Source organism: Desulfobulbus sp. (assembly GCF_030824455.1).
Lineage (GTDB): Bacteria > Desulfobacterota > Desulfobulbia > Desulfobulbales > Desulfobulbaceae > Desulfobulbus.
In genome coordinates this window covers 1-55,895 of the sequence record NZ_JAVBXR010000015.1, presented here as the reverse complement: position 1 = coordinate 55,895, position 55,895 = coordinate 1, and the positions used below count along the sequence as shown (strand labels likewise).

General features: G+C 59.1%; 58 protein-coding genes. 26 read left to right on the top strand and 32 right to left on the bottom strand.

Annotation, left to right across the window (positions count from 1 at the left end):
* Positions 1-192: 192 nt before the first annotated feature.
* Both RCH93_RS02695 and RCH93_RS02690 read left to right on the top strand, forming a co-directional pair.
* The gene (locus RCH93_RS02695; RefSeq protein ID WP_306546771.1) at positions 193-1,776 is read left to right on the top strand and encodes a DUF4407 domain-containing protein; all 1,584 of its coding nucleotides are present in this window, start codon (positions 193-195) and stop codon (positions 1,774-1,776) included.
* 254 nt (positions 1,777-2,030) lie between these two features.
* On the top strand, positions 2,031-2,201 hold the full coding sequence (locus RCH93_RS02690; RefSeq protein ID WP_306546770.1) for an ankyrin: 171 nt from the start codon (positions 2,031-2,033) through the stop codon (positions 2,199-2,201).
* A 148-nt stretch (positions 2,202-2,349) separates the two neighbouring features.
* On the opposite strand, the gene gap is transcribed toward RCH93_RS02690, so the two are convergent.
* The 5 genes from gap to RCH93_RS02665 all read right to left on the bottom strand — a co-directional run bounded on the left by gap (position 2,350) and on the right by RCH93_RS02665 (position 7,397).
* Positions 2,350-3,354 carry a type I glyceraldehyde-3-phosphate dehydrogenase gene (gap, locus tag RCH93_RS02685; RefSeq protein WP_306546769.1) on the bottom strand — a complete coding sequence of 335 codons (1,005 nt, stop codon included), beginning with the start codon at positions 3,352-3,354 and terminating at the stop codon, positions 2,350-2,352.
* Positions 3,355-3,402: 48 nt separating this feature from the next.
* Positions 3,403-4,275 carry a hypothetical protein gene (locus RCH93_RS02680; RefSeq protein ID WP_306546768.1) on the bottom strand — a complete coding sequence of 291 codons (873 nt, stop codon included), beginning with the start codon at positions 4,273-4,275 and terminating at the stop codon, positions 3,403-3,405.
* Positions 4,275-5,936, bottom strand: a complete 1,662-nt coding sequence (locus RCH93_RS02675) for a glycogen synthase (RefSeq protein WP_306546767.1) — start codon at positions 5,934-5,936, stop codon at positions 4,275-4,277. The genes RCH93_RS02680 and RCH93_RS02675 overlap by 1 nt, the downstream gene beginning before the upstream one ends.
* A 100-nt stretch (positions 5,937-6,036) precedes the next feature.
* Positions 6,037-6,801, bottom strand: coding sequence for a cyclopropane-fatty-acyl-phospholipid synthase family protein (locus RCH93_RS02670; protein WP_306546766.1), 765 nt, complete (start codon positions 6,799-6,801; stop codon positions 6,037-6,039).
* A 41-nt stretch (positions 6,802-6,842) separates the two neighbouring features.
* Entirely contained in the window at positions 6,843-7,397 is a 555-nt protein-coding gene (locus RCH93_RS02665; RefSeq protein WP_306546765.1) for a shikimate kinase, read from the bottom strand.
* Positions 7,398-7,532: 135 nt separating this feature from the next.
* Here RCH93_RS02665 and RCH93_RS02660 point away from each other — a divergent pair, with 135 nt between their 5' ends.
* The 9 genes from RCH93_RS02660 to RCH93_RS02620 all read left to right on the top strand — a co-directional run bounded on the left by RCH93_RS02660 (position 7,533) and on the right by RCH93_RS02620 (position 14,286).
* On the top strand, positions 7,533-8,477 hold the full coding sequence (locus RCH93_RS02660) for a DnaJ C-terminal domain-containing protein (protein WP_306546764.1): 945 nt from the start codon (positions 7,533-7,535) through the stop codon (positions 8,475-8,477).
* 1 nt (position 8,478) lies between these two features.
* Positions 8,479-8,784, top strand: coding sequence for a chaperone modulator CbpM (locus tag RCH93_RS02655; RefSeq protein ID WP_306546763.1), 306 nt, complete (start codon positions 8,479-8,481; stop codon positions 8,782-8,784).
* A 32-nt stretch (positions 8,785-8,816) separates the two neighbouring features.
* Positions 8,817-10,172, top strand: coding sequence for a DNA recombination protein RmuC (gene rmuC / locus RCH93_RS02650; protein WP_306546762.1), 1,356 nt, complete (start codon positions 8,817-8,819; stop codon positions 10,170-10,172).
* Positions 10,169-10,612 (top strand): glycine zipper domain-containing protein, encoded by a 444-nt coding sequence (locus RCH93_RS02645; RefSeq protein ID WP_306546761.1) that lies wholly within the window; start codon positions 10,169-10,171, stop codon positions 10,610-10,612. Before rmuC ends, RCH93_RS02645 begins: the two co-directional genes overlap by 4 nt.
* Positions 10,613-10,617: 5 nt before the next feature.
* Complete coding sequence (locus RCH93_RS02640) at positions 10,618-11,034, top strand: secondary thiamine-phosphate synthase enzyme YjbQ (protein ID WP_306546760.1); 417 nt, start codon at positions 10,618-10,620, stop codon at positions 11,032-11,034.
* 36 nt (positions 11,035-11,070) lie between these two features.
* Positions 11,071-11,274, top strand: a complete 204-nt coding sequence (locus tag RCH93_RS02635; RefSeq protein ID WP_306546759.1) for a hypothetical protein — start codon at positions 11,071-11,073, stop codon at positions 11,272-11,274.
* A 30-nt stretch (positions 11,275-11,304) separates the two neighbouring features.
* Positions 11,305-13,086 carry a UbiD family decarboxylase gene (locus tag RCH93_RS02630; RefSeq protein WP_306546758.1) on the top strand — a complete coding sequence of 594 codons (1,782 nt, stop codon included), beginning with the start codon at positions 11,305-11,307 and terminating at the stop codon, positions 13,084-13,086.
* A 48-nt stretch (positions 13,087-13,134) separates the two neighbouring features.
* Complete coding sequence (locus RCH93_RS02625; RefSeq protein WP_306546757.1) at positions 13,135-13,878, top strand: pseudouridine synthase; 744 nt, start codon at positions 13,135-13,137, stop codon at positions 13,876-13,878.
* Between the two features lie 120 nt (positions 13,879-13,998).
* Positions 13,999-14,286 (top strand): HU family DNA-binding protein, encoded by a 288-nt coding sequence (locus RCH93_RS02620; RefSeq protein ID WP_306546756.1) that lies wholly within the window; start codon positions 13,999-14,001, stop codon positions 14,284-14,286.
* Positions 14,287-14,295: 9 nt separating this feature from the next.
* Here RCH93_RS02620 and rimO read toward each other — a convergent pair whose 3' ends face one another.
* The 7 genes from rimO to hemL all read right to left on the bottom strand — a co-directional run bounded on the left by rimO (position 14,296) and on the right by hemL (position 19,548).
* The gene (gene rimO, locus RCH93_RS02615; protein WP_306546755.1) at positions 14,296-15,642 is read right to left on the bottom strand and encodes a 30S ribosomal protein S12 methylthiotransferase RimO; all 1,347 of its coding nucleotides are present in this window, start codon (positions 15,640-15,642) and stop codon (positions 14,296-14,298) included.
* Positions 15,639-16,358, bottom strand: coding sequence for a nucleoside phosphorylase (locus tag RCH93_RS02610; protein ID WP_306546754.1), 720 nt, complete (start codon positions 16,356-16,358; stop codon positions 15,639-15,641). The genes rimO and RCH93_RS02610 overlap by 4 nt, the downstream gene beginning before the upstream one ends.
* Before the next feature lie 79 nt (positions 16,359-16,437).
* The gene (atpE, locus tag RCH93_RS02605; protein WP_015725620.1) at positions 16,438-16,698 is read right to left on the bottom strand and encodes an ATP synthase F0 subunit C; all 261 of its coding nucleotides are present in this window, start codon (positions 16,696-16,698) and stop codon (positions 16,438-16,440) included.
* 74 nt (positions 16,699-16,772) lie between these two features.
* The gene (gene atpB / locus RCH93_RS02600; RefSeq protein ID WP_306546753.1) at positions 16,773-17,495 is read right to left on the bottom strand and encodes a F0F1 ATP synthase subunit A; all 723 of its coding nucleotides are present in this window, start codon (positions 17,493-17,495) and stop codon (positions 16,773-16,775) included.
* Between the two features lie 14 nt (positions 17,496-17,509).
* Positions 17,510-17,959: an ATP synthase subunit I gene (locus tag RCH93_RS02595; protein WP_306546752.1), complete on the bottom strand. Its 450-nt coding sequence runs from the start codon at positions 17,957-17,959 to the stop codon at positions 17,510-17,512.
* On the bottom strand, positions 17,952-18,179 hold the full coding sequence (locus RCH93_RS02590; RefSeq protein WP_306546751.1) for an AtpZ/AtpI family protein: 228 nt from the start codon (positions 18,177-18,179) through the stop codon (positions 17,952-17,954). The genes RCH93_RS02595 and RCH93_RS02590 overlap by 8 nt, the downstream gene beginning before the upstream one ends.
* Positions 18,180-18,258: 79 nt before the next feature.
* Positions 18,259-19,548 (bottom strand): glutamate-1-semialdehyde 2,1-aminomutase, encoded by a 1,290-nt coding sequence (gene hemL, locus RCH93_RS02585; RefSeq protein WP_306546750.1) that lies wholly within the window; start codon positions 19,546-19,548, stop codon positions 18,259-18,261.
* Positions 19,549-19,820: 272 nt separating this feature from the next.
* Between hemL and trxA the strand changes: the two genes are divergently transcribed.
* The 3 genes from trxA to bamD all read left to right on the top strand — a co-directional run bounded on the left by trxA (position 19,821) and on the right by bamD (position 22,047).
* Entirely contained in the window at positions 19,821-20,150 is a 330-nt protein-coding gene (gene trxA / locus RCH93_RS02580; RefSeq protein ID WP_306546749.1) for a thioredoxin, read from the top strand.
* A gap of 72 nt (positions 20,151-20,222) precedes the next feature.
* Positions 20,223-21,185: a thioredoxin-disulfide reductase gene (gene trxB, locus RCH93_RS02575; protein ID WP_306546748.1), complete on the top strand. Its 963-nt coding sequence runs from the start codon at positions 20,223-20,225 to the stop codon at positions 21,183-21,185.
* A 7-nt stretch (positions 21,186-21,192) separates the two neighbouring features.
* On the top strand, positions 21,193-22,047 hold the full coding sequence (gene bamD / locus RCH93_RS02570) for an outer membrane protein assembly factor BamD (RefSeq protein WP_306546747.1): 855 nt from the start codon (positions 21,193-21,195) through the stop codon (positions 22,045-22,047).
* 30 nt (positions 22,048-22,077) lie between these two features.
* On the opposite strand, the gene RCH93_RS02565 is transcribed toward bamD, so the two are convergent.
* Positions 22,078-22,665, bottom strand: a complete 588-nt coding sequence (locus RCH93_RS02565; protein ID WP_306546746.1) for an AAA family ATPase — start codon at positions 22,663-22,665, stop codon at positions 22,078-22,080.
* Positions 22,652-23,668, bottom strand: a complete 1,017-nt coding sequence (locus RCH93_RS02560) for a hypothetical protein (RefSeq protein ID WP_306546745.1) — start codon at positions 23,666-23,668, stop codon at positions 22,652-22,654. The genes RCH93_RS02565 and RCH93_RS02560 overlap by 14 nt, the downstream gene beginning before the upstream one ends.
* Before the next feature lie 145 nt (positions 23,669-23,813).
* Between RCH93_RS02560 and larB the strand changes: the two genes are divergently transcribed.
* The 5 genes from larB to RCH93_RS02535 all read left to right on the top strand — a co-directional run bounded on the left by larB (position 23,814) and on the right by RCH93_RS02535 (position 29,406).
* Positions 23,814-24,569 carry a nickel pincer cofactor biosynthesis protein LarB gene (gene larB, locus RCH93_RS02555; protein WP_306546744.1) on the top strand — a complete coding sequence of 252 codons (756 nt, stop codon included), beginning with the start codon at positions 23,814-23,816 and terminating at the stop codon, positions 24,567-24,569.
* Positions 24,570-24,752: 183 nt separating this feature from the next.
* Positions 24,753-27,317 carry a protein translocase subunit SecD gene (gene secD / locus RCH93_RS02550; protein WP_306546743.1) on the top strand — a complete coding sequence of 855 codons (2,565 nt, stop codon included), beginning with the start codon at positions 24,753-24,755 and terminating at the stop codon, positions 27,315-27,317.
* On the top strand, positions 27,317-28,057 hold the full coding sequence (locus tag RCH93_RS02545) for a YkgJ family cysteine cluster protein (protein ID WP_306546742.1): 741 nt from the start codon (positions 27,317-27,319) through the stop codon (positions 28,055-28,057). The genes secD and RCH93_RS02545 overlap by 1 nt, the downstream gene beginning before the upstream one ends.
* On the top strand, positions 28,047-28,748 hold the full coding sequence (locus RCH93_RS02540) for an HD domain-containing protein (protein ID WP_306546741.1): 702 nt from the start codon (positions 28,047-28,049) through the stop codon (positions 28,746-28,748). Before RCH93_RS02545 ends, RCH93_RS02540 begins: the two co-directional genes overlap by 11 nt.
* A gap of 19 nt (positions 28,749-28,767) precedes the next feature.
* The gene (locus RCH93_RS02535; protein WP_306546740.1) at positions 28,768-29,406 is read left to right on the top strand and encodes an HAD family hydrolase; all 639 of its coding nucleotides are present in this window, start codon (positions 28,768-28,770) and stop codon (positions 29,404-29,406) included.
* 12 nt (positions 29,407-29,418) lie between these two features.
* Here the strand turns inward: RCH93_RS02535 and RCH93_RS02530 are convergent, their stop codons facing one another.
* Positions 29,419-29,994, bottom strand: coding sequence for a DUF4388 domain-containing protein (locus RCH93_RS02530; RefSeq protein WP_306546739.1), 576 nt, complete (start codon positions 29,992-29,994; stop codon positions 29,419-29,421).
* A gap of 334 nt (positions 29,995-30,328) precedes the next feature.
* On the opposite strand from RCH93_RS02530, the gene RCH93_RS02525 reads away from it, so the two are divergent.
* Complete coding sequence (locus tag RCH93_RS02525) at positions 30,329-32,701, top strand: ubiquitin-conjugating enzyme E2 (RefSeq protein ID WP_306546738.1); 2,373 nt, start codon at positions 30,329-30,331, stop codon at positions 32,699-32,701.
* A 46-nt stretch (positions 32,702-32,747) separates the two neighbouring features.
* Here RCH93_RS02525 and RCH93_RS02520 read toward each other — a convergent pair whose 3' ends face one another.
* From RCH93_RS02520 to dnaG, 11 genes are all read right to left on the bottom strand, one after another.
* Positions 32,748-33,719, bottom strand: a complete 972-nt coding sequence (locus RCH93_RS02520) for an SIS domain-containing protein (RefSeq protein WP_306546737.1) — start codon at positions 33,717-33,719, stop codon at positions 32,748-32,750.
* The gene (locus RCH93_RS02515) at positions 33,716-34,723 is read right to left on the bottom strand and encodes a YhdH/YhfP family quinone oxidoreductase (RefSeq protein ID WP_306546736.1); all 1,008 of its coding nucleotides are present in this window, start codon (positions 34,721-34,723) and stop codon (positions 33,716-33,718) included. Before RCH93_RS02515 ends, RCH93_RS02520 begins: the two co-directional genes overlap by 4 nt.
* Before the next feature lie 91 nt (positions 34,724-34,814).
* The gene (locus RCH93_RS02510; RefSeq protein WP_306546735.1) at positions 34,815-35,546 is read right to left on the bottom strand and encodes a biotin--[acetyl-CoA-carboxylase] ligase; all 732 of its coding nucleotides are present in this window, start codon (positions 35,544-35,546) and stop codon (positions 34,815-34,817) included.
* A gap of 121 nt (positions 35,547-35,667) precedes the next feature.
* A complete protein-coding gene (locus RCH93_RS02505) occupies positions 35,668-35,898 on the bottom strand; it encodes a dissimilatory sulfite reductase D family protein (protein ID WP_306546734.1) in 231 nt (76 codons plus the stop codon).
* Between the two features lie 77 nt (positions 35,899-35,975).
* Positions 35,976-37,115 (bottom strand): dissimilatory-type sulfite reductase subunit beta, encoded by a 1,140-nt coding sequence (gene dsrB / locus RCH93_RS02500; protein WP_306546733.1) that lies wholly within the window; start codon positions 37,113-37,115, stop codon positions 35,976-35,978.
* Between the two features lie 52 nt (positions 37,116-37,167).
* On the bottom strand, positions 37,168-38,454 hold the full coding sequence (gene dsrA, locus RCH93_RS02495) for a dissimilatory-type sulfite reductase subunit alpha (protein ID WP_306546732.1): 1,287 nt from the start codon (positions 38,452-38,454) through the stop codon (positions 37,168-37,170).
* Positions 38,455-38,665: 211 nt separating this feature from the next.
* On the bottom strand, positions 38,666-40,282 hold the full coding sequence (locus tag RCH93_RS02490) for a glucose-6-phosphate isomerase (RefSeq protein WP_306546731.1): 1,617 nt from the start codon (positions 40,280-40,282) through the stop codon (positions 38,666-38,668).
* 24 nt (positions 40,283-40,306) lie between these two features.
* Entirely contained in the window at positions 40,307-40,969 is a 663-nt protein-coding gene (rpe, locus tag RCH93_RS02485; RefSeq protein ID WP_306546730.1) for a ribulose-phosphate 3-epimerase, read from the bottom strand.
* A gap of 117 nt (positions 40,970-41,086) precedes the next feature.
* The gene (gene dprA, locus RCH93_RS02480) at positions 41,087-42,208 is read right to left on the bottom strand and encodes a DNA-processing protein DprA (RefSeq protein WP_306546729.1); all 1,122 of its coding nucleotides are present in this window, start codon (positions 42,206-42,208) and stop codon (positions 41,087-41,089) included.
* 5 nt (positions 42,209-42,213) lie between these two features.
* Complete coding sequence (locus RCH93_RS02475) at positions 42,214-43,818, bottom strand: sigma-70 family RNA polymerase sigma factor (RefSeq protein WP_306546728.1); 1,605 nt, start codon at positions 43,816-43,818, stop codon at positions 42,214-42,216.
* A 213-nt stretch (positions 43,819-44,031) separates the two neighbouring features.
* On the bottom strand, positions 44,032-45,828 hold the full coding sequence (gene dnaG / locus RCH93_RS02470) for a DNA primase (protein WP_306546727.1): 1,797 nt from the start codon (positions 45,826-45,828) through the stop codon (positions 44,032-44,034).
* A gap of 238 nt (positions 45,829-46,066) precedes the next feature.
* On the opposite strand from dnaG, the gene RCH93_RS02465 reads away from it, so the two are divergent.
* A complete protein-coding gene (locus tag RCH93_RS02465) occupies positions 46,067-46,789 on the top strand; it encodes a hypothetical protein (protein WP_306546726.1) in 723 nt (240 codons plus the stop codon).
* Between the two features lie 92 nt (positions 46,790-46,881).
* On the opposite strand, the gene RCH93_RS02460 is transcribed toward RCH93_RS02465, so the two are convergent.
* A complete protein-coding gene (locus RCH93_RS02460; RefSeq protein WP_306546725.1) occupies positions 46,882-48,324 on the bottom strand; it encodes a DNA integrity scanning protein DisA nucleotide-binding domain protein in 1,443 nt (480 codons plus the stop codon).
* Positions 48,325-48,624: 300 nt separating this feature from the next.
* Here RCH93_RS02460 and RCH93_RS02455 point away from each other — a divergent pair, with 300 nt between their 5' ends.
* Entirely contained in the window at positions 48,625-48,819 is a 195-nt protein-coding gene (locus RCH93_RS02455) for a hypothetical protein (protein WP_306546724.1), read from the top strand.
* 25 nt (positions 48,820-48,844) lie between these two features.
* On the opposite strand, the gene upp is transcribed toward RCH93_RS02455, so the two are convergent.
* From upp to RCH93_RS02440, 3 genes are all read right to left on the bottom strand, one after another.
* Positions 48,845-49,471, bottom strand: a complete 627-nt coding sequence (gene upp, locus RCH93_RS02450; RefSeq protein WP_306546723.1) for a uracil phosphoribosyltransferase — start codon at positions 49,469-49,471, stop codon at positions 48,845-48,847.
* A gap of 57 nt (positions 49,472-49,528) precedes the next feature.
* Positions 49,529-50,413, bottom strand: a complete 885-nt coding sequence (locus RCH93_RS02445) for a uracil-DNA glycosylase (protein ID WP_306546722.1) — start codon at positions 50,411-50,413, stop codon at positions 49,529-49,531.
* Between the two features lie 75 nt (positions 50,414-50,488).
* Complete coding sequence (locus tag RCH93_RS02440) at positions 50,489-50,815, bottom strand: septum formation initiator family protein (RefSeq protein ID WP_306546721.1); 327 nt, start codon at positions 50,813-50,815, stop codon at positions 50,489-50,491.
* A 38-nt stretch (positions 50,816-50,853) separates the two neighbouring features.
* Between RCH93_RS02440 and RCH93_RS02435 the strand changes: the two genes are divergently transcribed.
* On the top strand, positions 50,854-51,273 hold the full coding sequence (locus RCH93_RS02435; protein ID WP_306546720.1) for a DUF523 domain-containing protein: 420 nt from the start codon (positions 50,854-50,856) through the stop codon (positions 51,271-51,273).
* A 33-nt stretch (positions 51,274-51,306) separates the two neighbouring features.
* On the opposite strand, the gene RCH93_RS02430 is transcribed toward RCH93_RS02435, so the two are convergent.
* On the bottom strand, positions 51,307-52,050 hold the full coding sequence (locus tag RCH93_RS02430) for a twin-arginine translocase subunit TatC (RefSeq protein ID WP_306546719.1): 744 nt from the start codon (positions 52,048-52,050) through the stop codon (positions 51,307-51,309).
* A 193-nt stretch (positions 52,051-52,243) separates the two neighbouring features.
* On the opposite strand from RCH93_RS02430, the gene serS reads away from it, so the two are divergent.
* Entirely contained in the window at positions 52,244-53,515 is a 1,272-nt protein-coding gene (gene serS / locus RCH93_RS02425; RefSeq protein ID WP_306546718.1) for a serine--tRNA ligase, read from the top strand.
* Between the two features lie 70 nt (positions 53,516-53,585).
* Here the strand turns inward: serS and RCH93_RS02420 are convergent, their stop codons facing one another.
* Positions 53,586-54,533: a D-alanine--D-alanine ligase gene (locus tag RCH93_RS02420; RefSeq protein WP_306546717.1), complete on the bottom strand. Its 948-nt coding sequence runs from the start codon at positions 54,531-54,533 to the stop codon at positions 53,586-53,588.
* Between the two features lie 282 nt (positions 54,534-54,815).
* Here RCH93_RS02420 and rpsU point away from each other — a divergent pair, with 282 nt between their 5' ends.
* Both rpsU and RCH93_RS02410 read left to right on the top strand, forming a co-directional pair.
* Complete coding sequence (rpsU, locus tag RCH93_RS02415) at positions 54,816-55,010, top strand: 30S ribosomal protein S21 (protein ID WP_015725583.1); 195 nt, start codon at positions 54,816-54,818, stop codon at positions 55,008-55,010.
* A gap of 5 nt (positions 55,011-55,015) precedes the next feature.
* Positions 55,016-55,895: site-specific tyrosine recombinase XerD (locus RCH93_RS02410; protein ID WP_306546716.1), on the top strand; the 880-nt coding region annotated here is incomplete at its 3' end.

Below are 55,895 nucleotides of genomic sequence, written 5' to 3'. Positions count from 1 at the left end.
GCAGACTGTTTTTCGGGTATTATTTTTCCCACCCGCCGCTGTTGTTCGAGGCGGGCCAGGTCGCCGCATCCCCGAGCGGTTCCTCCGCTTCGGCCTCCCGAAGTTCCTATCCGAACATCCAAACCAGATGACGACAATCAACCTCAATCCGTGTCCCGGTCGCCTGCACGGCGGCCTTGGGAGTGTAGCGCTATGAATTTGAAAACCAATATCGAGATGTTGAAACGATTAACCGCCCGTCCGGTCCCCGCGTCCGGACGCTGGCCCTGGCCGCTGGCCCTGTTCTACTGGCTGGCCGGAGCGCGCAAGGCCACCCTGGACCAACTGCCGGAAAGCGAGCGGGAGCGCATCGCAGTGCTCGGCTCTTCGGTGCTGGTCCCCACCCTGCTGGCTTTTTTCGGCATGTACCTATACGCCGCCAGCCGTTTCCAATCGTCCCGACCGATAGTTTCCCTGCTGGTCGCGCTCGTCTGGGCCTTTATCGTCATGAATGTTGACCGCATCCTCATGGCTACCTATCGGCCGTTCCAGCCGTGGCGGCGCAAGCTGATCCAGGTCTGCTTTCGCGTCGGCCTGGCGGCGGTGATCAGCGTGGCCATCGCCTTCCCCTTCTGCCTGGAGCAATATCAGGGCGCGATTAAGGAGCGCCTGCAGGGCGAGTACCGCACCCGGCTGAACGATCTGCAGAGCAAGGAGCGGGAAGAGCGGGAGTTGATCGAGAGCCGCGACGCCGGGCTGCTGACCAATTTGCAGGCGCAACTCAAGCAGGAGCAGGCCGCAGGCCCCGTGGACGCGAATCTCTATGCCGAGGAACTGGCCAAGCAGACCGTGCGCCAGCAGGACGACAACGCCCGCAGTCGAAAACAGGGGTTGGACCAGGAGGCGGCCGCCGCCTTGGCGGAATGGAAACAGGCCTCGGCGCGCATCCGCGAGGTTGAACAGGATCTCAAAAACGAGGCGCGCGGGCGGCTGGGCTCGGATCGGGGCGGCACGGGCAAGCCGGGACAGGGCGCCAAATTCAAAGAGTTGGAGCGGGATCTGCAGTTGCTGACCAAGGCCGAACAGGTCGCGCGCCAGCGCTACGAGCAGTTGCTGGGGCGTGCGGCTGCGGCCCTTCCGGCGGAACCGCCCAAGGATCTGTTGTCGGCGCTTGACGCGGACAAGCGGGCCTCCTTTGTGACCGCGGCCGAGGAGCGGAAGGCCCGCATCGACAAAATGAACCAGGCGATCGCCAAGGCCGAAAGCGAGCAGGCCGAGCGCATGGCCAGTCACAAGCTGCGTTTCGATCCGGTGCTCAAGAGTTATTATGCCAAGGCGGAGGGCAGTTTCGATCCCATGGAGGAAACCATCGGCCTGTTCAAGGTCATCTTCGTGCCCGAGGCCGACGGCGAAGGCGTGGAGCCGATTGTGCAGCGCTACAAGTGGATGGCGGCCCTGTTTCAATTCAGCATCGTCTTTGGCGTGCTGTTTCTGCTTGATCTGATCGCCATTCTTTCCAAGGTGATGTCGCGGCCCGGACCTTATGACGTCCTGGTTGAATTTCCAGAACTGGTCGCCGGTCAGAATCTGGCGGCCCTGAAAGAAGAGTATCCCCGTTACGCCGCCTCTTGGGCTAAAGCAACACCCCGCCAAGGCCCTGCCCCCGCCGTGCAGGACGGGGTTGATCTGCGCAACTCCGAAGAGATCGCCGAGTTGCTGCTGCGCGCCCACCTGCCCGGGGGAAACGGCTCGCAAGGGGATGCCGGCGCGGCTGGGCCGCAACGGCGCGACGCCTAGCGCAGTGCTCCCGGGCCTGCTCTCTGCCCTCTGTCTCCTGTTCCGCTTTTGCCCCGCAACGCTGCCGCAAGGGACGTGTTGCGGGGCGCTTTTTGGCCTGCGGCCCGCTGTATTTTTTTAAAATTTCGTCAATTAAGCGGAATCCTACAAGGTTTTTACGATTTCCTTTTTTAGGCTCTTGCTTTTTCGCTGCAGGAAACTACAGTTGATTACAAGAAACATTATCACGTAAAACCTTCAACAAGGAGAGCGCTATGACCCAAGAAAAAAAGACCACCACCTGCCCGACCTGTATGGGAAAAAAAGTAATCGAGGGCGTCTGTGAAACCAGCAGTGAATGGAAAGGCAAAAACTCGGATGGTCAGGTGTGCACGCCTGACCAAAAATGCCCGACCTGCAACGGCACAGGGCATGTAGCCGACTAAAACCTTGTACGTTTGACGCCTGCAAGACGCAGCAACGTCTTACAAAGCAAAACCGGGTTGCCGGCTCATTTCTCTGAGCCGGCAACCCGGTTTTTTTTGCGCCCCCTTTCCAAACGGGGGGAGCATGAGCCTTTGTTGGTCGGAGAGCTTACAGCGCCTTGTTGGCCTCCATGTGCAACACCAAATCGAGCATGCGATTGGAATAGCCCCACTCGTTGTCGTACCAGCTCATGACCTTGACCGAAGTACCCATCACCTTGGTGCACAGCCCATCGACAATCGAGGAGTGAGGATCGCCCTGAAAATCGATTGAAACCAGCGGTTCCTCGGAGTATCCCAGGTACCGGTTGGCGGCGGCGGCAAGGGCTTTGTTCACCTCCGCCACCGTGGTCTCCCGTTCGACCTCGATCACCACATCCACCAAAGACACGTCCGGGGTCGGCACGCGCACCGCCAATCCATCAAATTTATTCTTCAATTCGGGGATAACCAGGGCCACTGCGGCAGCGGCGCCGGTCTTGGTCGGCACCATCGACATGGCGGCGGCGCGAGCCCGGCGGAGGTCGGAGTGCGGGAAGTCGAGCAACCGCTGATCGCCGGTGTAGGCGTGCACCGTGGTCATCAATCCCCGTTTGATGCCGAAATTGTCCAGGATAACCTGGGCCACCGGGGCAAGGCAGTTGGTGGTGCACGAGGCGTTGGACACCACGTGATGCACGGTTGGGTCGTATTCGTCCTCGTTCACGCCCATGACGATGGTTTTCACCTCGCCCTTGGCCGGGGCCGAGATGATCACCTTGGCCGCCCCGCCGTCAATATGGGCCTTGGCCGACTCCATGTCGCAAAACAGCCCGGTGCACTCCAAAACATATTCCGCGCCGACGCTTGCCCAGGGGATCTCGCCCGGCTTGCGACAACTGGTAATCGGAATGGTCCGCCCATCGACGACAATGCCGTTTTCTCCCACTGTAATCTGCTGCTCGGACCGCCCCATAATCGAGTCGTACTTCATCAAATGCGCGATGGTTTTCACATCGGTCAGGTCGTTGATGCCGACAATCTCAATGTCGGCAAAGGCCGGGTCCTTGCTCAGCGCTCTAAAGATGTTCCTTCCAATTCGACCAAATCCGTTAATACCCACTTTTATCGCCATGGCACTTTACTCCTCATGTAAAATTAGGGATGACTTGTCTGCATACGCTCAAACCGCCGCGCCATCTTCCCGCAAAACGGCTTTGAGATGTGCTGCACGAACTCTTGCTTCGTTGCACTGCCGGTCGCAGCCCAACGCTCTCTCATACATCGTCAACGCCTGACGAAACCACTGCCCGCGCAGGTAACTTTCGCCGGCCAAGCAGAACCCGGCCGCAGCTCCGCCGGACAAAACATCGCTGAAAATCGCCTCGAGCGATTCCCCCCAGAGCTCGGTCACCACCGCTTCCCGTTCCGCCAGCAAGCGAACAATCAAGGCGTTGCCGATTAGTTCCGGCAGCATGGCGCGGATGGCACGGCTCACCTGTCCGAAAAGAAGCCCGACGCGTTCCATCTGCTGGGCGATGCCGCCGACCAGCACGCTGAGGTCCGACGCAAGCAGCCCTGGGGGAAACGTCCGAAGGCAGCAGTCGCCCAACAAGGCCGTGTTGCCCTCCACCACTGCGGCGCCGTAATTATTGAGCAGGTAGAGGTTTTCCTTGAGCTTCACGGCCTCGTGAAAAAGCGAGCCGACCAACCAATCAAGGAGAACGCCGTAGGCGGGTTGCCCCGGTTCTTCTCGCGGCCAGATCTGATGGCAGAGGTCCTTCAGCTGCCACAACCCGCCCTTGCGGGTTTCCGTCCCGACCATGGCGGTGCATTGCCGCAACAACTCCGCCCGCGTTTCCTGCGAGCCGCTGCCGGAGCCGTCGGCGTGGTCCCGAGGACGCGAGGCCGAGTGCAAATTCTGCACCTGTTGGAACCAGCGAATCAGTTCCAGGGCGTCGTCAAGCAACTGACGGACAAAATGATTCCTGCGCCCCTCGAACCAATCGCCGCCGCGCCGGTCTGCCGGCGGCGCGAAGCCGCAGCCGTTCGCCACTAGCGCTCCCGGCAACACATCCGCATTGCCTGCTGATACAGCCCCACATAGGCCTCCATCACTTTTTCCCAAGTGTGCCGTTGCAGGATGTGTTTCACAGCGCCCCGTTGCATGGAGCGGATGGTTTCCGGTTCCCGCCTATGCGTTTCCAGGGCCTGGAGAATGGCCGCCGTCAGCGCGGCCGGAGTGTTGTCGCCGTAGGAAAATCCGGTTTCGCCGTCAAGCACCTTGACCAGACCGCCGACCCGATGGACAATCGGCAGATTGCCAAGCAATTGCGCAATGTAGTCGGTCAGCCCGCACGGTTCGTAACGCGACGGAATGAGGAAAAAATCACCGGCCGCATAAACGCTGTTGGCCAAGACGGGATCATACCCCTGAAGAAAACAGACCCGGCCTTGGCCTGGGCCAAGCGTTGCCAATTGCTCCAGCTGCAGCTCAAATTCCGGCGCGCCGGAGCCAAAGACGAGCAATTGCCAGGAGCCGTCGGCCAGCAACAGCTCGCCAGCCGCCTCAATGAGCACGTCCACCCCTTTCTGCGTGGTCAACCGGCCGATAAAGGTGAGCAGCGGCGCGTCAGTGGCGGCGCTCAAGCCGCCGAACTGCCGCACCTCGTCCCATGGACCGCGCGCGGCAATCCTATCCAACAAGGCCGCCTTGCACTGTTGCTTGCCGACAAGATCGCCGGCCAGCACGTCGTAGCCGGCGGTCAAGCCCAGGCGCCTGGGCTGGGTCGGATCAAATGAGGCGGGATCAATGCCGTTGGTGACGCCGGCCAGCGTTACGCCCCGCTTCAGTAAGGCGTGCCCGAGCCAGCCGGTTCGCGCATCGTCCGGCGTCTGCTGCAATTCCCGGCCGTAATTTTCGCTGACCGTGTTGAGCACCGCATAGTCCGAGGCAACGATGAAGGGGTCAAAACTGCCGCCAAGCCGGGCCTTCATAACGACTCTCAACGGCAGATCGGTCACGGCATGGGCAAAGGCCAGGTCGCCCACTTCCTGATGGTACCCCAACCCGGCGTTATGAATGGTGACCACTGCGCCCGTTCGGTGAAAATAGTGCCGATAGCCGCTGTTTTCACGCATCATCGCCGGCAGAACCGCGGCGTGCCCGTCCTGACAGTGGATCACGTCGGGCCGCGCCTCCAAAAGGATCATCAGGTCAAGGGCCGCCTTCTGCAGCAGGATGTTCATGGCAAAATAATCATAATGCCCTTCGCCGCGACGCTGCCACGCCGCCTCCTTCGCCTCCTCTTCGGTGTAGGTGTAGACCCCGCGTTTGGCCGCGAACCGCTCCGCCTCGATCAACACGACCGCGACGCCGTTGATTTCCTTGCGCCAGACCGCCACAATCTCCCGTCGTTCCTCAGCGGTGTAATCCATGTCCACTTCAAACACATGTTCGTACCGCCGGCCGCCGATCACCCCGCTCTTGTCACCGATCTGCTCAAGCGAAAACCCAAGGCGATCAGCATCCATGAAACCATAGCGCGGCATCACCACACTGACCGAAGCGCGCCCGTGCCTCGCCAGGGCTTCCGCCAGTTGCCGGCAGACGTCCTTCACGCCGCCGGCGCCGGCCAGGCCGTGGTATTCGCGGCTGACCATCCATATCGAGCGGACAGCGTTCCGCCCGCCCTCTGTGTTACCGTCGATTTGCATAACATCCTTTGGCCGCGTCCGCGGCACAGCAGCTTGAACGCGCGACGCCTATCGTCTGAATTAAGCCGCGCCGCGAAACGGCGTCGGCTTTGATGAATTGTTAGGCCTGGTTGAGGCAACGCCGCGGCATCAGCGCGAACACTCCCCAGCCAAGGTACTCACGGGTGTACGCTGCATGGCGCGCAGGCTCCGAGGTCAATTTTGCTTGCACCTCTTCCGCCAACTCATCGTCGGGATTGGCTTCAAGCCATCGGCGCATGGTGAGCCATTTGGCCGCCTCGTATCTGTCCCAGCCGTCCTGGTTGGCCAGCACCATTTCCACAACGTCGTAGCCTAGGCGGCCGAAAGACGCGACCAGTTCCGGCAGCACAAGGAAGTCAGAGATTGTGTTGGCCAGACACCCCTTGGCGATGTCTTCCGTTGGCGGCAATTGCCGCCAGTAAGGTTCGCCGATGAGGATGATGCCTCCGGTGCGCAGGCTTTGCGCAAGAAGTTCGATCGTGCCAGCGACTCCTCCGGCAATCCAGGTGGCCCCAACGCAAGCGGCCACGCTGACCTTCTCGCTGGAGACGTAACCAGCAGCATCGCCATGAATGAACTCGACGCGATCAGCGACCCCCAGTGCTTCAGCGCGGCGCTTCGCTTGCTCGCTGAACAACTGGCTCATGTCGACGCCTGTGCCGACAATGCCATAGTCGCGTGCCCAGGTGCACAGCATCTCACCCGAGCCGCTGCCGAGATCCAGAACACGGTCCTCTGGCTCCAGGCGCAAAGCCGTACCGAGAGTAGCAAACTTTTCAGGTGTGAACGGGTTATGGATGCGGTGCGCACTCTCCGTGATGTTGAATATCCGTGGGATGTCCATTGCGTACATTTCCTTGGGGCGAAAAAAAAATTAATAAAGGCCTAACAACTTGTTGCGCGCCGCCCCATTGCTTCGACAATGCGCGCCGCCAAGTCCGGAGGCGAGGCGCCAACGGCGTCAAGACGCAGATCAGAACCTGCGGCATAAAGCGGCCGGCGTTGTTTGAGCAATGTTTCTATTTCATCACGAGCAGAAACGCCGCCAATCAGAGAGGGGCGCTGGGTTGCAGACGCGGGATCAGCGGCAATCCGCCCGCTGATGGTGTCGATATCGGCGTCGAGCCAAACGACAAAACAACAGGCGCGCAGCCGCAGCCATTCGTCCTGGTGTTCTATGGCGCCGCCGCCGGTCGCCAGAACCGTGTTGGTCATTGCGGAGAGTTCTTGCAGCAGCTGGCGTTCGGCCTGACGAAAAAACGGCCAGCCGCGACGTGCCACCACCTCGGCGACGTCGGCGTCCAATCGGGTGCAGAGCAGACTGTCGGCGTCTAAAAAGCTCCAGCCGAGTTGCGCTGCAAGCGCCTTGCCCACCGAGGTCTTGCCCGTGGCCCGGAAGCCGGTCAAGACGATGTTCTTTATGGGGTCACAGAAAATCATTCTTGTTCCAGCATAAAAGAAAGGCAGGCCGCACTTCAAGGGGAAAGCGGTCGCCGAGATTTTTTTCTTTTCTTTTTAATGAGCTATTCTTATTTTTAGTGAAATAATGCATGTTCACCGTGACCGGGGAGCGCCATGGAATACAAAGACTATTACCAAACATTGGGGGTGGCCCGCGACGCCTCGCAGGACCAGATCAAACAGGCCTATCGCAAGGTTGCGCGCAAGTATCACCCCGACGTCAGCAAGGAAGCGAACGCCGAAGCCAAATTCAAAGCCGCCGGCGAGGCCTACGAAGTGCTCAAGGATCCGGAAAAGAGAGCCGCCTACGACCAATTCGGCGCCAACTGGCGCGACGGCCAGAATTTCGAGCCGCCTCCCAACTGGGACGCCGGGTTCGAGTTTCGCGGGGCCGGCTACACCGGCGCAGACGCGAGCGAATTCAGCGATTTTTTTGAATCGTTGTTTGGCGGCGATCATGCGGGCGGCCAAGGTCGGCGCACCTTTCGGATGCGAGGCGAGGATCAGCACGCCAAAATCCTGATCTCGCTGACCGACGCTTACCAGGGAGCGCAAAAAACCATCACCCTCAACCGCCCGGTGGTTGACGACAACGGCCGCGTCAGCGCCAGCCCCCACCGGTTGAACGTCGCCATCCCCAAGGGCATTGTCGAGGGGCAGCGCATCCGCCTGGAGGGGCAGGGCCTGCCGGGCCACGGCGGCAGTCCCGCCGGCGACCTGTATCTGGAGATCGCCTTTGAGCAAGACCGCCTCTTTCACGCCGAAAAACGCGACATTCACCTCACCTTGCCGATCACGCCCTGGGAGGCGGCGCTCGGCGCGAGCCTCACCGTGCCGACGCTGGGCGGCAACGTGCAGGTGAAGATACCGCCAGGATCGCAGGGCGGCAAAAAACTGCGTCTCAAAGGCAAGGGGTTGTCGGCCGGCAGTCATCACGGCGACCAGATCGTCACCCTGCGGATTGTTGTTCCTGAAGCAACGACCGACGAGCAACGCAAGCTCTACGCGGCCATGGCGGAGCTGATGCCGTTGAACCCTCGAATGGCAATGGGGATATGATATGACCGAATCACAAAATTACATCCAGGGCATGGTCCTCAATGAAGAAACCCACTGCACGCTTGCCGACCTCTGCAGATTCTGCGGCGTCCACGCGGAAGTCATTCACAACATGGTCGACGAAGGGCTTATCACCCCCGAGGGCTATTCGCCGCGTGAATGGCGCTTTACCTTTGTCGCCGTCAAACGGGTGCAAACCGCCGTGCGACTGCACAACGATCTGCGCGTCAACCTGCCGGGCTGCGCGCTGGTGCTTGATCTGCTCGACGAGATCGAGGAATTGCGCCGATTCTCCCGTCGCGGCTGATTGGCGTTTGCTCCCTTCACGCACTCCTTGCCGTGCCGCCGCTGCCGCCGCCCTTTGACCACCTTGAGCTGTTCTCCTTTCTCCTGGGGACGGCAACATGCGCGGTCTTTGCCCTCCTGTGCCTGCTCCTGGCCCACAACAAATCCCAACGCCGGCAGCTGATCCTTTCGCTCCGTCTGGAACGACTGCAGGATGAATCCCGCGCCTTTGACGCGGAACTGCAGCGGCTGCGCACCGAGCGCAACCAACTGGCCAGGGAATGCCGAGAAATCGACGCCGACAACGCCTCCTTGCAAACGGCCTGCAAGGCCATGCAGCAACAGGTGGCGGAACGGGAACTGCTGCTGGCCGAGGCCCGCAAGCAGATTGAGCACGATTTCCAGTTCCTGGCCGGTAAAATCATCAGCGAAAAAGGCGAACAACTCAACAAGCAACATGAATCGTCGCTCAACCTCCTGCTCCGCCCCTTTCACGATCAGTTGCTGGAGTTCAAGCAAAAGGTTGAAGAGGTCTATGACCGCGACGCGCGGGACCGAGTCTCCATGATCAAGGAGATCGAGCACCTCAAGCAGCTCAACCAGCAGGTCAGTTCCGACGCCGCCAACCTGACCGAGGCCCTGCGCGGCAGCAACAAAATACAGGGACTGTGGGGCGAAATGGTGCTGAGCCGGCTGCTGGAGGCCTCCGGCCTGCGCAACGGCACGGAGTTTGCCGTCCAGGTTGCCTGCAAGGTGGACGGCGGCGCGATGTATCAACCCGACGTGTTGGTCTATCTTCCTGAAAACCGGACCGTGGTCATCGACGCCAAGGTGTCGCTCAAGGCCTTCACCGACGCGCACAACGCCCGGGACGGCGGCGCCAAACAGCAGCAGATCAAGCAACACCTGGATTCGATTAAAAAACACGTCAACCTGCTCTCCAGCAAGCAGTATCACCAGCTCACCGGCTCCGGCTCCCTTGATTTCGTGCTGCTGTTCATCCCCATTGAAGGGGCGTTCCAGCTGGCCGTTGCCCAGGAACCGGAAATTCTGGTCGCCGCCATGCAGAAAAAAGTGATTCTGGCCAGCCCCTCAACCCTGTTGGCGATTCTGAGAACCATCCATCATCTCTGGCGGTTGGACGAGCAAAACCGCAACAGTTTAGTGATTGCCAAACAAGCGGGGAGTCTTTATGATAAGTTCGTTGGTTTCGCCGAAGCCTTTGAAGATATTGGCCTTCGTCTCGATCAGTCGCAGCAGGCCTGGCACACGGCGCGCAACCGACTGACCTCCGGCCAGGGCAATTTGATCGCCAAGGCCGAAGCGCTGAAACACCTGGGAGTGCAGTCAAGCAAGGAACTGCCGGACTCCCTCAAGCACCTCTCTTCCGCACCAGGAGAAACGCCATGAAACACTTAAGCCTTGTTGTCGCCCTGCTTTCCCTTTTCGTTCTCTCCTCCTGCGCCACCAAGGGGCAAACCGGCGCGGTTGGCGGCGCAGCGGCCGGCGCCCTGATCGGCCAGGCCATCGGCCACAACACCGGCGCCACCTTGATCGGCGCGGCAGTGGGCGGCATGCTGGGATACATTGTCGGCAACGAGATGGACAAATACGACCGGGAACAACTCAACCACACCTACGAACGAGGCGTTTCCAATCAGCGCTCGTCCTGGGTCAATCCCGACAACGGCAACCAGTACACGGTCACGCCGCAACCGGCCTACCAGAACCAGAGCACCCATCGGGTCTGCCGACGGGCGGAAATTGAAGCCGTGATCGACGGCAAACCGCAGCGGACCTACAGCACCGCCTGTCGCGACGAATACGGCTCCTGGCAGTTGCAGCAGTAATCAACGTGCACCCGACAACCAGCCAAGCCGGTGAACTGGCGGTTGCCAGCGTGCAACGCCTGGAGATGATCGATCTGACCGGACGGCTGCACCAAATCGTCGCGACCTGCGGCATCCCAGAGGGGATTGTGCATCTCTACAATCCCCACACCACTGCGGGTCTGTTGATCAACGAAGGGGCCGATCCGGATGTGCAACGAGACCTTCTCGGCGCCTTGGATCAGATGACGCCGTCCCGCTACCCCTATCGTCACGCCGAGGGCAACTCCCCGGCCCATTTGATGAGCGCGCTCACCGGCGCAACGACCACGGTGTTCATCCACCAGGGACGGTTGCGGCTCGGAACCTGGCAGCGTATTTTTTTCTGTGAATTCGATGGCCCTCGCGACCGCCAGGTGTGGTGGAAAATTATCGCCGGCTGACTTTTATTCGACAACGGTATCCCTATGTTTTTTGGCATGAATCGCGCTACCGACGAGCAATCGCTGATTGCCTTTCTCCACCATTTCAGCAACGAACGACTCTCCGGCGTCCTTGTTCCCCGGATGAGCGAAGAAGAAATTCATCAGGTCGTCGACCTGTTGACCGACGTTATGAAAAAACATCTGAGCGGCGACGAATATCACCGCCTTTTTCTGGGCGAAGAGCACCACCACGACTGAACCCTAACGGCGACTCGCCTTATTGAGGCCATGACCAGCATGCACTCACTTGTCAATCTGCGCGAGTTCCTCGAGGTGTTGCGCGCCAACAACCAATTGCTCACCATCGACACTCCGGTTGACCCGCACCTTGAAATCGCCGAAATTCATCGCCGGGTCATCGCCAAGGGCGGCCCGGCCCTGCTGTTCACCAAGGTGAAAAATTCGACGTTCCCGGTGGTTACCAATCTGTTTGGCTCCAACCTGCGCCTTGAACTGGCCTTTGGCAAACGACCGCTCACCTTTGTGCGCGAGTTGGTCAATCTGGTGGAAAACGCAACCCCGCCGTCGCTTGCCTCCCTGTGGAACGCCCGCTCCTTGCTGGCGCAAGGACTTCGCGTCGGCCTCAAACAGGGCAAATCCGGCCCAATCCTTGATTGCCGCCAACAGCCGGCCCGCCTGACCGAATTGCCGATGCTCACCTCCTGGCACTCCGACGCGGGCGCCTTCGTCACCCTGCCCCTGGTCTACACCGAACACCCCGACGGTTCGGGCCACAATCTGGGCATGTACCGCATCCAGCGCTTTGACGACGCCACCACCGGCATTCACTGGCAAATCCACAAGGGCGGCGGCTACCATTACTTCGAAGCCGAGCAGCGCAACATCCCCCTGCCCTTGACGCTGTACATTGGCGGCCCGCCGGCCCTGATGCTGGCCGCCATTGCCCCGTTGCCCGAAAATATACCGGAACTGATCCTGGCCTCGCTGCTGCAGGGCAAGAAGCTGCGCATGGTGGCCGATCCTCTGGGCGGCCATCAACTGGTTGCCGAAGCCGAATTCGCGATCAAAGGCATGGTTCCGCCCCACCTCAGGCGGCCCGAGGGGCCCTTTGGCGACCATTACGGCTACAACTCGCTGCAACACGATTATCCGGTTTTCCAGACCACCCATCTCTACCACCGCAAGGACGCCATCTACCCCGCCACCGTGGTCGGGCGGCCCAAGCAGGAAGATTATTTCATCGGCGATTTCCTCCAGGATTTGCTCAGCCCTCTCTTTCCGCTGGTGATGAAGGGGGTGGTCCAATTGAAAACTTTTGGCGAAACCGGGTTTCATTGCCTGGCCGCCGCCAGGGTCGCCGACCGCTACCCGCGGGAGGCCTTTGCCGCCGGCCTGCGCATTCTCGGCGAAGGGCAACTCTCGCTCACCAAGTTCCTTCTGGTCACCGACGGCAGCCTCGACGTGGCCGACTTCCCGCGCCTCTGGCAGCACATCCTGGAGCGGATTCAATGGAATCGGGACCTGTTCGTCTTTGCCAACGTCTCCCAGGACACCCTGGACTACACCGGCCCCTCGGTCAACAAGGGCTCCAAGGCGATGATGCTGGGCCTTGGCCAAGCCAAATACCGCGACCTGCCCGAAGAGTTTTCCGGATCGCTGCCGGCACACTGCACGCGGCCGCGCGTCTACCTGCCCGGCACCCTGGTTGTGCAGGGTACGCCTTACGACGCTGCGCCCGCCCTTGCCGCCGAACTGGCCAAATTCCCTGGCGTGGCCTCCTGGCCAGTTGTTCTTCTGGTCGACTCCACCGAGGCCGCGACCTGTTCGCTGCAGGAATTTCTCTGGACCTTTTTCACCCGCTTCGAACCCGCAGCCGACATCCACGGCCGGGAGCAGACCGTGCATCGCTTCCATGTGGGCCTGCAGCCGCCCATTGTGTTCGACTGCCGGATGAAGCCCTGGTACACGGATGTACTCGAAGTCGATCCTGCGACCAAACAGCAGGTGGACGAAAAAATCGAACAGATGCTGCCCGCGCAGTATCGATGATTGGGGCCAGCAACTCGATGCCGCCCCTCGCCCACCTGCCCTGAAGTCATGGAAGAACGGCTGCAAAAAATTCTCGCCAAGGCAGGGATCGCCTCCCGACGTCGCGCCGAAGAACTGATTCGCGACGGACGCATTCAAGTCAACGGGCAGGTCGTCAAAGAGATGGGGTGCAAAATTGACCCCGCCCTGGATGCCGTCACTTTTGACGGCAAACCGATCACCTTTGAGCAAAAAATCTACATTCTACTCAACAAACCGGCAGGTTATGTCACTACCCTTTCCGATCCCCAGGGACGGCCGGTTGTTTCCGACCTCATCAAGGAATTTTCGTTGCGACTCTTCCCGGTCGGCCGGCTGGATCTGGACACCGAAGGGGCCTTGCTCATGACCAACGACGGCGAACTGGGCAACGCCATCCTCCACCCCAGCTTTGAGGTGAACAAAACCTACGAAGCCCTGGTGCAGGGGGTTCCCACGGCAGATCAATTAACGCTGTTAGCGCAGGGAATTGAGATCGACGGCGTCCGGACCAGACCAGCGGCGATCCGGGTGCTGCAGCGGCGCCGGGACCAAACGTTGGTGGAAGTCGTCATCCACGAGGGCAAAAAAAGGCAGGTGCGGAAAATGTTTCAGGCCGTCAACCACCGGGTTCTGCACCTGAAGAGAACGGCGTACGGCAATCTGCGTCTCGGCGCTTTGCCTCTCGGAAAATGCAGGGTTCTGGGGCCAAATGATCTAAAAAAGATTTTTTCAAAAAAAATTCCCTTTACAATCAAAAACATACTTGCTTAAATTTAACAGTCTCCTGAAATCAGTTCGTGTTGCACGACAGCGCCATATGCGCTGTCTTTCAGGTGAAGAATCGGGCGTTTTTCAGAGAATCCGTAGAGGAGCTTGCAGGGAGAGACAAGAATGAACAAATCCGAATTGATTGAAGCCTTGGCCGAAGCGATGAACATTCCCATGCGTGAAGCCGCCTCGATAACCAACACAATCATCGAAACCATGAGCGATGCTCTTGCCAGGGGAGAATCGATTGAAATTCGAGGATTTGGCAGTTTTGTCGTCAAAGAGTACGAATCGTACACCGGCCGCAATCCGAAAACCGGCGAAAAAATCAAGGTAAAGCCAAAAAAATTGCCTTTTTTCAAGGTCGGTAAGGATTTGCGCGAACAGGTCAACAAAAACAGCGACAAATGACCGTTGCGGTCAACTGTTTTCCTGATCGTTGACCACCTCCCCCACCAGATCATAGGTATGCGCCTCGGTGATCCGCACAGGTACGATATCGCCGGGGTGAACCTGCCCTGAGGTTATATACACGCAGCCGTCAATCTCAGGGGCCTGAAACCGACTTCTCCCCTCCAGCAACAACTCGCTTTCTTCGCTGACGCCTTCAATCAGCACCGGTTCAATTCTGCCGACAAACCGCTGCTGACGTTGTTCGCTGATGGCGGCCTGCGTCGTCATGACCTGCTGGTACCGTGCTTCTTTCTCGTCGTCATCCACCTTGTCCGGCAACTGCGCCGCCCTGCTGCCGTCTTCATCCTGATATTGAAAAACGCCGACATGGTCGAGTTGCCAAGCTTGCAGGGCTTCGACCATTTCAGTCACATCCGCTTCGGTTTCTCCGGGATACCCAACCATCATGGTGGTTCGCACCGCGCAGTCGGGAACAAAGCGCCTGATGCGCCGCACCAGATCATCGAGCGTGTCGCGCCGGTAGTGGCGGTTCATCGCCCGCAGCACCTGATCGCTCACATGCTGAAAGGGTATGTCGAGGTAGGGCAGAATGCGCGGTTGTCCCGCCATCAACTGCAACAACCCATCGGTGACGCTGGCGGGATACGCGTAGAGCAGGCGGAACCAGGGGATATCGGTATGCTGCAGCAAGGCTCCCAGGAGAGCAACCAGGTTGGCCTCGTCATGCAAATCTCGCCCATAGGCGGTCAGGTCCTGCGCAATCAAGGTGAGTTCGCGCACCCCGGTTTCTTGCAGACGAACGGCCTCCGTCACCAGATCATCGATTGTCCGGCTGCGCAACCGGCCGCGAATCGAGGGGATCATGCAATAGGCGCATTGATTGTCGCAGCCCTCGGTGATTTTCAGATAGGAGCGAAACGAGGGCGCAGAGATCCGTCTGGCAACCGAACTGTCCATGAGATAGGCCGCTGAGCCCGGCCGCGCGACGATCTGGGGCTCCGGCGTCAAGCGCTCAAGCAGGCGAGCTATGTCGGAAAAATCATCAAGTCCGACAAAAAGGTCGACTTCGGGAAGCTCGGCCAGCAAATTATCCCCGTAGCGCTGCACCATGCAGCCGGCGACCACCAGCAACTGTTCGGGATGCTCGTCTTTGTATGCGGCCAACTCGAGAATCGCATCGATCGCCTCTTCCACCGCCGGGCGGATGAACCCACAGGTGTTGACCAGCAGCAGCGACGCCTGGTTCGGATCTTCGACCACCGCATAGCCGGCCTGCTCTAGGGCGGCGAGCATGACCTCGGAATCGACAAGGTTTTTGGGGCAGCCCAAACTGACCATATACAGGGTTTTCATGACGTCTCACCGGTTGAGAGGATGGCGCAGATGGTCGCAAGCAAGCGCTGCGAGTCCGCGCGAAATTTTTTGTGTTGAAATTGCGGCGCCCACTCCGGATGGAACAGTTCATCGGAAACCATCATCACGGCCGCAAGGTTGACCTGCCGAAAGGCGGCCACGGCAAGAAGGGCGGTATATTCCATATCAACCGCCATGATCCCCTGTCCGCCGTACCGGGCCACCTTCTCTCTGGTTTCCCTATACACCGCGTCAGTGGTCCAGATCGGGCCGGACTGCGCCCTATAGTCGTGCCGCTTGAGCGCCTGGCCCAAGGACAGCCGCAGAGCGGAGTCCTCTTGCCGACCATCGACCGCCGGATAATGGCGGCTCACGCCTTCCTCGCTCAGCCCGGCGGTCGGCAAAAACAGATCGCCGACGCGCAGGTCCGCGCTCAAGGAACCGCACCAGCCGTAGACAACAATGCGGCGAGCGCCCAAGGCGATCAGCTTTTCCAAGCAAAGGACGGCCATCGGGGCGCCAACCGCAGGACCGGCCAGAAAGAGATTCTGATTACTGTACAGCTGGGCGTTGAAAAGAAAGAATTTTTTCAGGAGACGCTCTTTGGCCAATGCCGCGAAGCACGAAGCGTCGGAGGGGTTGACGGCCAAAACGCCGGTGGGCGGCAGTTGCGGCTCGCCCTTGCCCCGTTGGGGATTGATCAGGCAGGTGGACATGGGGAGCAGAATACCAATAAAAAAGGGCTGCGGCAACACCGCAGCCCTTTATCGGGAAGAATCCCTGTATCGGCGTGGATTACAGTCCGAGCGCAGCCTTGAAGGGGTTTGCGTACAGCAGAATAAAGGCGATAACCAGACCATAAATTGCGATGGACTCGCACAGAGCCATACCAAGAATCATGGTGGTGGTGATGGCGCCCTTTGCTTCCGGATTGCGAGCAACGCCGTCGCAAGCGCCGCGCAGACCGTTACCCATACCAATGCCAGCGCCAAAGCCGGCAAGGCCGATGCTGAGAGCAGCGCCAATACAAATCAAAGCAAGACTAAGTTTATCCATTGTTGTGTTCCTCCGTACTAAAGTTATATAAAAGTTGGCCTTCTTCTCCGTTGAACGGAACTTGTACAAATCAATTAATGGGCGTGTTCCATGGAACCCGCGCAGTACAGCAGGGAAAGCAGCACGAACACCACGGCCTGGATCACGGACACCAGCACGCCGAGGCACAGAATAGGCAGCGGGGCAAAGAACGCTCCGGCCAGCATGAAGAGGACGCCCAGCAGAACCTCTTTGGCAAGGATGTTGCCGAAAAGACGCATGGAGAGTGAAATCAGACGGGCAAAGTTACTGATGATTTCCAGCAGGAACATGAACGGCGCCAGCACCTTGCTCGGTCCCATGAAGTGTTTGTAGTAATGCAGCCCGTGGTATTTGAATCCCAGCGCGTGATGCGTCACCCAGACGATCAGGGTCATGGCCATGGTGATGTTCAGGCTCGAGGTGGGCGACATGAATCCGGGAATCAGCCCGATCATGTTGGCGATGAGGATGTAGAAAAAGAAGGTGGCCATCATCGGGAAGAGCATTTTCGCGCCTTTCTCGCCCAGATTCTCGGCACAAAAATCCATTAACCCGCCGACCATCACTTCCCAGAAGTTCTGGCCGCTGCCCGGCGCCATCTCCAGTTTACCCATGGTCAAGCGGGGTACAATGATCAGAAAAGCCATGACCATCCAGGTGTAGGTCATGTAAGGCTCGCAGATCTTTTCCAGGAGGGTGTGACCAACCGGGGTGTGGGGCACCGGCAAACCCAATGCTTCAAGAACCAGAGAAATAAACAATATCGGATGTTCCATGACCTACACTCTCCTCAAGCTTTGCTCGGCGCCCAGCACTTCCCGGTGCTTACGCCGATGATGACAACACTAACCATAATTGTGGCAAACCCCAAGGTCAGGCCGATCACATGGATCGTCACCTGTGAGGCCAGCACAAACAACAGCAAACCAAGTACAACCAGACGCGCAAACGATCTGAGAAAAAACCGCGTTTTCTCCATATCCACAGCAGCGCCAGCAGGGCCGTCGGCCTCACTGACCCGTGCAATCAAGCGATGGGCGTCTTTTTTCAGCAGCCAAAAACTGCCGTTGACCAACACCCCGCCAATCAAGACAGATTGGGCAAAAGACCAACCGAACGTCCACCAACCTCCGGCCGCCAGCAGCACAAGCAAGACACAGCTGAACAGCGTCACACGTCCGACCACAATTGCCTCATTGTCGGCGACTCGCACACCGGCCTCTTGATCGCGCTCATTCATCCTTGATTTTCTGGGTTAAGTCCCAGAGATTTTTAAATCCGGCCACAATGCCGAAGCCCAAAAAAATAAACGTTAGATAAGGGCTGGTTTTTCCATCAAACACCTTATTGTCAAGCGCCCAGCCCATGCCGAATCCGATCAGGATGGAAAAGACAAACGTCATGCCCACATGACTGTAGACCGCCAATTGTCTGAACATTTCCCTGCTTTCTTCGGACATCGTTTTCCTCTCTTTGCCGGGACGCGACAATTGCTGCTACAGGTAGCACGAGCAATCGGCAAACGCAATAATTTTTTAATTAAACCATCAATTTTTTGAATGACGATTCAGTCACGCGCAGCGCCTGTTCCAGGTGCGCGCGGTCATGCGCGGCGGATATAAAGGCCGCCTCAAACTGCGAGGGCGCCAGCCACACCCCGCCGGCCAGCATATGCCGATAGTATTGACCGTACAACGCAGTGTTCGCCTGCAGGGCCGACTCGAAATCCGTGATCGGCTTGTCGGTAAAGAAGCAGGTCATCAGCGACCCGATGCGGTTGAGGACAATCGGGACCGGAGCGGCTGCCGCCAATTTCTCCATTTCGTCGCCGAACCAGGCGCTTTTTTCTTCCAGCTCGGCATAAAATCCCGGTCGTTTGACAATGTTCAACATGGCCAGCCCCGCCGCCATCGCCAGGGGGTTGCCGGAAAGGGTGCCGGCCTGGTACACTGGCCCGTCGGGGGCGATCATTTCCATTAACTCGCGCTTGCCGCCGTAGGCCCCCACCGGCAAACCGCCGCCGATAATCTTGCCCAGGCAGGTCAGATCCGGGATAACCCCAAACCGTTCCTGCGCCCCGCCCAGAGCCAGACGAAACCCGGTAATGACCTCGTCAAAAATCAGCACAATCCCCAGTTCACGGGTCAATTCGCGCAATCTGCGCAGAAAATTTTGCGCAGGCGCAACCACTCCCATGTTGCCGGCCACCGGCTCGACAATGACGCAGGCGATGTCCAGGCTTGCATTCCGCAAGGTCTCCTCTAACACCGCCTCGTTATTATAGGGAATGGATAGGGTGTTTTTGACGATGTCCTCGGGCACGCCGGGGCTGCCGGGGATGCCAAGGGTAATCACCCCCGAGCCTGCCTTGACCAGAAAGGAATCGGCGTGACCGTGATAGCAGCCGTCGAATTTCACCACCGCCTTGCGGCCCGTGTAGCCACGCGCCAGACGCACGGCGCTCATGGTGGCCTCGGTTCCGGAGTTGACGAATCGCACCTTCTCAATCGAAGGCACCGCGTCGCAGACCATGGCCGCGAGTTCCACCTCCAAGGGCGAGGGCGCGCCAAAACTGGTGCCGTCGGCGGCGGTCCGGCAAATCGCCTCCACCACCTCGGGATGAGAATGGCCCAGGATCATAGGCCCCCAGGACCCGACAAAGTCGATAAATTCATTGCCGTCGACGTCGGTGAGCATGCAGCCCGAGGCCTTGCGCACAAACAACGGCTCGCAGCCAACCGAACGGCAGGCCCTGACCGGCGAGTTGACGCCTCCCGGCATAAGGGTTTTCGCCTCGAGAAACAATTGCGCTGATCGATCCGTTTTCATCAGTTTCCTCGTTGTGACTGCAATGGTCTGTTCAATGCTGATCCGATACGAAGGCCCCTTTATAGCACGGGGGTTTTTCAGATGTCAAAAGCAAAAAAAATTCCAAACACATCCGCCTTGACAGCCCCCCAATGATGTCAATTTTTTCTTGTCACCATTGGGCGTGCAAGGTAGAATGACCGCCGATGCAGCTCACCATTACATAACCATCGAGAATTCAATATTTTTTTAAGCAATTTTTCATCGGTCCACGCCTACAAGGAGAACGCGAGATGGCAAGTGACAAGGTAATTCACATATCCGACAGCGAGTTTGAGAGCAATGTCATTGGTAATGCACTGCCCTGTCTGGTTGATTTTTGGGCTCCGTGGTGCGGCCCCTGCAAGGCCATTGGTCCGGTTATCGACGAGTTGGCGGCAGAATTTGACGGCAAGGTCGTCATCGCCAAGATGAATGTTGACGAAAATCCGGCCACTCCTGGAAAATTTGGCATCCGCGCCATCCCTACGCTTATTCTCTTTAAAGGCGGCGAAGTGGTCGACCAGATTACCGGCGCCGTGGGCAAGTCCCAATTGCAGGATCTGATCAAAAAAGCCATTTAACTCTTTCTGACGCGGCACGGTTTCTTGTTTGCTTGAATAAGGGACCGTGCCTTCTTTTTGGCGGTAATGACCATGCAACAGGCACAGTATCAGCTGATCATCGTCGGCGGCGGCCCCGCTGGCCTGACGGCAGGGTTGTATGCCGCCCGCGGACGTCTCAAGGTCCTGCTCGTCGAAAAAGGCGCCACAGGCGGGCAGGTGCTGGTGACCGATTGGGTGGACAATTACCCCGGCTTTGCCGAAGGCGTCTCCGGCTTTGACCTGATGGACAAGATGACTGCCCACGCCGACCGTTTCGGCCTCGAGAAGAAATTCGCCGTCATCACCGCGCTCGACCTGGCCGGGGACGTCAAGTCGGTCACCTTGGAAAGCGGCGAAATCCTCACCGCCAAAACCATCATCCTCTGCACCGGGGCCAAACCCCGCCGGCTCGACATCCCCGGCGAGTATGAATACAGCGGACGCGGCGTCTCGTACTGCGCCACCTGCGACGGCCCCTTTTACCGCAACCAGGAAATTGCCGTTGTCGGCGGCGGCAACACCGCCATTCAGGAAGCTCTGCACCTGACCAAATTCGCCGCCAAAGTCACGGTCATTCACCGCCGGAGCGAATTGCGGGCCACCAAAATCCTTCAAGAAAAGGCGTTCTGCAATCAGAAGATTGATTTTCTCTGGAACACCCGCATCCTCGAAATCCGGGGGACCAAGACCGCTGGCGTGGAAGAACTGCTGCTCCAGCACTACAACGGCGACCAGTCGACCCTGAAAGTGACCGGCATCTTTGTTCTCATTGGCATTGCCCCCAACAACGACCTCCTTCCCCTGGATCAACTCCACACCGATTCGACCGGCTTCATCGTCACCGACGAGGAAATGGCCACCTCAATTCCCGGCGTGTACGCCGCCGGCGACATCCGCAGCAAACGCTCCCGGCAAATCGTTAACGCCGCCGGAGAGGGCGCTGTCGCCGAGTTGTCGGTTGAGCATTACCTTGGCAACCAGGCCCCTGATCAACCCCTTAACTGCAGCGAATAGAGGACTCATGCCCATATCGCACAACACCCGGTCGTTTCACGGCTATAAACGTCTCATCCTGATTCTGCTGACGCTAGCGGCCACCACGCTCTCCGGCTGCTCGACCTTTGACGGCATGTTCAACAAACTCTCCTTCGGCGAGGACGACGACCCAAAATCCTTGCCGCCGGAAACCCTCATCGTTCAAGGCATGGACGCCTACAACGTCGGCAACTACAACGAAGCCGTCAAAAATTTCAAAATCATCCTCGACGAGCATCCGTTCAGCGCCCAAGCGATGCTGGCGGAGCTGAAGGCTGCGGACGCCCATTATTACAACAAGCAATACGCCGAGGCTAAAATCCTGTACAAGGCGTTTGAAGAGCGTCACCCCACCAACGAGGCGATTCCTTACGTGATGTTTCAGATCGGGATGTGCGACTACAGCCGCTCCGACCGGATTGATCGGGACATCTCCGGGCCCCAGGAGGCGATCAAATCATTCACCCGCCTGATCAACGCCTATCCGCAGTCGCCCTACGCCAAGGAAGCCAAAGCAAAAATCATTGATTCCAAGGAATTCCTTGTCAATCACGAGTATCTGGTCGCGGTTTTCTACGTCCGAACCGACCGGCACGAAGAGGCCAAGCATCGGCTGAAATACCTGCTGGCCATGTATCCGGATTCCAATCTGGCGCCGCAGGCTAAGGCCTTGCTGGATCATCTGGAGGCGGGCAACGCTCCGTCCTGGGGCATGAGCCGGTGGTTGCCGGACTTCATGACCAAGACCCCGGCCGACCGGGAAGAAGAGGCGCAACCCGAAGAACAACCGGCAGAAAAGCCGAAAACGGAAAGCAGCCAGAGCGAAATTGAAGCCAAATAACCACTAAACCGGCGATGGAATCTCGGCGACTCAGCCCTGCATAGAGGGTTGAGTCGCCAGCCACTCCAACATTGCCGCAACGCTTTGCTCGGTGTCCAGACGGATGCAATCCGTCTCGAACGCTCCGGGGGCCTCAAAGCTCTGCAACTGATGCAGGTAGATCTCCCAGCGGCCGTCGGACACGGCGTCCGTATCCGCAGCCCGTACAGCAAGCCGCCGTTTCACCTCCTCCGCCGAGCAGACGCAGAATACAAACAGACTCTGCGCCCCATGCCTGGCTGCCGCCTCCCTCACCCGGTCCCGATCAGCACGCTGGCCATACGAGCCGTCAAGCACCACCAAGCTCGCTCCGTGGGCGAAATCCTCTGCCGCGCGGTCAAGCATGGCTTGATAGGTCTGCGCTGTCAGCGCCGAGGAATAGATGCCCTGGCCGACCCCGTCCGGACGCCGGTCGCTGGCCTGGAGCCCGGCCAGTTCTTTGCGCACCCGATCCGTGTTGTAGTAGGCCGCCTGACAACGCTTGGCCCACGCCATGGCCAGAGTTGATTTTCCCGAGGCCGTCATCCCCATAAAGACGGCCAGGGTTTTCACGGCGGCGGCAGGCTCACGCAGCGGCATAGTGTTCGGCCAGACGAAAATACTTGGCGGCGTTTGCAAGATTGGCGGCCTTGACCGCCGGCTCAACCGCCGGGTCGCCGGCGGTGAACAAGCCTATCTTGCCGCGAACATAGGCCCGGTAGCATTTGTAAAAATTGAGCATCGCCGCCAGCCCCGCATCCTTGGTGTGTTGCGAGAAACTGTCGATGAACCGGCGTCCCAGCTCCTCGAGCCCATAAAAATCGAGATCCATGGCCAAAAAGGCCACATCGCTGGCCACGTCGCAATAGCGGAAGCGCTGATTGAATTCGATGCAGTCGTAAATGTAGACCTTGTCCGCCAGGCAAATGTTGGCGGAATAGAGATCGCCGTGACAATCACGGATGCGGCCTTCGTCGATCCGTTGCTGGAACAATGCCTCTTGGGCAAGAAAATTCCTGGCATACGCCGATATCCGGTCAAACTGCTCCTGACTGAGGGCGCCTTGGCCGATAAATCCTTGGGTCTGCTCGAAATTTTCAAGCACATTAACACTTACCGCCGACGCCGCGCCAAACGCGGCGATCTCGCCGCCGCCTTCCGCTCGACTGTAAAAATCAGCCAGCACCGCAACCAAGGCGTCGAGGTGTTCGCGGTTGAGTTTGCCTGCAAGGATTAGCTGGGTCATCATCCGCTCTTCCGGCATCCGCTTCATGCGCACGCCGTACTCAACAACCGGGCCCGCGCCGTTAAGGGCAAACCCGCCGTTTGGTTCGGCGGTCACCTCAACCAGGCCCAGATAAATGTCGGGGCACAGCCGGCGATTGAGGAGCAGTTCCTGTTGGCAACAGACGCGCCGCTTCTCCAGATCAGAAAAATCAAGGAATCCGAAATTTACCGGTTTCTTGAACTTATAAACAAAATCGCCGGCGAGAATCACTGAGGAGATGTGCGTCTGCACCAAACGCAACTCTGCGGCGGGGTGGGGGTAACAATCCGGTCGCAGCAGCGCCTGTAAAAAAGGGGGGAGCGTGTCGTTGGTCATGGAAGATCTCCGGCCGCCGCGAGGCGGCCCCTGGAATTGAAAAGTTGGCGGCAATCTAACAGAACCAGCCGGCAGCGTAAACCGTTTACGCACCATTTTGCGCATGGTAGAGTCGGCGCACAACACTCTCAGCCCACAGGTTTCCATGAATGAACAAAGTCTTACAGCGCTGCTCCGCCAGGTGCGCGCCGGCGAGGTGGACATCCCCCTGGCCCTTGAACAGTTGCGCCTCCTCCCGGTGGAGATCCTGGAGTCCGCCCGACTGGACCACCACCGCAGCCTGCGCACCGGCCTGCCCGAGGCGGTTTTTGGCGAAAACAAAACCGCCGAGCAGTTGATCGAGATCCTCGCGGCCCTTTTGCGAACCCCCACCGTCGCGCTTGCCACCCGGGTGTCGCCGCAAAAGGCCGAGGCCGTCTGTTCGCAACTCAGCGGCCTGACCTATCACCCCACGGCCCGGTTGCTGACCGGCAACGAGCAGCACATCCCCGCCGAAAGCGGCTGCGGCACAGTGGTCATCGTCACCGCCGGCACCTCGGACCTGCCGGTTGCGGAAGAGGCGCGAATTACCCTGCATACCTTTGGGCACCCAACCGCAACCATCCATGACGCCGGCGTAGCCGGCATTCACCGCATTCTCGCCCATTCGGCGCTGTTGCAGCAGGCCAAGGTGATCATCGTCGCGGCCGGCATGGAAGGCGCCCTGCCCTCGGTGGTCGCGGGCATGACCGGAGCCCCGGTGATCGGCGTGCCGACCAGCGTCGGCTACGGGACCGGCGCAGGCGGTTTTTCCGCCCTGCTCGGCATGCTCAACAGTTGCTCCCCAGGATTGGCCGTGGTCAACATCGACAACGGTTTCGGGGCCGCCTGCATGGCTGCCGCCATCAATCGCAAAACCTGAGACGCCTTCAAACGCCCGCCCGTTGCCTCTTTCCCGCTCCGCGCCTCCTTTGCACCGCATCTTTTTCCGGCAAAAAATTGATCGCACCGTTGCGTCAAGCGATATGTCGACGTATATTCAGTCTATTTTGTGTCAACATTGTTCCCGAGACCACCGTTTTCCTCAGCCACAGGTACGCCGTCCATGAATTCCAGCTTAAAGCTTAAAATCGGGCTTGTGCTCTTTCTGCTCCTTTTTTCGGGGCTCGCCCTCACCCCTTCCCTGTATCACGACATCCCGGACTGGTGGAAAAAATATCTCGCGCCAGCAGGCCTCAAGCTGGGCCTGGACCTCCAGGGCGGCATGCACATCGTGCTGCAGGTTGACTTGGAGAAAGCGGCCGAGAATTCGCTGGATCTCTCCGCCTCGGATTTCAAATCGGCCTTGGCCGCCAAGAACATCAACGCGGTGCGGATGGACGCAGGCACGCCGGGCGCCATCCTGTTCACCCTGCCCAACACCGGGGCCATCGACGCCGTCAAGCAGATCCTCACAGACAGTTTCCCCAATCTTGACAGCCAGGTGGAAGCCGAGGCCGGCGCTTTTCCCCGCATCACCCTGCGGCTGAAAAAAGACGAAATCGATTTCATCAAGAAAAATGCGGTGAACCAGTCGCTTGAAATCATCCGCAACCGCATCGATCAGTTTGGCGTGGCCGAGCCGATCGTGCTGCGCCAGGGCGAGAATCAAATCGTGGTGCAGCTGCCCGGCGTCAAGGACCCGGAACGGGCCATGAGCCTCATTGGCCAGACCGCGCAGCTCGAGTTTAAAATGGTGGCGGAAGCGCCTGGGCTCAACCCGGCCCAGATGGTCGAGGAGGTCGTCAAAACCGGCCAATGGAGGACGGGCGACAGCAGAAAGCAATTAAATCTGGCTCTGCAGAACCGGTTGCCCCAGGGGAGCGAAATCTACTTTGAAAAAGTGGTCGACAACAAGACCAAGAAGGAAAGCAAAGTTCCTATTCTCCTTGAGACGCCGGTGCTGATGACCGGCGAAATGGTCAAAAACGCCCAGGTCCGAATCGGGGGCAATTTCAACGAACCCTATGTCAGCCTTGACCTGACCTCGCGCGGCGGTCAGGTCTTTGCCGCCTTGACCGAAAAAAGCGTGGGCAAACGACTGGCCATTGTCCTGGACGAAACCGTCCGCTCGGCCCCGGTGATCAGGGAGAAAATCCTTGGCGGCAGCGCCCAGATCTCCGGCAGTTTCACCCACAACGAGGCCACCGACCTGGCCATTGTCCTTCGCGTCGGCGCCCTGCCGGCCCCGGTCGACATTATTCAAAACCTCACAGTTGGCGCCAGCCTGGGCCAGGATTCGATCAACAAAGGACTCTTTTCCGGCCTGCTGGGCACGCTGCTGGTCGTTGTCTTTATGCTGATTTATTACCGGCTCTCCGGTCTTATCGCCAACCTGGCGTTGGTGCTCAACATCCTGCTGCTGTTTGTCGGGTTGGCCATGCTCGGCTCGACCCTGACGCTCCCCGGCATTGCCGGCATTATTTTGTCTATCGGCATGGCGGTAGACGCCAACGTGCTCATTTACGAACGCATGCGCGATGAATTCGCCCTTGGCAAATCGGTTCGCGCCGGGGTTGACGCCGGGTTCAACAAGGCCTTCTGGAGCGTTGTCGACGCCCAGGTCACCACCCTGATCACCGCCCTGGTGCTGTTTCTCTTTGGCACCGGGCCCATCAAGGGCTTTGCCATCACCCTGTCCCTGGGCATCATCTTCAACCTTTTTGCGGTGCTGTTCGGTTGCCGGTTGATGTACGACATCCTCTTCAGCTTCAAAAAAATCAAGGAAATCAAATTTTTCGAATTGGTCCACAAGTCGCACTTCAACTTTATGGGCGTGCGAAAAATTGCCTTTTCCATTTCCATTGCCCTTTCTTTGCTCGGCGTGATCGCCTTTATCCAGATTGCGCGGGGACACGCCAACATGGGCATCGATTTTTCCGGCGGATCGATGCTGCAATACAAGACCGACAAGGCCTTTGCCCTCCAGGACGTCCGCAGCGCCCTTGCCGCCAACGGTTTTGCCGGGGTTGACCTGCAACAGGTGACCAACGAAAATCGTTTGATCGTCAAAATCAAAGCCTCCGAGGAAAAGGTCGGCAACCTGAGCGACCGCATCACTGCAGTGCTGGCCAAGGAACAGGCGGACAAGGGCTTTTCCCTGGAGAGCAAATCGGAGATCGGTTCTTCGGTTTCCGCCGACCTGCGCAGCAAGGCTTTACTTTCCGTCGGCCTGTCGATGCTGGCCATCATCCTCTACCTTGGCCTGCGCTTCGATTTTCAATTCGGCCTCGCCGCCACCGTGGCCACCTTTCACGACGTGCTCATTGTCCTTGGCGTCTGTTGGCTGATGGACATGGAAATGACCCTGCTGATTATCACCGCCCTGCTCACCCTGGCCGGCTACTCCCTCAACGACACCGTCGTCATCTTTGACCGCATCCGGGAAAACATGGAGAAGCACGACGATCTTGGCCTCCACGACATCATCAACATCTCCATCAACCAGGTGCTGGCCCGGTCCATCATCACCGTGCTCACCGTGCTCCTGACCGTCACCTGCCTCTTTTTCTTTGGCGGCGCCACCATCCACGACTTTTCCTTTGCCCTGCTGATCGGCCTGCTGGTGGGCACGTATTCGTCCATCTTTGTCGCCAGCCCGCTCTTGTCCGTCGGGGGGAGGAACAAATAATGACCGCCGCACAGCTTCCCGAACATTTCCAGCCCATTGCCGCCGAGCAGCCGTTCACCTTTGCCTGCCACCCCGGCGTGCCCTGTTTCACCGAATGCTGTCGGGAATTGGACTTGGCGCTCACGCCCTATGACGTCCTGCGCCTGAAACGGGCGCTCAAGCTCACGTCGGGCGCTTTCCTGCAACAGTATGTGATCCCCGAATGGGACGAACAGCAGCTCTTCCCCACCTGCTATCTGACCATGGTCGACGACGGCCGGGCCTCCTGCGTGTTTGTCGACGCCAAGGGATGCTCGGTGTATGCGGACCGTCCCGGCAGTTGCCGGGCCTATCCCGTAGGCAGAGGCGCGGCGCGAGGGCAGGACGGAACGGCGGCGGAATCGCTGGTGTTGGTGCGGGAACCCCATTGTCTGGGTTTTTCAGGGGAGAATCACCCCACCGTGGCAGCGTATCTCCGCGATCAGGGGCTGGAGTTGTACAACCAGCACAACGACGCCCTGCTGCCGCTGCTCCAGCATCCGCAGATTCAGAACGGCGCCTTCCGCCCCACGCGACTGCACCTCGACCAATACATGCTGGCCCTCTATGATCTGGATCAGTTCCGCCGCGAGATGAGCGACGGCCGCATCGCCCTCAACCGGCCGTTGACGCCGGCGCAACTCCAGGGGCTGGCCGGCGACGACGAGCAACTGCTGCTGCTGGGCGTCCGCTGGCTGCTGCAGGAATTCTTTGGCGATTAGCCTGAACTGCGGCCCCATGGAGCAAATGAACGGGGTTGCCCCGATTGCAGCCGAACTCCTGCAACGCCTGCGGGAGATCAGCCACGCGTTCTGCGTCGCCGAAGGCGGCTCGCACGGCCCCGATCACAGCGAGAGGGTCTTGAGCGCCGCCCTATCCCTCGGCCGTCAGCTGCAGGCCCGCCTGGACATTCTCGTCCCGGCCGCGCTCCTCCACGACATCGGTCGCCGGGAAGAAAGCCTCAGCCGCGGCCAGGTCTGCCATGCACGACGCGGGGCGGAACTGGCCGCACCGCTGCTCCGGGAGTTGCAGTATAGCGAGGCCGACCTCGAGGCAATCTGCCACTGCATCCGCAGCCACCGATTTCGCAGCGGCGCCGCGCCGGCAACGCTGGAGGCGCAGATCCTCTTTGACGCCGACAAGCTTGATTCCATCGGCGCCGTCGGCATCGGCCGGGCCTTTCTCTTTGCCGGCCAGATCGGCGCCCGCCTGCACAATCCGGAATTAGATCCCGCCGCCACCACCTCCTACTCGCAGGAAGACACCGCTTATCGGGAATTTCGGATTAAAATGTCGCGGGTGCGCGAGCAAATGCTCACCCCGGCCGGCAAACGCATGGCTGAAGAGCGTCACGCCTTCATGGAAACCTTTTTTGATCAACTCACCAGGGAAACCCACGGATTTTTTCCGTGAAACCGGCTCTTCGATTGTTATGCTGAAACTTGTTGTCTTTGACTGCGACGGAGTCATGTTCAGTTCCCGCGAATCCAACCGGATCTACTACAACCATCTCCTCGCCGCCTTTTCCTGCCCGCCAATGGACGCCGAAGAGCTTGAATACGTGCACATCCACAACGTCAACAACTCGGTGCTCCACATCTTTCGCAACCACCCTCAGGTGGACCTGGACAAGGTCACCACCTATCGCCTCGGTCTCGATTACAGCCCGTATCTCCGCGCCATGGTGATGGAACCGGATCTGGTGGACTTTCTCCGTTTGATCAAACCCCGCTGCCACACCGCCATCTCCACTAACCGCGCCGACACCATGGATTCCATTCTCGACGTCTTTGCCCTGCGGCCTTGGTTTGACATGGTGGTCACCGCCGTCACGGCGCCGCGGCCCAAGCCGGCCCCGGACGGTCTATGGATGATTTTGGAACGATTTGAGGTGCAACCGGAGGAAACGATTTACATCGGGGATTCAGTGATTGATCAGGAGCACTGCGCCGGCGTCGGCGTCGATCTGATCGCTTTCAGAAACAGGGCGCTTGCGGCCCGTTATCATGTGGACAATTTCATGAGCATCGCCGCCCTGCCGCCGTTTCAGACGACGGCCACGCGACCGTAGAATCAGCGCCGGCTATTCGTCTTCATCGAGCCGACGCAGCCCTTCCATGAGAATCATCATAAAATCGCCAATCTCGCGCGTTTTCATCAACGCGTCCGGGAGGCCGGGAATGAAGTGGAAGGTGCCTTTCTTTTCCGAGAGCATTGCATAGATCGCCTCCTGATTGTCCAAATCTTCAAACCGGGCGGCGAGCAGTCCCCCTTCTCGAAAGGTCACCCGCGCCGAACCGCTTTCAAATTCCAGGATAAGCCTGCCGGTCTTCTGATGCATGTGAAACACCTGCAACAATTCGGCAGGAATGATCGCCTCGATCCGCCCACTGATCACAGAATCACTGTTTTCTTTGAAGGCCCCGGCGCTTTTGCCGCCGTTGACCGGGATCGGCTTGTCGGTGAGCTTGAACTTGATGAGTCCCGTGCAGCCGCCGCAGGTGTAGACAGTATTGCGCTGTTCGGCGAAATTACCGGCGGCGTGGGGCAACAGGGCAAAGAGCAATCCTGTCAGTTCCCGCACCAGAATGAGACAGGAAGAACGCCCGAGCGGCAATTCCACCGCCTTGTCGGTCAGCAGAAAGCATTCCTCTTGCATATACAGGGGGCAATTCCTGACGTGCGTGATTTCAAAAGCGGCCTTAAAGTTGTCCATCTACCCCCAAACATTAAACTCTGCTATTGATGCGTTGCCATCAGTGTACACGTGAATCCTGGTTCACTCAATCGATTCTTGCCCCGCTTCCCGGCCGTCCATCTTTTTCCTTTCACCGGTTAAAGCCCGCTTGTTTCCACTGAATAAATACTATACAGTACTCGATAATATGGTTGCTGCAACCTTTGCCGACAGCACCCGAGCCCCGGTCAGACGCATTGCATTCTTCCGCCCTGCCGGCCACGTCGATCAATAGCACACATCACAGGTTATTTTTATGGCTATGGGTTCACAGCAACTTGCTGAAGACTACACGCAACTCAAAGAGCTTCTCGAATTATATCCCAATATATCGATTCTCAAGGCCGAGGGGCAGCCGCCGGACAATTACGAAATCGAGTACAATCTGCGCGGTTTCCTCAAAGACGCCGACAACAACATCAGCATCGGCAAGAACCACCTCGTCCGTATCAGTCTTCCTTTTGGCTACCCCCATTTCGCCCCCATCGCCAAACCGCTGACCCCTATTTTCCACCCGGATTTCGACCCCGCCGCCATCCGCATCGCGGACCGCTGGCAACAAAATCCTTCGCTACCTGAATTGGTGCTGCACATCGGCGAAATGATCAGCGGCAACACCTACAATCTCGACGATCCCTTCAATCAGGAAGCCGCCGACTGGTACAGGGGGCACCAGGATCAACTGCCCACAGATTCGCTCAGCATTGCCGATATAGAAGAAACAGGCATTGAGCTGGATTCGCTGGTTGACGACACCTTTGCCTCGCTGGGCCTTGAAAACGACGATTTTCTCGCTCCCGAAAAACCGGTTGATCCCGCACAGATTGCGGATATTCGCAACCTCGTGGCGCAAAATAAAATCTTCACCGCCAATCAGCGTCTCGCCGACCTGCCGGAAAATGCCGATTTTCCCGACCGGGAGGAGGTCCAGCAGGAAATTGGCAAGGTGCTGCGCAAAACAGATCAACTGTTCAAGTTGGCCGAGCAACTTGAGGACATGGCCAAATTTGACGAGGCCCTGGAGGTGGCGGACAATCTGCTTGCCATCGCCGCCGACGCTCCTGGGGCCGAGGCCTTGCGCACCCGGATTGAACAATCCTTTCAATTGACGCAGTCCGCCGGTTTTTCAACCAAAAAAGAGGAAGTCGCCGCCCCGAAGATTGAGAACGCCCCGGCTCCGCCCCCCCCGCGTCCTCGTCTCAACGTCGCCGCCTGGGCCAATGCCATTCCCTTCAAACCTATTTTGATTGTTGCGGTGTGCCTTGGCCTTTCCATCGGCGCCACATCCCTCTATTTCAACGATCAAAAAACACTCAGCCAGTCCCAGGCCAATCTGCTCAAGGGACAGTTGCTCATCGACAAAAAACAGTTCGACGCGGCCCTGGAAACCCTGGAATCAGCGAAATCGGTGTTAGCCGACCTGACCATTCTCCGGTTTCGGAAAGACACGCTGGAAAAGGAAATCCAGACGCTTCTTTCCTCCAGCGATTTGCAGGAGGGGCTGCGCGGACGGGTGCTACATCAGGGCGAGTACATCTCGACCGCCATGGCCGCAGCCCAGGAAGAACTTGCGGTGCTTACCGGACAGGCGCAATCCCTGGCCGCACAGAACAAAACCGCCGACGCCCTGACCCTCTATCGACAGGCGCTCAAGTACGCGACTGAGCACGATCTGGCCAAGCAACAAACAGCCGTCAAAGAGGTGATTCAATCCCTTGAATTGCAGCAGACGCTTGCCCAGGCCGAACGCGCCGAGCAAGGCAAAAATTGGAACGAAGCGGCGGCGGCCTACCGCAAAGCGCTGGCGCTCTCCTCCAACATTCAAACCCTGGGCACGGCCAGCGACATCACCCATCGATTGACAGTCGCCACCTTCCGCCATGAACTCGATCAATCCAAAAAAGCCTTTACCCAATCGCAATGGCAGGAAACGATCAAATATCTTGAGCAGGCCCAGCAGGCGATCAACGCCAACCCCAGCCTGGTCACCGACAAAGAGCGCCAGGACCTGCACAAACTCCTGGTCAACGCCCGGTTGTACCTGACGCTGTCAACGGCCCGAGAGGCCTATCAGCAAAAAAATTGGGAACAGGCCGGCGTTGAATACCAAAACGCGCTCAATCTCCTAGCCAGTGAGCCGGAAAGCACCGAGAACATGCTGGGAGAATCGTTGAGTAAGATCGAAAAGACGCTGTTGATGGTGAAGATAGCCCAGATTCAGGACATGGTGATGGTGGCCGAGGGCAAGGGCGACCGGGCCGGGGTGTTGACCCACAGCCGGGAGATTCAGCAACTGATCCGCGCCAGCAACCACGCTTCCGACCCTGCGGTAAAAACCGTGCTCCAAAAAGTAGGCGCAAAAATTGATCAGCAGCAGGAACAACTGGCGCAAATCGAAAAAATCGCCTGGCTTGAAGAACACTTCGAGGAGATTTTCCGCGCCAATTACCCCACGTTCAGAGGCTCCAAACTGTCCCAACCCAAAGCGGTTTTTGCCAAAAAAATCGACGGCAAATCGCTCTACACCCTCACCTGCGTGGAACGGAGCCAGGGAAGCTCCTCCAAGTTGGAACTCAGCTATATGTTTGATTCCGCCACAGGCAAATGGTCGGTGTATAACGAGCAGTAAGTCTCGGTGATCGTCGCGCCGCCCTTCCCCCCTTTCCCCGCGCCCGTCAGATAAGGAACCGGAACTCTCCCTTGCCAAGCAGGTCGTGCAAGTGCAGGATGCCGGCGAGGCGTCCTTGGTCGCCGACCACCGCCAGCACCGTGATCTCGCGCTGCTGCATGATGCTCAGCGCGTCGGCGGCCATCAGATCGCTCGCGATCGCCACTGGATTGCGGGTCATCCCTTCGGCGAGCGTTATGGCGGCAAGATTCTTTCCCGACGACAGCAATCGTCTGATGTCGCCGTCCGTGACGATTCCCTGCAACAGGCCCGCCTGATCGACGACAAAAACGGCGCCGAGATTCTTTTGATTCAACTCAGCCACCGCCTCCTGCATGCTGGCGCCGTCAGCAACAACCGGCACTTTGTCGCCGGTGAGCATGACCTCGCGAATCGCCACTTTGAGGCGAGCGCCTAAACTGCCGCCAGGGTGATTGCGCCGAAAATCCTCGGCCCGGAACTGTTTCCGATTCAACAAGGCCACCGCAAGCGCGTCTCCCATGGCCAGGGCGGCGGTTGTCGAGGTCGTTGGAGCCAGGCCAAGCGGGCAGGCCTCACGCGGAACGGCGACGTTCAAGGTCGCCACCGCATGGTTGGCCAAGTTGGAGCCGGGTTTGCCGCACAGGGCAATGATGGGGATTTTGCGTTCGGCAAGGCTGCCCAGCAGCCGATTCAACTCGGACGTCTCCCCTGAGTAGGAAATGGCCAAGACAACGTCAGTGGGCGCAACCATGCCCAGATCGCCGTGCATGGCCTCCACCGGATGCAGGAATACCGACGGTGTTCCGGTGGAATTGAGGGTGGCGGATATTTTTTGCCCGACCAGCCCGGATTTGCCGATGCCGGTCACCACCAGACGCGTCGGGCAGGCCATGACAACGTCCACCGCCCGCTCAAACTCTTCGCCCAGATTGTCGCGGACCGCCAAGATTCCCTCCGCCTCAATCGACAACACCTCTTTCGCCAGTGCAATGCTCACTCTGTGTCTCCCAAATCAACAACGCAACGCCCCTTGCTATTACCGGCAAGCATGGCGAAAATTTCAGTTTCCAACTCATCCAGCGTGACCATGCGGCACAGGCTGGACACCTCTGGCAATTTCCACTCCTGCGCAAGTTTGCCCCAGACCGCAAGCCGCTTCTCCATGGGACAGTTGGCCGAATAGATGCCCAACAGATGCACCCCGCGCAAAATAAACGGATAAACGTTCAAGGGCAAATCGCCGGAGGCGGCATTGCCGCAACTGGTGACGACCCCGTTAAATCCGGTTCCTTTGACGGCCGTGGCCAGCACCTCGCCGCCCACGGCGTCGATCACGCCAGCCCACTGAGTGGGCAACAGCGGCCGATCCTTGTGGCCAAGGAATTGGTTGCGATCAAGTACCGCTTGCGCCCCCAAATCCAGCAAAAATTGTTGCTCGCTCATTTTGCCGGTCAAGGCCGTCACCGCGTACCCGAGCTTGCGCAGGAGCATAACCGCGATGGTTCCAACGCCTCCGGTCGCTCCTGTGACCAGCACCATCCCGTTTTCAGGCGCAACCCCATTGTTCTGCAGCCCTAGTACACTCAAGGCGGCGGTAAAGCCTGCGGTTCCCAACTGCATGGCCTCAAGCAGCGAAAGACCAACCGGCTTTTTCACCAGCCAATGCGCCGGGGTCCTGATGTATTGGCCAAAACCGCCGGAGGTGTTCATTCCCAGATCGTATCCAGTGCAGATCACCTCGTCTCCGCACTGCCACTGCGGATTCGACGAGGCGACAACGACGCCGGCGGCGTCAATTCCCGGCGTATGGGGATACGCTTTCGTGACGCCGCGATTGCCGGTTGCCGAAAGGGCGTCTTTGTAATTCAACGACGAATATTTGACCTTGATCAAGACCTCGCCGGCGGGCAAATCCGCTAGGGTTTGCTGGCGGATTGCTCGATGAAAAACCCCGTTCTGATCTTCGAACGCAACCAAGGCGTTAAAATGCAGCTCATTCATCCTCGACTCTCCTACCCCGCAGGTGACGGAGGTGGGCCTCCTACGCATTTTTGGTTTGCACACAAGAACGCCGGGCAGCAGACCCTGCCCGTCAGGCCAGCCGCAACTGACCGCCAACGACGCTGTGCTCGACGCCGGCCGCATCCCGAAAGCGATAGAGCCCGAGCGCGGAAACGCCCATCCCGATGCCTTGCAGCGTCACGTTGCCGGCGGTGTGCACCAGTGATCGCCCGTGAAGATAATCATGTTTCTGCCACTCGGCGAGCAAGAACTCCGAGTCAGTCGCCACCATCTCCGCCTTGCTCGCTATGGCCTGAGCCAACAGATCCAGCAACTTTTCCAGGTCCATTCGCTGCCCGGTCTGCTCGAAGAGCGTGGTCACAATCGGTTGCAACTCACTCGGAAAATCGACGAGCGCCGTGTTGACGTTGAGGCCGACCCCAATCACCACTGCGGGTTGATCATTGTTTCCTGCCGGATTCGACACGTTTTCGCAGAGGATGCCGGCGACTTTTCGCTCGCCAAGATACAGGTCGTTGGGCCATTTGATCTTGGCTTCGACTCCATAGGCAGCACAAAGGATCTCACGGCAGGCCACGCCGGTGGCGAGCGTAATCAACGGCAACTGGGCAATCGGCACAGCAAGCCGCAACAGCAGCGAAAAATAGAGCCCCCCGTCTGGCGAGGCAAAGCTTCGATCATACTGACCTCGCCCCGCCGATTGTCGTCCTGCCCTGACTATAAGACCAGACGGCGCATCCTCAAGGGCTTTTTGCCGCGCTATGCGGTTAGTCGAATCAATATGATCAAAATACAGCACCATGTTCTTCACCCGCTCACGTCATGCAGCGCATTCGCGCCGCATGAGCCTCATCAAATAAAAAAAGCAGAGATCCACGAAGGATCTCTGCTTGCGAAACGCAACCGGAAGCGGAAAAACGATCTTACTTTTCCTCGTCCTGAATACGATCCGGTCGAGCATACATGGTGGTGGATCCAGAGGACCAGAACATCAACTCGCCGTCTCTGACCAATTCGTTCGCCACGTTTTTAACTTCACGCGGTTTGGAGTCAGGATCGCACTCGTAAAAGTCTTTGATGTACAACTGCGGTTTAGGGGATTTCTTAGCCTTTTCAATGATGGCTAATTTCAACTCATCTTTGCTCAGTGCCATAATGCGCTCCTCGAGATGTGTGAAAACACAAAAAATGATCGGCTCTTAAATCAGAGCCGATCATCGATATCCTGCTGTTACTTGGTGTATGCGGCAGTATGACTGGTGTACTTGAACTGGGTGGTGGTGCGCCAGGTGTCGTATGCCAAACGATAATCGTCGATGGACTTCTCGGTGAAGGGAAGACCGGTCTTCTCAAAGAACTTCTCCCAACCGATTCTCTCTGCCCACTCGCCAATGCGCTCGTATTTCTTAGCATCTTTGGCATAGGCTTCAAGGATCTGACGCACACAGGCGACAGTTTCAGGCCAACGCGGGGTGGTGTTCGGCAGGAACGGCACAACCAGCTTGGAGAACTTCGGCGCTGATCTGCGGTTGGAAACCTTGCCGCCAACCAGAATGGCGATACCGTCGCCTTCCGGATCGGCCAACGGCATGGCCGGGCACATGGTGTAGCAGTTGCCGCAGAACATACAACGCTCGGCGTTAACTTTGATGGACTTAACTTCCTCGCCGTTGATCATGACCTTGGCAGGCTTAACAGCGCCCAACGGACAGGAAGCGATCGCCAGCGGAATCTCGCAAACGCCGGTAACGCGAGCGTCGTCGATCATCGGCGGTTTACGATGGATGCCCAGGATGGCGATGTCGGAAGCATGTACGGCTCCACACATGTTCAAGCAGCAGGCCAGAGCAATACGAACCTGCGCCGGCAAGGTCATAGACCCGAAGTACTCGAACAGGTCATCCATAACCGCCTTAACCGGGCCGGAAGCGTCGGTGGCAGGTGTATGACAGTGTACCCAGCCCTGGGTGTGAACGATGTTGGTCACACAGGCGCCGGTGCCGCCGATCGGGAACTTGTTGCCGTAGCCCTTGATGGTGGCCTTCAACTCTGCCACTTTCTCTTGGCTGTCCACCATGAACTCAACGTTGTTCCGGGTGGTGAAGCGGAGGTAACCGCCGCAATGCTTGTCGGCGATGTCGCAGATGTCGCGAATATAGTTGATAGTCACCAAGCGGGGAGAACCGCAACGCACGGTGAACACCTTGGCGCCGGTCTCGGCCACGTGAACCAAAACGCCGGGCTCTAGGATCTCATGATAGAGCCATTTGCCTTTGTTCTCTTTGACGACTGGCGGCAGAAAATCCCCGTAGTATCGCGGTCCCAAGTCGGTAATCCGACCTTCCATAGGATTTTTCGGATCGTAACCCATTATAATATCTCCTTATATAGTAAATTCGTTGAGAGTATATCGGCGATGCCCATCAGGCGGCGTGACGTTTTCTGAATTCAACGACGTCACGCTCCCAGCCACCAGGTACTTCCTCTTCAGCCCAGAAGACATAGGGGTTGGAACGCGGCTCTTTAACGTGCTGCGGCAGGGCTTCTACTTCCATAACTTTGAGGAAGGTCGGCAGGCCGATGCGCTGCATGGTTTCACCAACACGCTCACGGTTCTTGCCCACTTCCATCCACCAATCCCACACCTTCTCGATGACGTCAACCACGTCTTCGAAGTCGTTCTCTTTGTTGACTTCGATGAAGGGGATAACCAGGGTGGCGAACTGAGCGCCGTCAAGAATCGGGGCTTTTGCGCCAATACAGATGGATGCGCCTTTCTGTGCGCCAGGACGAAGAGCGCGAGGCATGACGTTGATGCAATGCATGCAACGGGTGCACTCAGTGTCGTCGATTTTCAGCTCGCCGCCTTCCATCCACATACACTGGGTCGGGCACAGGGCGACAACCTCTTTCTCGATGTCGAATTTGCCCCAGTCTTTGCCTTTGTGCGCACCGCCGTTGGCCGGATACTCAGCGTCGCAGGCGATGTATTTCTTCACCGCGGCCTGATCGATGCGGATGTTGTCTTTCCAGGTGCCGATAACAGCAAAGTCGGAACGGGCGATGGCGGCAACGCAGTCGTTCGGACATGCAGAGAATTTGAACTTAAATTTGTACGGGAAGGCCGGACGATGGATCTCGTCCTGATAGCGCTGGGTCAGGCTGTTGCATACTTCCTGAGCGTCATAACAGGCCCACTCGCAACGGGATTCGCCCAAACAGCAGGCAGGAGTACGCAGGTTGGAGCCGGAGCCGCCAAGATCCTGCTTCAGGTCATGGGTCAGATCCCAGAACAGGGGCTCAAGATTCTCGGTGCGGGTGCCGAGGAAGATCATGTCGCCGGTGGAGCCATGGAAGTTGGTAACGCCGGAACCGTATTTCTCCCACAGATTCATCAGGGCGCGAAGGTTCTCGGTGGAGTAGTACAGACCAGAGGGCTGGGCAATACGAACGGTGTGGAAGTGCTCTACGCCGGGAAACTGTTTCGGCACGTCAGAATAACGACCAACGATGCCGCCGCCGTATCCGAAAACACCGACGATGCCGCCATGCTTCCAATGGGTGATCCGGTCTCTGTACGAAAGCTCAAGCTGGCCAAGAATGTCCCAGCACTCAGGCTTGGTTGCAGCCTGCTGTTTGAGGTCGGTGACGAAACTCGGCCATGGACCTTTTTCCAGTTCGTCCAATAGAGGCGTTTCATGCTTTGCCATCAGTGTTCCTCCTAGAGATTATGTGGTTGAAAAATTACCTGTCTATTTATGTAACCCGAACGAGAATTGCACGTCAATACAGGCAAGAACGCACAAAACTATATTGAATGCTCATTCAGAAGGCGAGCATAAACGTCCGGAAACTCTTTGTCAACAAAAAATCTAAGCTGTTGTCTCGCCAAGAAAACCGCCCGACGCGCGGCGTTTTTCATCAGAGCATGCCCGCTTGACGCAACAGGCTTTTTTCCAGGCTTTCCTGCCCGGAATCCTTCTCTGCGGCGGCCCCTTGTTCCCCCCCAACCAACAGGCGCAAAAGTCGCGTTGCCAGAACCTTGCCCAGCTGCACACCTTCCTGATCAAAGGAGTTGATGTTCCAGCAGAAGCCCTGAAACGCGATGCGATGTTCGTAAATGGCCAGCAACTCGCCCATGGCGCGCGGGGTCAGCCGTTCCGCCATCAGAATCAAACTCGGCCGGTTGCCGGCAAACCTCCGGGCGGGATTGGCGTCTTCCTTGCCCAGCGCCAGGGCCAGCGATTGGGCCAGCATGTTGGCGACCAACTTCTGCTGCGAACTCGAGCCTTCCACCTCAATGTCGACGCCGTACTGGTTGCGGCGGAACCCGATGAATTCGACCGGGACAATCTCGGCGCCCTGGTGCAGCAATTGATAAAAGGCGTGCTGCCCATTGGTGCCCGGTTCGCCCCAGACCACCGGCCCGGTCTGCCAGCGCGTCGGGTTGCCCTGGCGGGTGACCGACTTGCCGTTGCTTTCCATATCGCATTGCTGCAAATGGGCCGGGAAGCGCGACAGCGCCTGACTGTAGGGCAGGACAGCGACCGTGGCGCAACCGAGAAAGTTGTGGTTCCAGATGCCCAGCAGCGCCATGAGCAGGGGAATGTTGGCGCGGATCTCCCGTTGCTCGGCCGCCAGATCGATCGCATGCGCCCCGGCGAGAATCTCCATGACCGCGTCGATCCCCAGGACAAAGCCAAGTGTTGCCAAGCCAACCATGGAAGTGGCTGAATAGCGCCCGCCGATATAGTCCTCCATATAAAATGAGGCCAGATACTTGGCGGAGTCGTCCATGGGGCTGCCCTTGCCGGTCACCGCCATCAGATGACGGGACGGTTCCAAACCGGCCTTGCGCAAGGCTGAACGGACGAGCTGTTCATTGGTGAGGGTTTCCAGCGTGGTTCCGCTCTTGGACACGATGTTGAACAGGGTGCGCGACAAATCAAGCCCGCGCAGAACCTCGGCCGCATCGTCGGGATCGACGTTGGCGATGAACCGGGCGGATCGACCCGGCAGCGCGTAGCTTTGCAGGGCCAGGCAGAGCGCTCGCGGCCCCAGGTCCGATCCGCCGATGCCCACCTGGACCATGGTGGTGAATGATTGCCCATGGGCGTTGACGATCACGTCGCTGTCGAGATCGGCGAGAAAGCTCCGCAGCTTGGCCAACTCTTGCCTGGCCTTGGCGGTCGCCTCCGGCGCCCTGGCCGCCTCGCCAAACACATCGCGACAGGCGGTGTGCAGCACCTGGCGGTTTTCACTGGCGTAGCCCTCAATCCGATTGAGCGTCGCCCCGGCCTTCATGGCCAAAAAGGCGTCAACCAGCCCGGCCTCGTCAGCCAACTCCTGCAGGGCTGTCAGCACCTCCGGGGTGACCCGCTGGGCAGCGTACAAGAGCGCAAATCCGCCGGACTCGGCGACATACTCGCCGACTCGTTGCGCCGTCAAGCCCCCCGGCGCGGCAAGCTCGTGCGGCCTGCGCGCCAGGGACGTCAATTTTGCCACAGCCGCGTGGGTGGAAAAATCCTGAATTTGCATACGCTCCTCCATAGTTTTTCTCTGTTATTGCCCTGCCTGCTCCTTCATGGCGCGGATCACCGACGGGTAATCGCTTTGCCCATAAATCGCCGAACCGGCGACAAAGATATTGGCCCCGGCGGATGCGATTCGGCCAATGGTCGCCGGACTGACCCCGCCGTCGATTTCGATGCCCGCCGAGGGGTTGACGGCGTCCAGCATCTGCCGCAACTTTGAGGTCTTAGCCAGGGTCGATTCAATAAACGATTGGCCGCCAAATCCAGGATTGACGCTCATCAGCATGACCAGATCGACCTCCTCCAGCACATAGTCCAAGGTTGACAGCGAGGTGGCGGGATTGAGCACCGCGCCGGCCTTTTTGCCCTGGCTCCGAATATAGGTCAGGGTGCGGTGGAGATGGACGCAGGCCTCGACGTGTACGGTCACCCAATCGGCCCCGGCGTCGATGAAGTCCTGGAGATAACGGTCCGGATTGGTGATCATCAAATGAACGTCGACCGGCAGGCTGGTCACTGCGCGCACCGCCTTGACGACCAGGGGGCCGATGGTGATGTTGGGCACAAAATGGCCGTCCATGACGTCAACGTGAATCACGTCGGCGCCGGCGGCCTCAACCGCCCGGACCTCCTCGCCAAGCCTGGAAAAATCGGCGGAGAGGATGGAAGGCGCAATCATTAAGGATTTCATAGCATAGGCTCCATGGCGAAAACGGGGAGACTCCCCGGGAAAGGGTGTTGCGTTCGGCGCCAGCATACCAGATTCGCCAGGCAATAGGCGAGCTTTCCCCAAAGGCTTCGGGGAAAATCACTCCATGGACCGCCGTTCATAGAGCTGCCCCGGCAACTGCCGCACCACCCCTTGCAATTCCAGCTGCAGCAGCAGGGCGTGCAGTTCGACGATGGGCAACTCGGTCAGGCGGGACAGGGCGTCGATGTCGCGGGGGTAGACGTCCAGTTGTTCAAGCAGGCGGAGCGCCGGCGCAGAGAGATCTGCAGGGCCGTCAGGATGCTGGCGGGACGAGGCAGCCGTTGCCCCGCTCCCCCAGGCCAACCCTTCGAGGATGTCGGCAGCGGTCTGGACCAGATGGGCCCCTTGCTGAATCAGGCGGTGCGAGCCAGCACTTTTGAGCGAGTCAATCCGGCCGGGAACCGCAAAGACCTCGCGTCCCTGGTCGAGCGCCAGACGCGCAGTGATCAGCGATCCTGATTTTTCAGCGGCCTCGACCACCACCACGCCCTTGACCAGGCCGCTGATGATGCGGTTGCGCGCCGGAAACCGGAAGCCCTCCGGCGGTGTGCCCAGAGGATATTCGGAGAGCAGCAGCCCCTGCTCGGCAATGTGCCGGAACAAATCCGCATGGGTGCGGGGATAGACAACGTCGACGCCGCATCCGAGCACCGCCGCAGTGCCGCCGCCGGCGCGCAGGGCGCCGTGGTGGGCTGCGGCGTCAATGCCGTAAGCGGCTCCGGACACAATGGTCACGCCAAGCTCGGCGAGCTCTGCCGCCAGACGGGAGGCCACCCGACGTCCATAGTCGGTGGCGGTTCGCGCTCCGATAATGGCAACGGCCGGGTTGTTCAGCAGGGAAAGATCGCCGCGCCAGTAAAGGAGCGGCGGCGGATCGGGGATGGCGCGCAGCGCCTCGGGATATTCAGAACTACTGAGGGAGAGCAGGGAAACCGCGGACTGGCGAAGCCGTTCCAATTCACGTTTTGCCTGCTGGCGGGCAGCCGCTATTTGGCTGCGGTCGGCAAGCGTCTCGGCCAAGCGCGGCCCGACTCCGGAAACCGCCGCGGTGCGAGCGCCGTGCCGCAACAACTCGCCCGCCCCCCCCGCCTGCTCGGCCAGGCGTTTGATTAGCGTGCACCCCAGCCCCGGCAGAGAGGTCAGGGTCAGCCAGTCTTCGGCGTCCGGGCAAGGGGGCAAGGTGTTCAGTCCACCATAAAGGCGTGCAAATCCTGGCTTCGGGCCGGGTGGCGCAGTTTTTTCAGCGCCTGGGCCTCGATCTGCCGGATGCGCTCCCTGGTGACGGCAAAACATTGCCCCACCTCTTCCAAGGTGTGGTCGCAGCCGATTTCAATGCCGTAACGCATGCGCAGCACCTTTTCCTCCCGAGGCGTCAACGATCCCATCACCTTGCACAGGCAACGCTTGAGGCTTTCGGTGATCGAATTTTCCTGGGGATCGGGATGGGCGTGATCTTCGATGAAATCACTGAGCAGGGTGTCCTCCTCGTCGTTCACCGGCGCGTCGAGCGAGATGGCGTCTTTGGCGGTTTTCAACGCCACATGGACCTTGTCGACCTCGGTGCCCAGTTGTTTGGCCATTTCCTCCGGGGTGGGCTCACGGCTCTCCAGGCGCTGAAAATCCTTGGAGAAACGCAGCATGCGATTGATGGTTTCAATCATGTGCACCGGCAGGCGAATGGTCCGTCCCTGATCAGCAATGCCGCGCGTCACCGCCTGGCGAATCCACCAGGTGGCGTAGGTGGAAAATTTGTAGCCGCGCTTGTAGTCGTATTTCTCCACGGCCTTCATCAACCCGATGTTGCCTTCCTGGATCAGATCGGGAAGCTGCATGCCGCGATTCATAAATTTTTTGGAAACCGAAATCACCAGACGCAGGTTGGCCCGCACCAGGGTTTCCTTGGCCTGACGCGCGGTTTCCCGCCCCATTTCAATGTCCTGCTGCACTTCGATGAAGGCGGGCCAGGAGATGCCGATGGTCTCGGCCAGTTCCAAGGTCACCCGCTGCTCCACCTCTGCGGGGCTGAACGCGCCCGCCTCCCCGCCCAGTTGCTGACGACGAGCGGCAAGGAGCAACTCCTGCTGCCGGGCGACGATGCGCACCTTGTTGAATTTTTGCGCCAACTCTTTGACGGCGTCGGCCACGGAAAGGATGCCCTTGGAGCACATCCGGTAGTCGAGAAACAGGCGGGAAATCGAGCTGCCCACGGCCAGAATTTCATCAACCAGTTGCCCCTCCCGAACCCCGTTGCCGGCGTTTTTCTTCAACTCGACAAACAACTCCCGCCGTTTTGCGTCCAACTCGTTGGCTTTTTCCACCTGATCCAGAAAGCTGTCGCGCACCCGCTTCAATTCTTTCTCATCGTTGTCGGAAAGGCCGCGGATCACGGAGTTGATCCGCAGGTTGCCGCGCAGCAGGCTTTCGGCCAGATCGTTGAGGGCGGTGATGCCGAGGGTCAAACGCAATACCGCCGACTGGATGCGGCTCTCGCCGTCTTCCACCATGCGCGCCAGCTCCATCTCTTCCTCGTGGCTCAGCAGGCGCTGGTTGCCCATTTCGCGAAGATAGATGTTCATCGGGTCGATGCTGCTGCCCATGCCTCGTCGGTCGTCGCCGCGGCGGTCGTCGCCCAGCCGGCGATCCAGGGGAGCACGCCGCTCGATGCCGTTGCGCACCGCCCAATCGTCCTCGACTTCGGGAAGTTCACCGGTCCAGGTGGTTTGGCAGGGGCCGACAAAATCTTCGGGCTCGAGATCCTCTTCCAAGATGTTGTTCTCTGGGTCCATCATCTCTCCACAAAAACCGTCAAAAAATTTAAACCAGCGACGCCAGCCATCATCCGTGAAGTCTCCGGCAGCAACAGGTAAAACTCATAAAACATCCGATAGATATCAGGACACTCACCCAACGGCTTGCTGGAACCGCACACGCCCCTGCGCACAAGCATACAAAATACAATTTTTTGAATTTATACGATTTGTATCTTTTTTCAACATGTTAAATTAAGAACTCGTTCTTTTTCTTTTGAGTTCCTGCTTGCGGCGCATCAGTTCTAACATCAATCCTGTATTCCCAAGGCCTTCAGCCTGTTCGATCTGCTGTTGCAAATCAGCGCTGTCGCGCCGTTGCCGTTCCTGACGCAACCAACGGATCAGAGCGTCGCACAGTTGCCGGCCATGTCCCGCTTCTTCATCCATCACAGGCTGCACCTGGGTCAGCAGGCGCACGACATAGGCTCGATCCGCCTCATTTTCGGCGGCGGCGAGCAGTTGTTCCGGCTGACAGGGCTCGGCTTCAGACAACCGCCCCAGCAACTCGACCAACCGATGCGCTGCGGAATCGCGAAAAAAGGCCGCAAGCCCCGCCTCCCGCAGCTCGGCCTGGTATTCCGGATAAAGAATAAAGAAATCAATCAGTTGTTTTTCCTGGTTCGACAACCCAGCCAGCCCGGATGAAGACGGCGCCGCCGCCGACGATGGAGCGGCCGGCGGCGGCGCAACCTTTGCCCCACCCTGAAAATAGCCGGACGAGACCCCCAGTTTTTCGCTGAAATGGGCGATCATCAGCCCCCGCTGCTCCGGGTCGGCCGCCTCGGCGAGCAGCAGTTTCAACTCGCCGACGATCCGATTTTTTCCAGCCAGGGTCAAACCGTGCTCGCGCACCAGGGCGTCAAACGCAAATTCCGGCAAGGGCCGCGCGCCCTCCACCAAGGAGGCAAGGGCCTCGGGTCCCTGCTCGCGGACAAAACTGTCGGGATCGTGCCCGTCGGGCAGCAGAGCCACCCGTCCTTCCACCCGCTCGGCGAGAAAAAAGGGGATACTGCGCATAGCCGCCTTCAATCCGGCGGCGTCGGCGTCAAACAACAGCACCACCTCGTCGGCGTAACTCCGCAGGGAATGGACGTGGGCGCGGGTCAGCGCAGTGCCCAGAGGCGCGACCACGTTGTCGACACCGTGCACCGCCAGCAACAACAGGTCAAAGTTGCCCTCGACCACCAGGGCGCGACGCGACTTGCGGATGGCGTCTTTGTGTTGATGGAGGCCAAAGAGCAGGCGACTCTTGTCAAAAATCGGGCTCTCCGGCGAGTTCATGTACTTGGGCTGCCCTTCGCCGAGGATGCGCCCGCCAAAGGCCACCACCCGCCCGGTCATGTCGCTGATAGGGAACATCACCCGCGAGCGAAAACGATCATAATGTCCGCCGCGTTCCTTGCGCACCGCAAGCCCTGCCTTCTCCACCACCTCCGGCGACAGCCCCTTGGCGACCAACCGATCAAAGAGACAGCTCCAGCTCGCCTGCTCGGGATCGGGAGCAAGGCCGAGCCGGTAGCGGTCGACAATTTCCGCCGGCACGCCCCGTTGCTCCAGGTAGAGGCGGGCGGTTTCCCCCCACTTGGGATGGCGCAGGCACTCCTGATACACAACCGCAGCCGCCTCGTTGGCGGCGTAAAGCTGCTCGCGCTGGCGCAGCTGCGCCTGTTCTGACTCGCTCAGCTGGCGCTCCGGCAGGTCGACCCCGAACTTCTGCGCCACCATCTTCAGGGCCTCGGGGAATTCCATGTGATGAAATTTCATCACAAAGGAAAAGACGTCGCCATGCTCGCCGCAGCCGAAACAGTGGTAAAATTGCCCCTGGGGGTTGACCGAAAACGAAGGGGTTTTTTCATTATGAAACGGACACCGGCCGGTAAAGCGCGTGCCGGCCCGTTTCAGCTCGACGTGCTCGCCAACCACCTGGACGATGTCGGCCGCGTCCCTGACGAGGTTTTTTATCTGTTCACGGGAAGTGGAAATGGACATAACCAACGAAAACACCTACTGGAGATTCACCGCAATACGCGCGAAAACAGCGGCGCGACGCGCTGCCGCAGCTGCAGCTTTTTTTACTATTGTCATTTATGATGCGATTGCACAGAGAGCAACAGTGCCCTCGGCGTCGAGCCCAAGCGGCTAGACGGCCCGACCCGACAGCCAAAACGATTTCGTGACCCCACATTTTCACCCGGACCAAAACCTCCGGGCACGCAGGAGGCCAGGCATGCACGACATGGAAGCAATGCTGTCCCTGGAAATCAAAAAGGAAATTGCGGACCGGTATTTCGGTTTCCGCAAAATGATTGAAGACGACAGCCGCGACTACCATCAACACATCCAGGAGGCCTACCGGCAGTTGGAATGCGAGGTTGGCTTTGATCTGATCCGGCTCTACATCCTGCTGCGGCGGGAACCGCTGATCCATGATTTTTTTCGTCTGACCGGGCTGCGCGATTCCATCTTTCTTGAGCCCTATCTGCTCGACTCGCAGCCGACCCGGCAACGCCTGTTCCGGGGCGAGCGCATCCACGGATTCACCCGCCGTTCTCGATTCCACAATCTGTTCATCGACGTCTACAACCGGCTGCGCACCGGAACCGCAGACTACGCCCAGGCCCTCAAGCGCCTGACCGAGGAAGGCAGGGCCATTGCCGACGAGATCGAGGTGTTTTATCGCAAGAACGACCTGGCTTCGATGATGGGGTTTCTGCGCCGATTGGACGGCGGCGCCCTGGAATCAGGGCCGATGAACGCGACCGTCGCGCCGCTGCGCGACCATTATCTGGAGGACAAAATGCTCATCACCGCCCCCGCTGCGGCCGAGACGCTGTTGCCAATTTTTGCGGTTCTGCCCGAACTGAGATCCTGCAAAAGCGGCCTGGAGGATCTGCTTGACGCCGCCTATGCGGCACAGGGCCAACCCGAGGTCCGCGAGTTCGCCCGGTAAGTCTTCGGCAAAACAGCGCCAGCCAAAAACGATGGAGCGCTTGGATGGAGCCGATTGCCCAGGGCCGCGCCCGGCGCGGCGCAGACTGACCGTTAGAGCCCCACCCAGTAATCCAGCCGCTCCAGATTGTACGCGCACCCGGCATTGCGATCCCAGGCACAAACGCCATGAACGTCCACGCCCTGATGGATCACCGACACCGGCCGGTCCGAAGAAACCACCACCACGATGATGTTGGCGTGTTCGGCGGTGAAACGCAGAGCCGAGTTGTAGCGCGCGCCCCTGGCCAGGTCCTCGCCGGCAAAAGAGCGCCCGTCGAGCAGACAGGCAAAGCCGTGCAAGTGCATGTCCGCCCCAATATGCAGCGCCCCGTCGACTTTGGCCAGGGATTTGGCCATCTTCAGGGTGTGGGGCTTGCGCAGGTTGAGCGGCGGCGACAGGGCCTGCCCTGAGATGTCCACCGGTTCGCGGTTGAGATCGATCACCACCGTGCAGCCGTGTTTGCGCTGCTGGGAATGATTGACCAGACTGACCACGATCTTAAAGAGAAAATAACTCTCGGATCGGTCCAGGTCGGTTTCAAGCAGCAACTCCTCCAACTGCACCAGCTTGGCCTGATAGGTAGTTGAACTGAACCGGCCGTCGGCAAAACTGCACACCTTGTTGCGGTTGATCTTGAGAAAACCCTGCCGGCCGCGAAAATCGGCGCAGAGGGAAAAAGGCGGCAGGCAGTCGCCGCAAACGCCCAGAATGGCGCGGCCGTCGCTGACCAGATGCCGGCCCGATCGCTCCACGGTCAACAGCAATTTGCGCACATGCTTGTAATTCACCAGCTGGGGCCTGACCCCTTCCTGAAATTTCACCAGAAAATCGAGCTGATCCAACATGGACGGATCAACCACCAATAGCCGTCCCTCAGGCCAGGAGCCCTCTTCCTGGGTTTCGGAGATCATCAACACCGCGTCCAGCACCGGATAGATCCGCACCGGGCTGTCCCAGCCAAGCAACTGATTCATTTGATCGATGATGTAGTCCCGCACCGCATGGGTGGCGTATTCCTTGAGGAAATGGCCGGAAATGCCGGTGTAGAGCTCCTGATCGTTGGCCAAATCGTGGGAGAAGCGCCACACCGCGTGCTCCAGCCAGCGCTCGGTCGGCCCGGTGGAGCAGAGGTCGGGGTGATGCTCGGTGAACCACTGCTGAAAAAATACCGAGCCGGAATAGCCGCCGTTGGCGAGCAGGCCGGCCAGGCCAGGGTCCTTGACCGGCAGGATGTCGGCAAATTGCTTGCGGTTCGTGGGGACCTTGTCGTTGTCCCGCCACTTCTGATTGTCGAGGTAGAGGCTCTTGAAAATCGGCTCGTGCCCTTTGAGCAGATTCTGCGGATCACAGAGCAGCATCGGGCTGTCGGGCTGCAGGGCAAAGACGACGGCGGCGCGACTGGCGCCGGAAAAGTGAGAGAGCCCGTCGCTCAAACCGTTGAGGATGTCGCTGACACAGCGACGGACAAAGGAATACTGGGTCTGATTGATCATAGGGACACAAGGGGCAGAGAGTTGTCGGCCGCAAACGTCTTTCCCGAGCTGCAAACGGGACGAGTCAAGAGCGACAGGGTACAGACGGCGGCGCAGGCCGTCAAGACGATTCCCTGGTCAGCAGGCTCGGCCCAGCGTGCGCGACCGCTTTGCACGCATCCCTGTCCCAGGAAAAAAAACTTGGCCGATGGGCGATTCCCGCCTATCATGGCGGCAACACGCCGGACGCCTTCGCCGCCTGCACCGCAAACCCGTTCGAAGGCCGCCGCCCCACGCCCACCTCAGCGCAACGGAGATCCCATGGAAGACCTGCTGGCCGAAGAACTGGTCAACATCATCAAAAAAAACAAGCCCTCGGATTTCGAAGAAGCCTTTGAACGCGCCTTTGAGCTGACCAAGGCCTATGCCGGATCGGCGAACGCCCAGGCATCGGCCATCCCCTTTGTCTTTGAAAAGGTGTTTGAACTGTTCGTCACCGGCAAGACCAAGTCCTGAGCCCCTGGCTGCAGCCCGCCCCGCCCTATTTGGTGCCGAAGATCTTGTCGCCGGCGTCGCCCAGCCCCGGCAGGATGTATCCGTCCTCGTTCAGGCGTTCGTCGACCGCGGCCACATAGATGTCGACGTCCGGATGGGCCTGGCTCAATCTTTCAATGCCTTCAGGCGCGGCCACCAGAAAAATGCCGATGATGTCTTGGCATCCCGCTTTTTTCAGCATGTCGATGGTGGCAATCAAGGTGCCGCCGGTGGCCAGCATGGGGTCAAGGATCATCGCCTTGCGTTGGCGGATGTCCTGCACCAGTTTCTCGAAATAGGTCACCGGTTGCAGGGTTTTCTCGTCGCGATACAGGCCCACCACCGACACTTTGGCGCTGGGCAGGGCTTTGAGCACACCGTCCATCATCCCCAGTCCGGCACGGAGAATGGGCACAATGGTGATTTTTTTGCCCTTGATCCGGTCGACCGCCGTCGGCCCGGACCAGGTTTCGATGGTCACCTTCTCGGTGGGCAGGTTGCGGGTGGCCTCATACGCCAGCAGCATGCCCACTTCGGCGGCCAATTCCCGAAAGTCCTTGGTGGAGATCTCCTTCTCGCGAAGGAGTCCCAGTTTATGACGAACCAGCGGGTGGGAAATTTCATGCACAGCCATGGGGTGTCCTCCTGAGAATGTAACAAATGGTGGGGCGTTGGCGGGTCGAATGATCGGTTAACGTGTTTGCCCCGGGTTCTCCCTTTCCGCCGCCGCCAACCAGCGCTGGAGCTGCTGCAGATCGGCCCAGACGGCCTGTTTCATGCCCGGTTGCGCCAGGAGAAGTTGGGGATGGAAAGTAACCATGACCGGGACGCTCTCGCCTGCGGCGTTGCTGCAGCCAGAGCGATGCATTCGTCCGCGCAGGCGTGAGGCCGGTTCAACGGCCCCAAGCACGGCTCGGGCCGCCGTATCGCCCATGGCCAGAATAACCTGCGGCCGCACCAAGGCGATCTCTCGGCGCAGATGTCCCTGGCAGGCCTGCACGCTCTCTGCGGTCGGCGCTTGGTCGCCTAAAGGGCAGCATTTGACGGCGTTGGTCACATAGACGTCTTCAGGCGCCAGCCCCATCGCCCGCACCATGTTCCCCAGCATGGCGTCTTCCGCCACCCCGAACAGGGTGGTCGCCGCGAAATCCGGTTCCTGCCGAGAAAAATCGCCGACAATCAAGAGGCGGGCGCCAGCGACACCGCGGCCCGTCACCAAGCCCCGACGCGCCGAAGCTAGCGGACAGAGACTGCATTCGGCGAGATCGCGCTGCAGCAACGAAAGTTGGTCCGAACTGGGCACAGTTGGCTGCGTAGCCTTCACCGTGGCCGGTTTTCTCGCTTGCGGCGCAGCGACAACCGGTGACGGGCGACGGCGCGCAACCGGCGGGGCTCGCTTTGCGCTTAAAAATTCGCGCAGGCCAGGCGTCAGCGGATACTGCTGGATGCCCAGCTGCTGATGCAGGCGCAAACTGGCGCGGAGACCGGCGGCCAGAGCCAGAACCGAGGCCCGGTCCGGCAGGGCCGACGATTCTGGTTCGCGACCGGCGGCGTCCACCATGTTTTCAGCTGACAAGGCCAGCTCCCGTGGGTATGCTCACAGGCACACCGGCTGCGGATTGCGGCCGGCAGATTGCAGGAAAAACGGGCGTCATTGTTTTTTCTTGGCTCCCTCGAACTCAAACACGGTTTCATTCTTTTTCAACAATCCGTGTTTTTTGCGCGCCACCTCTTCAAGGTAGGCGTCGTCGGACTGCAACCGCTTGATGTCTCCGGAAAGTTCGACATTTTTGGTCTCAAGCCGGGCGTTCTCCTCGGTCAGCGCGGCGATTTCCCGCTGCAATTTGCGGTAGTGAAAAAAACCGCGACCAGGGGCAAAGAAAACCCACAGCAGAAACAGCAGCGCCACGACCACGCCGAGCGTCCACAACACCTTGCCGTCGTGCCGGTTGCCCTCCTGTCCTTTACGTATCGCCATACACTCCCAACCCGTTCTCACACTCAACTTCGATAACCATGGACCTCCTCACCCAAAAATGCCTGGTCAGCGCCTGTCTCACAGGGCTATGCACTCGATACGACGGCCAGAGCAAGGCCAATGCCGACTGCCTGCGCCGGCTGGCGCACTGTCCCCACTGGATTCCGGTCTGCCCCGAACAGCTCGGCGGCCTACCCACCCCAAGGCCCGCCGCCCGCTTGGTCGGCGGCGACGGCCACGACGTGCTCGCCGGCAAGGCGCAGGTGATTGACCTTTTGGGCAACGATCTGTCCGCCGCGTTCATCCAAGGGGCGCGGATGGTGCTGGACATTGCCCGGATGCAGCGCATCACGCTCTGCCTGCTGAAATCCGGCAGCCCTTCCTGCGGCCTGGAACCGCTGGCCGGGGTCACCGCAGCCCTGCTGCGCGCCCACGACATCGCGGTGATTTCCTTCTGATGCGGCGGGCCGGCGCAACACCCAGCGCCGGGATCAAGACGCGCCTCCCTCGTTGCTGGGCGCTACCGCATGCGTTGCCTTGTCCAAACCGAGCATCCCGATCAGCAAAATGCCTGATTCATAGAGCAGATACAGGGGCAAGCCCATCAGCCCCATGTTGACCAGATCCGGGGTTGGAGTGAGCAAGGCCGCCAGAATGGCAATCACCAGCACCGCATAGCGCCGATTGCGGGCAAAGGCGGCGCGTGAAACCGCCCCCACTTGGGCGCTGAACACCATGAACACCGGCAGTTCAAACACCAGGCCAAAACCAAGGATGAACAGGGTCACAAAATTGACGAACCGAGTGATGGAAATCACCGCCTGCAGATCCTGCGATTGAAAACCGAGCAAAAACTTGATGCCCAAGGGCAGGGTCAGCATATAACAAAAAATCGTGCCGCTGTAAAAAAGGAAGCAGGTGGCGGCCACAAACCAGAACAGCTTCTTGCCGATGACGCCGAAGGGCTTGCCCAGCGCCTTCCACAGCACATGCATGCACAGAGGCATAAGCACGTACAAGGCACCGAAAAAAGCCATCTTGACGTGGGCCAGAAAAGGCCCGGCCACCGAAAAAAAGTAGAGTTTTTCCCCCAGATGGGCCTGAAAAACCGAGAGCATCCGACCGGAGAGGAAAAAGATGGACAGGGTCAGAGCTGCAATCGCCATCCCCAGCAATTTGAGGGAACGGCCCAGTTCAAGAAGAAAAATTGCAAACAATTTCAGCGGCTCGGCCATACGTTCAAGGGAAACGGACTCGGTTGTTTAACATCGGACGGAAACGGGAAAAAAGTAGCAAAACAGAAGGATAAAAGCAATTGAATACCCGTTGCGTTTCCCGGGACGCCGTGATAAAAGCGGGTGGAACCGGCGAACGTCCGGCGTCTTAGCCCGCATTTTCCACGCTCTTTCAACCCCCACGTGCACCGTCATGCTTGAATTACGCTTTGTCAGGGAAAACCTGGAACTGGTTCGCAGAAAATCTCTCCTTCGCGGCGTTGACCCGCAACTCATCGACCGTTTTGCCGAGACCGACTACCGCAGGCTTGCAGCCCTGGCCGAAGTCGAATCGCTGAAAAACCGCCGCAACACGGTCTCCAAAACCATTGCCGGACTCAAGCAATCAGGCCAAAACGACGCTGCCGAGCCCCTGATCCTGGAGATGCGCGAGGTTTCCGACCGAATCAAGGACCTCGACGCCGGGCTGGCGGCAATTGAAGAAGAGTTGCAGGACGTGGTCATGTCCATCCCCAACCTCTGCGACGATTCCGTGCCCGAGGGTCGAACCGAGCAGGACAATGTCGAGATCAAACGCTGGGGCGACGTTCCGGCCTTTTCCTTCCAGCCCCTGCCCCATTGGGAGATCGGCGAAAAGCTCGGCATTCTCGACTTCGACACCGCCGCCCGGCTCGCCGGCGCCCGCTTTTCGTTGCTGAAAGGGTTCGGCTGCAAACTGTCGCGGGCCCTGGTCAATTTTTTCCTCGATCTCCACACCCAGCGCCACGGCTACACCGAGGTGCTGCCGCCGTTCATGGTCAACTCCAAAGCCATGACCGGCACCGGCCAGCTGCCGAAATTCAAGGAAGACCTGTTTAAAATTGAGGGCTGGGATCTGTGGCTGATTCCGACCGCCGAGGTGCCGGTCACTAATATCCACGCCGGCGAAACCCTCGACGGCGACGATCTGCCGGTGAAATACACCGCCTACACCCCCTGCTTCCGCTCAGAAGCCGGATCCTACGGCAAGGACACCCGGGGTCTCATCCGCCAGCATCAGTTCGAGAAGGTGGAGTTGGTCAAATTCACCCATCCGGACAACTCCTGGGATGAACTAGAAGGGCTGCTTGGCGACGCCGAAGCGGCGCTGCAACTGCTGGAGCTGCCCTACCGGGTCATCAGCCTCTGCGCCGGCGACCTGGGCTTTTCCTCGGCCAAGACCTACGACATCGAGGTCTGGCTGCCGGGGCAGAACACCTACCGCGAGATCTCTTCCTGCTCCAATTTCCTCGATTTCCAGGCGCGGCGGGCCGGCATTCGCTATCGCCCCAAGGGCGAGAAAAAAAGCCGCCTGGTCCACACCCTCAACGGTTCGGGCTTGGCCGTGGGCCGCACCTTGCTTGCCATCCTGGAAAATTACCAGCAGGCCGACGGCACGGTGCGGTTGCCCAAGGTGCTCGAACCCTATTTCGCAGCCCGCTTTTAACCGCTGACTCACCGCAGGCCGCGCCGGACTGGCGCTGTCTGCGGTTTGTTCGTTCGTCGCCCTCCCTGGTTCAACCCTGCAATCGGGTCGGTTGCTCCAGGGCCAGCTCAATCAAACGATCCAGCAGGGCGGCAAAGGGAATCCCCGCTTCGGCGGCGGCCTGGGGCAGGAGGCTGGTGGGCGTCATGCCGGGGATGGTGTTGGTTTCCAACAGATACAGCTCATCGCCGCTCAGGATCATGTCGGTGCGACTGTAGCCGCGCAACTGCAGGCTGCGATGGGCCGCAACCGCGTAGGCCTGGGCCTTTTGCCGCACCTGGTCGTCGACCGGCGCCGGACAGATCTCCTTGCTGGCCCCCGGTTGGTATTTAGCCTCGTAGTCGAAGAACTCGTAACGCGCGTCCGGGATGATTTCGATCAACGGCAGGGCCGTCACCTGGTCATTGCCAATCACCCCCACGGTCAACTCCCGCCCCTTGACGTAGGCCTCGACCATCACCTCGCTGTCGTGACGCAGGGCCAGCCGCAGCGCCGCCGGCAACTGCTCGACCCGGCGCACAATCGACATGCCGATCGAAGATCCCTGCCGCACCGGCTTGACCACGCAGGGCAGCCCAACCTCGGCAACGATGCGGCCGGTGTCGACCAGATCGCCCGACTCGGCCATCACCCAGGACGCCACCGGCAGACCATGGAGTTTGTACAGGGTTTTGGCCAGGTTCTTGTCCATGGCCAGGGCGCTGCCGAGCACGCCGGCACCCTGATAGGGGATGCCGAGCAGGTCAAGGAACCCCTGGATGGTGCCGTCTTCGCCGTTGACCCCGTGCAGCAGCAAAAATGCGGCGTCGATGTGCGCGGCGTCGGCGGCAATCCGAGCCAGATCGGTTGCCGGATCGTACCGAACCACCTCGTACTTGCTCGGGTCGAGCGCCTGCTCCACTCCGGCTGCGCCGCGCAGCGACACCTCTCGTTCATCTGATGTCCCGCCGGCAATCAATGCCAATCGAATCTTCGCCATGATCGACCTCCCGTTCAATGCGCATGGTTTTCCGCCCGTCAAAACAGCCGGCGACCATGTTACCATCACGACAGAGAAAAACAATCAAAAGGGGCGGCAGTGCTCCGTTGGAGCGCAGACGCGATCACGGCCGGGGCGACCAAGCCTGCCTGCCGCGAACGAAAAAATGCCTGAGATTCAATTATATGATTTGACATGTATCGACTAAACGGATAATTTGCGCCGTTTATAAACACACTCTTACTAATGGCTCCGGCCAACACCAAAGGAAGTGATGCAATTATGATCGAAGTAGATGTCAGAGGTGACCTTGAATACGCGATCAGGCAGTTAAAGAAAAAACTGCAGATTGACGGTATTAAACGAGAGCTGAAGCGGCGTGAGTATTATGAAAAACCCAGCGTCAAAAAACGCCGCAAAGCAGCTGAGGCCCTGCGTAAACTTCGTAAGTTCAACCGGATGAGAAGTCGGGTTTGAACTGATTGCCCCGGCGGCCCACCGTCGGGGCTTTTTTTATCGCCACGCGCCCCACGCCCCTGCAACTCGCCGAACATCTTGAACATCTGCAGCATTTCCTGCAATATCTGACCATCCAACGACGGCTCGCCGCAAACACCGTTGCCGCCTACGGCGCTGACCTGCACTCGTTTTTTCGCTTCATTGCCCGATCAGAAACCGAGGCGGCGGAGATCGACAAGGAACAGGTCCAGCAATTTTTCCAGTTCTGCCGCCAGCGCCGCATCAGCGCCCGCTCCAACGCCCGACGATTGGCCGCTCTGCGCGCCTATTTCCTCTTCCTCCAAGAACGCGCCCTGCTGGTCGTCAATCCGCTGGCAGACATCGACGCGCCCAAAATCGGCCGCACCCTGCCCAAGGTCCTGAGCGTGGCCGAGGTTGACGCCCTGCTGGCCATTCCCGCAGCCGCAACGCCCCTCACCCTGCGCAATCACGCCATGCTCCACCTGCTCTACGCCTCGGGACTGCGTGTCTCCGAACTGGTCAGTCTGCCGGTCAACGGCTGCAATCTGCGCAACGGCCATCTGCGCATCCTCGGCAAAGGCGACAAGGAACGGGTCGTCCCCTTCTCAGCCGCCGCCGGCGCGGTGATTGCCGACTATCTCGAACGGGCGCGACCGCTGCTCCTCAAGGGCAAATCCAGCCCGCTGCTTTTTTGCTCCAACCGCGGCGCGGCCATGACCCGCAACCGCTTCTGGCAGATCATCCGGGAGACGGCCCAGCGCGTCGGCATCAGCAGGGAGATCAGCCCGCACATGCTGCGCCACTCCTTTGCCACCCATCTATTGGCGGGCGGGGCCGACCTCCGCGCCGTGCAGATGATGCTTGGCCACACCGACATCGCCA

What these genes read in the sequence shown, in the direction of transcription:
- RCH93_RS02455 (WP_306546724.1), top strand. Translation starts at nt 48,625, where the DNA reads ATGGAAGACCTGCTGGCCGAAGAACTGGTCAACATCATCAAAAAAAAC.
- RCH93_RS02610 (WP_306546754.1), bottom strand. Translation starts at nt 16,358, where the DNA reads ATGTCCACCTGCCTGATCAATCCCCAACGGGGCAAGGGCGAGCCGCAA.
- RCH93_RS02595 (WP_306546752.1), bottom strand. Translation starts at nt 17,959, where the DNA reads ATGAATGAGCGCGATCAAGAGGCCGGTGTGCGAGTCGCCGACAATGAG.
- upp (WP_306546723.1), bottom strand. Translation starts at nt 49,471, where the DNA reads ATGGCTGTGCATGAAATTTCCCACCCGCTGGTTCGTCATAAACTGGGA.
- RCH93_RS02690 (WP_306546770.1), top strand. Translation starts at nt 2,031, where the DNA reads ATGACCCAAGAAAAAAAGACCACCACCTGCCCGACCTGTATGGGAAAA.
- RCH93_RS02630 (WP_306546758.1), top strand. Translation starts at nt 11,305, where the DNA reads ATGACCAGCATGCACTCACTTGTCAATCTGCGCGAGTTCCTCGAGGTG.
- RCH93_RS02535 (WP_306546740.1), top strand. Translation starts at nt 28,768, where the DNA reads ATGCTGAAACTTGTTGTCTTTGACTGCGACGGAGTCATGTTCAGTTCC.
- RCH93_RS02665 (WP_306546765.1), bottom strand. Translation starts at nt 7,397, where the DNA reads ATGATTTTCTGTGACCCCATAAAGAACATCGTCTTGACCGGCTTCCGG.
- hemL (WP_306546750.1), bottom strand. Translation starts at nt 19,548, where the DNA reads ATGAAAACGGATCGATCAGCGCAATTGTTTCTCGAGGCGAAAACCCTT.
- dsrB (WP_306546733.1), bottom strand. Translation starts at nt 37,115, where the DNA reads ATGGGTTACGATCCGAAAAATCCTATGGAAGGTCGGATTACCGACTTG.
- gap (WP_306546769.1), bottom strand. Translation starts at nt 3,354, where the DNA reads ATGGCGATAAAAGTGGGTATTAACGGATTTGGTCGAATTGGAAGGAAC.
- RCH93_RS02530 (WP_306546739.1), bottom strand. Translation starts at nt 29,994, where the DNA reads ATGCAAGAGGAATGCTTTCTGCTGACCGACAAGGCGGTGGAATTGCCG.
- atpE (WP_015725620.1), bottom strand. Translation starts at nt 16,698, where the DNA reads ATGGATAAACTTAGTCTTGCTTTGATTTGTATTGGCGCTGCTCTCAGC.
- rpe (WP_306546730.1), bottom strand. Translation starts at nt 40,969, where the DNA reads ATGAAATCCTTAATGATTGCGCCTTCCATCCTCTCCGCCGATTTTTCC.
- RCH93_RS02695 (WP_306546771.1), top strand. Translation starts at nt 193, where the DNA reads ATGAATTTGAAAACCAATATCGAGATGTTGAAACGATTAACCGCCCGT.
- RCH93_RS02560 (WP_306546745.1), bottom strand. Translation starts at nt 23,668, where the DNA reads ATGACCAACGACACGCTCCCCCCTTTTTTACAGGCGCTGCTGCGACCG.
- RCH93_RS02420 (WP_306546717.1), bottom strand. Translation starts at nt 54,533, where the DNA reads ATGGCGAAGATTCGATTGGCATTGATTGCCGGCGGGACATCAGATGAA.
- atpB (WP_306546753.1), bottom strand. Translation starts at nt 17,495, where the DNA reads ATGGAACATCCGATATTGTTTATTTCTCTGGTTCTTGAAGCATTGGGT.
- RCH93_RS02430 (WP_306546719.1), bottom strand. Translation starts at nt 52,050, where the DNA reads ATGGCCGAGCCGCTGAAATTGTTTGCAATTTTTCTTCTTGAACTGGGC.
- RCH93_RS02545 (WP_306546742.1), top strand. Translation starts at nt 27,317, where the DNA reads ATGACCGCCGCACAGCTTCCCGAACATTTCCAGCCCATTGCCGCCGAG.
- serS (WP_306546718.1), top strand. Translation starts at nt 52,244, where the DNA reads ATGCTTGAATTACGCTTTGTCAGGGAAAACCTGGAACTGGTTCGCAGA.
- RCH93_RS02490 (WP_306546731.1), bottom strand. Translation starts at nt 40,282, where the DNA reads ATGCAAATTCAGGATTTTTCCACCCACGCGGCTGTGGCAAAATTGACG.
- larB (WP_306546744.1), top strand. Translation starts at nt 23,814, where the DNA reads ATGAATGAACAAAGTCTTACAGCGCTGCTCCGCCAGGTGCGCGCCGGC.
- RCH93_RS02590 (WP_306546751.1), bottom strand. Translation starts at nt 18,179, where the DNA reads ATGTCCGAAGAAAGCAGGGAAATGTTCAGACAATTGGCGGTCTACAGT.
- RCH93_RS02675 (WP_306546767.1), bottom strand. Translation starts at nt 5,936, where the DNA reads ATGCAAATCGACGGTAACACAGAGGGCGGGCGGAACGCTGTCCGCTCG.
- RCH93_RS02660 (WP_306546764.1), top strand. Translation starts at nt 7,533, where the DNA reads ATGGAATACAAAGACTATTACCAAACATTGGGGGTGGCCCGCGACGCC.
- RCH93_RS02435 (WP_306546720.1), top strand. Translation starts at nt 50,854, where the DNA reads ATGGACCTCCTCACCCAAAAATGCCTGGTCAGCGCCTGTCTCACAGGG.
- RCH93_RS02510 (WP_306546735.1), bottom strand. Translation starts at nt 35,546, where the DNA reads ATGGTGCTGTATTTTGATCATATTGATTCGACTAACCGCATAGCGCGG.
- secD (WP_306546743.1), top strand. Translation starts at nt 24,753, where the DNA reads ATGAATTCCAGCTTAAAGCTTAAAATCGGGCTTGTGCTCTTTCTGCTC.
- RCH93_RS02645 (WP_306546761.1), top strand. Translation starts at nt 10,169, where the DNA reads ATGAAACACTTAAGCCTTGTTGTCGCCCTGCTTTCCCTTTTCGTTCTC.
- trxA (WP_306546749.1), top strand. Translation starts at nt 19,821, where the DNA reads ATGGCAAGTGACAAGGTAATTCACATATCCGACAGCGAGTTTGAGAGC.
- RCH93_RS02565 (WP_306546746.1), bottom strand. Translation starts at nt 22,665, where the DNA reads ATGCCGCTGCGTGAGCCTGCCGCCGCCGTGAAAACCCTGGCCGTCTTT.
- RCH93_RS02475 (WP_306546728.1), bottom strand. Translation starts at nt 43,818, where the DNA reads ATGATGGACCCAGAGAACAACATCTTGGAAGAGGATCTCGAGCCCGAA.
- rpsU (WP_015725583.1), top strand. Translation starts at nt 54,816, where the DNA reads ATGATCGAAGTAGATGTCAGAGGTGACCTTGAATACGCGATCAGGCAG.
- RCH93_RS02460 (WP_306546725.1), bottom strand. Translation starts at nt 48,324, where the DNA reads ATGATCAATCAGACCCAGTATTCCTTTGTCCGTCGCTGTGTCAGCGAC.
- RCH93_RS02515 (WP_306546736.1), bottom strand. Translation starts at nt 34,723, where the DNA reads ATGAATGAGCTGCATTTTAACGCCTTGGTTGCGTTCGAAGATCAGAAC.
- dsrA (WP_306546732.1), bottom strand. Translation starts at nt 38,454, where the DNA reads ATGGCAAAGCATGAAACGCCTCTATTGGACGAACTGGAAAAAGGTCCA.
- RCH93_RS02670 (WP_306546766.1), bottom strand. Translation starts at nt 6,801, where the DNA reads ATGGACATCCCACGGATATTCAACATCACGGAGAGTGCGCACCGCATC.
- dnaG (WP_306546727.1), bottom strand. Translation starts at nt 45,828, where the DNA reads ATGTCCATTTCCACTTCCCGTGAACAGATAAAAAACCTCGTCAGGGAC.
- RCH93_RS02525 (WP_306546738.1), top strand. Translation starts at nt 30,329, where the DNA reads ATGGCTATGGGTTCACAGCAACTTGCTGAAGACTACACGCAACTCAAA.
- RCH93_RS02635 (WP_306546759.1), top strand. Translation starts at nt 11,071, where the DNA reads ATGAATCGCGCTACCGACGAGCAATCGCTGATTGCCTTTCTCCACCAT.
- RCH93_RS02655 (WP_306546763.1), top strand. Translation starts at nt 8,479, where the DNA reads ATGACCGAATCACAAAATTACATCCAGGGCATGGTCCTCAATGAAGAA.
- trxB (WP_306546748.1), top strand. Translation starts at nt 20,223, where the DNA reads ATGCAACAGGCACAGTATCAGCTGATCATCGTCGGCGGCGGCCCCGCT.
- rimO (WP_306546755.1), bottom strand. Translation starts at nt 15,642, where the DNA reads ATGAAAACCCTGTATATGGTCAGTTTGGGCTGCCCCAAAAACCTTGTC.
- RCH93_RS02505 (WP_306546734.1), bottom strand. Translation starts at nt 35,898, where the DNA reads ATGGCACTGAGCAAAGATGAGTTGAAATTAGCCATCATTGAAAAGGCT.
- bamD (WP_306546747.1), top strand. Translation starts at nt 21,193, where the DNA reads ATGCCCATATCGCACAACACCCGGTCGTTTCACGGCTATAAACGTCTC.
- RCH93_RS02465 (WP_306546726.1), top strand. Translation starts at nt 46,067, where the DNA reads ATGCACGACATGGAAGCAATGCTGTCCCTGGAAATCAAAAAGGAAATT.
- RCH93_RS02625 (WP_306546757.1), top strand. Translation starts at nt 13,135, where the DNA reads ATGGAAGAACGGCTGCAAAAAATTCTCGCCAAGGCAGGGATCGCCTCC.
- RCH93_RS02620 (WP_306546756.1), top strand. Translation starts at nt 13,999, where the DNA reads ATGAACAAATCCGAATTGATTGAAGCCTTGGCCGAAGCGATGAACATT.
- RCH93_RS02440 (WP_306546721.1), bottom strand. Translation starts at nt 50,815, where the DNA reads ATGGCGATACGTAAAGGACAGGAGGGCAACCGGCACGACGGCAAGGTG.